The following is a 57,671-nucleotide window of genomic DNA, read 5'->3' on the forward strand; positions in this document are numbered from 1 at the left end:
CTTTTTAGTACCAAAATTTAATTTCCAAACAAGCACTGAGCAAGCCGATCTCGATGCGCAACTTTGGTAAGCCACGAAGTGAAAATCTGCGAGACGCTCAAAAGCGCTTTCGACTTCTACAGATGGTTAAATCGAAAGTTTTCGTCCTTTTTCACGCCAAAGAAGGTGAGTTAACGGATGCTTCTTCCAGTAGAAGGGGACAATCATCACATTTACTACAATCGCATGAAATGATGGATGTTCTGTTTTATATAGTGGAAAGAAACCCTTGATTTGTTCCCATTGTTCGTCTGTCACTTCGTAACGGTGTCTGCTCGTGTACGCAATCTCCTCTGGGTACATTCTCCCTCAGAAGATATCATATTTTTAATTTTCATACATAGCATGATATTTTAAAAATAACTACAAAGACTAACATACAATGGTTAGATATCTTCGATCTTGGGTCTTTATTGCCTAAAATTTTAAAAAACTGCACCACAGCTGTTTGTCCAGAATAATATATTGTATGAAACTCGTCTCTTTCTATTAGACATGGATTATAGCCAATCATTACTATTATAAGTAGGAGGAATTTTAGGAATGAAAAAAAGTGGACACGGTGCAGCTAAAAAGAAAAAAAGAAAAACAAATCAGTATTTTTTTGATAATTCGAACAAGAAACAAAGAAGGAAGAAATATACAATATTTACACCCCGATTAGGTAGAGTGGCTAGAAAGAAAATGCATCCCAAATTAAAAGTATATAACAACAGTCAACTTGGCAAAAATAAGAAAATAGGGAAAGGTGATAAAAAACAAAATATTAATAATGAAAACAAAATGAGATGGTTTGGCTATGGTCAAATAGGTATGCCAAAATACGATATTATAGTTGTGGGTAAGCATAATAAACCGAAAATTAAACTCATTCAAAATATCCATATAGGAAAACTTAGATATATGCAAGATGAATTTTTTGATGTGAACTATAATGCTTAAATGAAGATATATGCTCAGGTCCCTTTTGGGAAAGTCTCATTTAAAATATCGTATAAGTGATGTTGATAAGAATAGGTGTTGTCGTCAGATAATGCCTATTCTTATCAGCTTTAACGGTTCACATAATCGGATGCTTTATATCATTACAAATCTTGCTCCACCTTGCGGCCAGGATAAAATAATTTCTCTACCGGGGCGCTATCTTCCTTGGCTGTAATGGTTTCGGGTTCGAGTGCAAAGACAATCGTTTTACTACCCATAGACGATCGATATCGTTCTACATGTGATGATGAGAGAGGATTTGAGAAATATTTCGGGACATATTTATCCAACATGGCTTGTAATACCGCGGTAGACTCCGTTATCGTGGTGACCTGCCGAATGTGGCCAAACACCATAACGCTAAAGTAAGCTGTACCGATATGAGCAGGTATGGAACTTACAACCGTACCTTGTTCTGCCATAACCGTGAAGCATAAGTTTAGCGGTTTTTGGAGTGCATCAAATTTACGACCTGCTTCACTACCGTGAAAGTAAATCTTTTCATCTTTCCATACATAATTCAGTGGGACGACATAGGTGCCAGCTGTATCGACAAGACCGAGACAGCCGGTACGCGCCTTCGTGAGTAACGCCTCAATTTGTCTGGGGTCATGAACTCGCTTATTGGCTCTTCGTACAGGTTTCTCTTCCGATTGTGATAGAAGTTGCTGAAATGGACATGTAGCATGAGATTGCATATTTACGTCTCCTTCGGTTCCATGTTCTGCTAAAATGAAGTAGCATGACAATGGAGATAAATTTTTAAGATTATAGGGAGAAAATGTGGTTATGTCAATCCCCTTTATACATGTGAATCGTTCTTCGTCTACACCCTTGCCTGAACAAGTCGCCAATCAAATTGAAGCAGCTATCCGTACTGAGCGCTTGCGATCGGGGCAGTCTTTACCGACGGTACGTGAGCTAGCTGAAATGTTACAGGTAAGTCGCGAAACGGTGCAAAAAGCATATCGCCGCCTTCAGCAACAAGAATGGATACAAAGCTCCCCGCGGATGGGGACAACGGTACTAGGTCATATAGCAAATCAGAAGGAGATGTCCGTGCCTTTTCCACCTTCAAAGGAGAAAAAAGCACGTCTAAGTGAAATGCGGGCAAACCTGTCACGCACAGGGGTGTTTCCCATTTCTGGCTTATCCTTACCACCTGATCCATCTGTCTTGCAGATTATGAAAGAAGTAGCTCCACAAGCTGTTGAAGCAGCATTGTGTGAGGGGGAAGATGGCCCCTTTGGTTTACTTGCTCTACGCTCCCACATACAGGGATTACTCATGGCGCGTGCCATCTATAGTAGAATGGAGCAAATTTGTATTGTGAATGGAACACAACAAGCGATCTCATTGATTGCCAGATGGTTAAAAAGTAATAAGAAAACCACTGTTGCTGTACCGCAAATGTGCTATATCCCCATCAAGGAAGCATTTGTAGAAGCCGGGCTTAAAGTGATCCCGATTCGTCATCAGATGAGTGGCATGGATGTAGATCACTTACAAGAAGTACTTGAAACAGAAAACGTTGATGTTCTGTTTTGTATGCCAAATGGACATTACCCCACGGGTGGGTCGTGGAGTTTAGAAGAAAAAGAACGCGTGCTCGACCTCGCTATCACACACGGCTTGGTTTTATTAGAAGATGAATATTTTGGTGAGTTGTATCTGACTGAGATTCCGCCTATGACTTTAAAAGCCTTGTCGCATGGTAGGGAAGAAGAGATTACCATTTTTTATTTTTGTTCATTTACGAACTTGTTTCATCTTAATCTACGCGTGGGTTATGTAGTCGTTCCTCAGACGCTTATCGAAGTGTTTGAAAAGGCAAAATACCTACTTGATCGAACAACCTCACTTGTTGGACAGCAATTATTAATTTACTACTGGAAACAGGTAGATGTTGCCGAGCAACTCGCGCTTAGACGTCAGCATATCCGAAATGCCTTAGCAGAGACGATCACGAGTTTGAACCATTGGTTACCCAAAGCCTACTCATTTGCCCCGCCACAAATGGGGACATGTATGTGGGTTTATGCACCGTCTACATTTGATGGATGGGACTTTTTTGAACGGTGCCTGCAAGAAAATGTATTCGTTATGCCTGATTTCGCTTTTTCGGTGGATCAAGTGTTATCTGGTTTTCAAGTAAATTATAGTTATACGTCAGCTACGATGATGGATGAAGCGATCAAGCGAGCAAGTCGGATTTTAAGCACGATGAAATAAGGAGAGTGGGATATGAGAGTCGTCATTGGAGCGGGAAATCTTGAATTTGCCATGCAAAATAATCCGGGTTGGATCTATACCCAAGAGCATGAATTGAACCTCTTACAGGATAAAGACTGGGCGAATCGCTTCACACACAATTCCCTTGAAATGATTTTGGCTGAGCATGTATGGGAGCATTTAAGTTACGACGAGGGAGTGACAGCAGCACGAATATGTCGTCCCTATCTAAAGGAAAATGGACGGATACGCTGTGCGGTGCCAGATGGATATTTTCCTGATCCAGTATATCAGAGAGGCGTTCAAGTAGGAGGGCCAGGACCACAAGATCATCCAGCTGCATCTCATAAGATTGTACATAACTATCAATCGATCAAAAAGATGTTTGAAGAGGCGGGCTATCAAGTCGATCTACTCGAATATTGTGATGAGGAAGGCGAGTTTCATTATCATCCCTGGAATGCTTCTGATGGTCTCATTTACCGTTCCAAACGCTTTGATCATCGTAATCGAGCTGGGGATTTGGGTTTTGTCTCTCTAATTGTAGATGCATGGAAGGGATCACTTTATTGTGATTAAGTGGTTAGTAAGCTAAACATACTGAAAGAATATATACTATGTTTCACTTAATCTTATTTTTTAATCAGGTGAAGTAGAATCTCCACCTGATTCCCCTAATGTTTCAACCTAGACGGAAACGAGTTCACAGATCATGCTATATATTCATCTCCATTACCGTTTTAAGGAAATCTTGTTTCACTGTTTTAAATCCTAGTTTTTTGTACAGAGAGATGGCTCGTGTATTTACAATATCGACTTGAAGCTGTATCGTTCGAATACCTTGTTTTTTCAGATTCACCAGTAACTTTTTAAAAAAAAGAGATCCAATTCCTTTGCTTTGATAACGCTCATCCATTACAGCGAATTTTATGAATATACTTTCTTTATTTTTAATCAAGCCGATATATCCGATCACTTTTCCGCTTGGACCTTCAAGAACAAGATGATCTGTACATACATTTAGATTTTTAACACAAGCGTTGTAATCGTCAAATCGACCATCATAATTGGTGATGTTTTTTTTGAGTAATTGAATAATAAAAGGGTCATCTTTCTCTCTTATGCGTGGGCGAAACTTAAAAGAGGACTTTAATAACTTGGAATTCATTATATATTTACTTCCAATAAAGAAATGGTCACATCAACCATTCTGGTTCCATGTTGATTACTTAGTTTCGCACTTGCAATTGAACTGCTATAGCCTCCACCACCACCGCCATTGAATGACATTGAGAGTTGATTATTATTAAAGCAAATCTCTAAAAATAGAACTTCACTATTGTAGCCTCTAGTGGCACTTCCAATACTATTATTAAATACGCTACGTACTTTTATTGCCTCACTAGGTACAAGTCTAACAAATCTTCTAGTTTCAATATCGATGAGAAAAATTCGATTATTAATCTCTGTAGCTAAAACCCTTCTAACAATACATCTTTGATTCTGTATTTGCCCTCCCATGCTTCCACCCCATTCGTATAGCATAAGTTAAATCTTTTTATCTTATGAATATGAATTTTGGCATGATTGTGCATACGACGATGTAGTGATGTCTAAAAGTAATGATCTCATTTCAGCACTACTGTTGAGATTTGATTAAATCGGGGCATAAAACAATTTAGTTCAGAATAGATTCAAATGTATTTTAAATTTCTTTAAATGGGGTATCCATATGGAAAATAGGTATTGTACATTAGTGATTTCTCCTCAAAGTGATATTGATCTATATCATGAGTATGATTCTCAAAAAATCATTGATGAATATACCTTTCTTTTATATCGAATCAGTACGATCCTCTCTAAAAATAGTACGATTCGATTAGTGCTTGCTATACCTGCGGTCACGCTTTCTTATTTTGCGCTCCCCTCTTTTCAAAGAATTTGCAAAGCATACATGCGATCAAAAGAGAATAAAGAATGGGAATTGTACTTACACGGCTTACAAGAAGAGCATTACGATATGCTGGCGTGGATTAAGTATTTAAAATATCTTTATCAGATTGAAGTAATCCCTGCGATTCAAATGCCAACTTTTTACACATATATAGATGATGAAACGTTTCTCCGCTTTAGTAAACCATTCCTTCAATGTAGAATGCAACTGGCAATTGACACCTATCAGCGTACAATGGGAGAAAATCTAAAGGGACTCATGTTATCCGGAGTTGAATATAAACCTGAATTCAATTCCATAATTTATCAAACAGGGCTTCAATACATTGTGATCGATCAGCAAGTGATGGATTGGACAACATCCTCATCGATTCGCATTGATCATCACTACACGGTTTGGTATAAGAATTTAGAGAAAAAAAGATTGGATCGATTAAATGATTCTCCAAAAACGCTGTCCCCTTTATTCATCAAACACTTCCCGATAGAAACTTTGAGTAAATCCGATATAGAGGTTTTTATTGAAAATCATGAAGTAAATCAATTTCAACCAGTTTTTTTATCGGAATATATCGAAAAAAAATATAATAGCAAGCTAGTCGATATATTATCTGAAAAATCAAGCAACGACCAAATTCATCGATTGAAGACCAATGACCGAGAAGATGTAATGATGGAATTCATTCATCAACAAAAACCGAGATTGCGGGTTGTATTTTTATGTTGGGAATACCCCCCACTGGTGGTAGGCGGATTATCTGTCGCAGTAAATGGTTTAGCAGTTCATATGGCTAAACAAGGTATTGAAGTTCATGTCGTTACAAGTAGGGTAGAGTCAACCCCAAAGTATGAACTCTTAGATGGGGTACATATCCATCGGGTAGGAAAGTATATTGACCAAGTTGGGGGTGCATTTTTTGATTGGACTGTTCATTTAAACTTGGAAATGGTTAATGAAGTGGATTGTTTGATATCAGGGGGTCTTCAGTTTGACTTAATCCATGCCCATGATTGGTTGGTTTATTTTGCGGCAAAATACCTCAAGCAAGTTTATGATACTCCAATCATTTACAGCTTTCATGGGCTACAAGCACCAAGAAATAAAGCTGCACAAGTTACTGAATTTGATAAAATACATGAGATCGAGATCAAATCGTCTCAAATGGCTGACCGAGTGATTACAGTCAGTTACTCTATGAAAGACGATCTTCAGCGTTTACTGGGCTTATCTAGTGAGAAGATAAATGTGATTTCAAATGGGATACAGGTTCCTGAAAATCCTATAGCTCCTACTCAGTTGCTAGAAAAAGCATATGTGTCTGTTGATGAGAAAATGGTTCTATTTATTGGTCGATTGGTTATTGAAAAAGGAGTTCACATACTATTGGAAGCTGCAAAAATCGTCCTGCAAAAATATCCTAAGGTTAAATTTGTTATAGCGGGCGACGGATATTTGCGCAATGTGTTAGAAGAAAAAGCAAGAGAACTTAGGGTTATGGAACATGTCGTATTTACTGGAATTGTAGACCGTAAGAAGCGGGATCACCTATATCAACTTGCCGATATTTGTGTGTTTCCTAGTCTATATGAACCTTTTGGGATTGTGGCATTAGAAGCTATGTCATATCAAACCCCCGTTATTGTTTCTGATACAGGTGGATTGAGTGAAATTATTACCCATCGAAAAAATGGATTGCGAATAAAGAGCGGGGATATCGAGTCTTTGGCATCCCAGATCATTTGGTGTCTCGAAAATGCGACTTCAGTAAATCAAATGGTTGAAATCGCATATGAGGAATTATCAATAAAATATAATTGGAACACGATTGCTAAAGAAACCATTTCGGTATACAACGAAGTATGTGACTCACTTACCTCATTCAAATGAGAAAAATTTCAATGAAAAACGACTGCTCGTTATCTATACATTAATCTTTTGTATGTCGCATTTGAGCAAGTTCTACAATGTGTTGGTCACCCCAATCCATCATTTGCTGAATGATAGGCGTAAGCGTTTGACCAAATGGTGTAAGGGAGTACTCCACTTTGGGAGGGACTTGCTTATAAACTTCACGATGTATAATGCCATCCCGTTCCAATTCACGCAATTGCAAAGTAAGCATCCGTTGTGTGATTTCAGGAATGAGTCGGCGAAATTCATTGAACCGGCGCGTCTCCTCCAATAGATGATAAATAATGATACTCTTCCATTTCCCACCGATGACAGAAATGGTTAACTCGACAGGGCAAGAATAACCATACGACTTTATCATAGTTCGATTCTTAGTGTAGTCTACCAACTGTCTCCCTCCTTAGTATAAAAAATGTAACTATAACACAAAAAAGTGCGTACTATTTTACCTGTATTGTACACGCTATAATCATATTAAACAATATATTGAGTTGCTTATAGATGTGGAAATGGGGAGATATCATGAGAATGACCAAAGAAGAGAAGAAACAGCAAATTATCGAGGCGTTTCACTTTAGACATGCAAGCAAAGCGTTTGAACCAACTAAAATCATCCCTAAAGAAGATTTTGATTTTATCTTAGAGACAGGACGCCTATCTCCTAGCTCTTTTGGGTTTGAACCATGGAAATTATTCGTGATTCAAAATCCAGTGTTACGTGAAAAACTAAAGCCAGTTGTATGGGGAGGACAAGGTACGATTCCAACAGCGAGCCATCTCGTTCTCATTTTGTCACGTACAGTTGAGGATATGCATTATGATGCACCGTATATCCAATATATGAATCACGAAGTGCATCAGTTTCCGCATGAAGTGGAGCAACTTAGATATCAGGCCTATAAGAAATTTCAGGAGCACGATTTTCATTTACTTGAGAGTGAGCGTGCAGTGTTTGATTGGGCTAGTAAACAAACCTACATTGCACTGGGTAATATGATGACGGCTGCAGCGCAAATTGGGATTGATTCTTGTCCGATGGAAGGATTCGACAAAGTCGCTACTGAGGAGATTCTACGGGAAGAGGGGATCCTCACAGGAAATCGCTATGGATTGGCTACCATCGTTGCCTTTGGTTATCGTGTGAAAGAACCTAGACCGAAAACCAGACAATCGATCGAGCAAATCGTGGACTGGGTTGAGTAAGTAGGAGTATGAACCTGCGGTGTACTTTAATGAGCCGCAGGTTTTATTGATTGATTTACCGGAAAACCATTTCTGAGAGAGAAGAGGAGTGAATATAGTGATGTATTAGTAGTGTTTTGAATGAATAGACAATATATAAGGGCTTAAAGGTGGTTATAGTAGTTGTATTTGTGCTTTAAAGATGATAATTAAACGATTTAATTTATTAAAAAAGCTTGACTATTATATATATAATAGGATAGTGTAAATATACACTTTAGTAAATATTTATTTAAAAAATGAAGGGGTGTAATGATATGAAATGGGGAAAAATTTTTTCAGTTGTAGTCGCAACAGCTTTAGTAGCTCCTTTAGCTTCGCCTACAGCATTGGCAGTAGATAATGCGAAGAGTAAGCAACATAAGCAAAATCAAAAAGCATCAAAAATATCTCATAATTCAAAAGGGAAAGACAAAATCTCTTGGGATAAAGAGAATGGTGTTCCTTCTTTTATAAGTGGAGAAATCTCTTCCAAAAAAGTAAAGGGATCCAAGGAAGCAAAGGATGTCATAAAAGAAAATGAAGATTTGTTTCAAATTGATGAGGTTAGCTCAGAACTAAAATTGATTGAAGAGTCGAATAAGAGAACAGGTGGAAAAAAATTCATCTATCAGCAAGTTTATAACGACATTCCTGTTTTTGGACATAAGTTGATTTTACATACCGATAAAGCCGGGAAAACAACTTCGATTAATGGGGATTTTAACCCAAAAGTAAAAGGTAAGAAATTGAACACAAAGGCAAAATACTCTGCTAAGCAAGCGATTCAGAAAGGGAAAGAAGTATTAGGAGTAGCTAATGCCAAGGAGTTTCTAATTGAAGAGGCTGCGCCTTACATTTACAAAGACTTGAAAGGCAAATATCATTTTGTCCACGCTGTGACTCTGTCCACACTTGAGGGAGGACCTAAATATTTTGATATATTTATTGATGCCCGTAATTTAAAAGTCGTAGACAAAATCGATAAAACAATGGGTGCACATGCAGAAGGGTCAGGAGTCGACCTTCATGGAAAAACTGTAAAAGTAAATGCTTTTGAAAGTTCAGGAACTTTCTATTTATATGACACTACCAAACCGATGTACACAGGTAACTCTGGTGTTATCGCAACTTATACGGCAAATCAAACCGGTAATGTTCCTGGGACGTTATTAACGGATAGTAATAATTACTGGACACACAATGCGGCGGTAAGTGCTCATGTGAACTCAGGTATTGTATATGATTACTATTATAACAAATTTGGTCGTAATTCTTACGATGGTGTTGGTGGGAATATGATCTCTTCCGTTAATTTTTCAGACCCATATTGCCCTGACAATGCATTTTGGTTAGGAACACAAATGGCTTATTGTGATGCAGGGAATATGATTGCCACACCAGCAGCATTAGACGTTGTAGGACATGAAATTACACATGGGGTAATCGACCGCACTGCTGACTTATTTTATTATGGCGAATCAGGTGCATTAAATGAGTCTTGGTCAGACGTGATGGGGAATCTCATCGAAAATAAAAGTGACAATAACTGGTTACTAGGTGAAGATTTAGGACGAGCTTTCCGCTCGATGTCAAACCCTACAGCATATGGACACCCTGCACATATGGATGATTTTCTAGAGACAACAGCAGATAAGGGTGGCGTTCATTCTAACTCATCGATCCCTAATAAAGCATTTTACAACTTTGTAACTTCCTCTGGAGTAACGAGAGATGAAGCGGCAAACGTATGGTACGATGCTTTAACAGATGGGTATCTAACAGAGTATTCCACATTTGTAGATGCGGTTAACGGAACGATTGCAGCGGCTGAGCAAAGATTTGGTTCTAACTCTACAGAAGTAAGAGCACTTACCAATGCATGGGCAAGTGTAGGATTAAGTGGTAACGGCAGTGTTGGAACTTCAGGAGATAGCTTCGAATCTAACGATACGATTGGGGCTGCCTATGGACCTATTACATCCGGAAAAACGTATAATGGAACCATTCATACAGGTTCAGATGTAGACTGGTTCAAGTTTACGAAAAATAACAGTGGAAGTCTTTCGATTACACTATCCAGCTTACCTGATGACTATGATCTCTACCTGTATAATTCCTCAGGAACACAATTACGGATTTCCGACAATGGAAGTACAAACTCTGAATCTATTTCTTATAGTTCTTTAGCTTCAGGAACCTACTACATTGCGGTAGTTGGCTATGATGGTGCAAATAGCTCACAATCCTACGCACTAAAAGCAACATTCTAATAAGCATATAATCTGACGAAATGGCTACGCGCTTTGGGTAGCCATTTCGTTTTCCTTTATCTGATGAGAGGGTAATCTCCTGAAATGCGTTTACTTCCCGATAAGGTGACTTAATTTTTTATGGATTTTCTCCGCTTCGCTCGCACCAGATGCCGCAGCTCCTTGATATCCGCCACCTGGACGTGTCCATGCACCTACCAATGAGAGTTGATCGAGTGGTGTTTTTCTTGCCAGTCGATGTAACCCAGACTGTTCAACTGTCTGGGCGAATCCATAAACAGCACCAGCAGGGTTTTTGGTATACTTCTGCATGGTTCTAGGCGTGCCTAACTCTAGCACCTCGATAGAACGGGTGATCCCTGGATAATGAGCTTCGAGTTGACTGAGCAAATACTGGGTGACTTCTTCTTTCCGCTTTTTATAAGCTGCTTTGTCTTCCGGCCAGTTTTCAATGAAGTCGATGAATGCCGTTACAATAACCGGTTTTCCATTCGGGCTTAGTTCAGGGTCTAGTTTATAGTAGTTTGTAATTCCAAAATTGGCTTTTTGATAATCACCATTCTTTAAGTATTGATAATCTTTACTGGGATCTTTTTCTTTTACAAACACAATATCTTCGTCCACCAAATGATACTTCGCAGGATCTTCCTTTAAACCGAGATAAAGCTGTGTAACAGAGGGGCCAATCTCTAATTTTTCATAACCTTCACGATAAGATGTGTCAATTTCCTCTTCACGCATTAACTTGGAAAATGTCATGTGTGGAGAAGCATTCGAGATGATCCACTTTCCTTCAAATATCTCCCCTTTTTTCGTCTTAATGCCAGTTGCTCTGCCATCCGCTACGATAATTTCTGTCACTTCATGACGTAAGTAAACTTTACCCCCATGCTCTTGGATAACCGCAGTTAAAGCATCCGCAATGGCTTGCGCGCCACCCTTTATATAATACGTACCTTCGAGATGATAACCTAACCAAGGCACAAAAAAGTAATGGGCGGACAGTTTTTGCGGAGGAAGACCATAGTATGGCCATAATAAGGTGAAAAATGAGATCAACTCTTCATCCTTTACATACTGCTTCATCACTTCAGCAGTTGTCATCTGGGACCATTGAATAAACAAAGGGGCTTTGATGAGAGATTGTTCTTGTTTCTCTAATTTAGGGATGGATGCATCTTGTAGAAATTGCATTTCTTTGTTGAAGGCATATAAATCAGCAAATAATTGGGTTAGGCTCTCTTTTTCCTGAGGGAATAAGTCTTGCAACAGTGCTAAATAATCTTCAGGATTTTGGGGGATCGTAATCTTTTTTCCTTCCCATACAACGGTATAAGGATGTTCTTTGGTTACCGGGGTAATTCGATTCATGATGCCACACTTTGAAAAAATTTCATAACAGATTTCGCCTTCGTTTAGACTCCCCATAGCATGTAGGGAAACATCAAACTCATACTTGCCTGGTCGAGGAAAATTGGTCGCATAACCACCCGGACGTACATGGTGCTCAAAAACGGCTACTTGATGACCTAGTTTAGATAATCGGGCAGCCGCACACAACCCGCCAATACCCGCACCAACCACTAATACATCATAACTGGACATATTTATCTTCCTCCTCATGTATCAACAAGATATATATCTTCATGGTATAATAGTATCGAAAAGATTTAAAAATGTCAAAATATAAAAGTCGTGCTATACTAAAGGGATTCCTGGACAAGTAAAGTGAGGGTAGAAAGATGTCGAGAGAAAATAAAACCATGTATACATTGTTAGGGTTGCTGATGTATGCCCCTTTAACCGGTTATCAAATCAAAAGAACGATTGAAAGTAGCATTAAGCATTTTTGGCAAGAAAGTTATGGACAAATCTATCCCACGCTAAAAAAACTAGTTGAGCTGGAATTTGCTGTCTTTCATATCGAAAAAGTAGAGGGGAAACCGGATCGCAAAGTGTATGCGATTACGGAACAGGGAAAAGCCGAATTTATAAATTGGCTAGAGAGACCCATTGAAAAAATACCGATTCACAAAAACGAGCTACTGCTTAAGATTTTTTATGGGCAACACCTCGATGTGAAACACAATATCACACAAATCGTACAATACCAGCAAAAAATGAAAGATATACTAGATTCGCTTAATGTGACGGAGCATTTCCTCATGACAAAGCGGAAAGATGACCCCCACTTTGATTATTGGATGATGACATTATCCCATGGGCAGTACATCGTCGAGGCTACCATACAGTGGTGCGAAGAAAGTATAGAGAAACTAGAGCGGAAACAAGCTTGATGGATATGAGAAAAGGAGCATGTCTCGTCAATACAAGACTGTGCTCCTTTTCCGTAACAATTTGTGCTTGTGTAAAAGAATTTGGATATCTATTCCATTATCTATTGTCAAAAAAGGGTGTAAATGAAGCGTGTACGTACTTACCTGTTTGGAATGAATAACTTTCCCTCTATGGTTATAACCGCTGATCCACCGACTTGAATGATGGGCTCCGAATGATGAGGATCTTTTGTAATGGTTACATTTAAGGTGCCCGGTCGTCCAGCCTTATGTCCTTGCGCGATCTGAAGTTGTTGAACCGGTTTTGGAGCAAGAATCTTCTCCGAAAACAGGTATCCTGCCAATGCCCCATTAGCCGCACCTGTAACTGGATCTTCTGGAATACCAACTGCTGGAGCAAAGTCACGCGTATATAAATCATATCCTTCTTCTTCGGTTTCAAAAGTAAATAGGTGTGTCGTGATCGCTTTTTGGGATACATTTAACTTCTGAAGTTCCTCCATCTGTGGTTTAGCGGAGTCAATATCTCTTTGTGACTTGATGGGAACAATTAAATGCCAGTTCCCTGTATAAGCTAATCTTAGCGGATAACGTTGATCCAGAGCCTTAGTGGAAATGCCTAGTATTTGAGCCATTTGGTCGGATTCCAACTGAACCTTCTTTATTTTTGGAGAAATTTGAGTCATCGTTACCGCAGTTAATTTTTCTTTTTCTTTAGATAATGCTACGGGAACGGTACCGATATTCGTTTCTAATCGAATTGTGTTTGCTCTATCTTTCCATCCGTATTTCGTAGCTAACAACCATGAAAGCGCAACTGTAGCATGACCACAAAAATCAACTTCTTCTGTAGGTGTAAAATATCGAACACGGAAATCGCATTCAGCTGAGTTCGTTGGAAAGAGAAATGCGGTTTCAGAAAGATTAAGCTCTCTAGCTATCTTTTTCATTTCTATTTCGGTCAATGATTCTGCTTCGGGTACAACACCCGCTGGGTTTCCACCGAAGGGAACGGTCGTAAAAGCATCTACATGATAAACTGGAATCATTTTCATGATGTATGATCACCCTTCTTCTTTGAAGTGTTATATCACTATCAAAAAACATACTTTTATTTTACTATATATTCATCGCTTGGGGTATATCATTCCTTCATAATCACCATGGATGCATACGATGGAACCAATTTGAACGAAAGAAATATCCTACCGATCATTTCTGCTTTTGATCAGGCTCCCCCTTACAGTATGTATGACGGCGTGTTCGTAAATGAAGATGTCCATCACGATTATGAAGATGCCATAGCCTCAGCTGTTCCTTCTTTCTTTCTACGACTTTGCAAACCGCTACGCGTAAATAGAACCGATAGGAGTGTCACGAGCAAAATAAGCATCCCCATTCCTATGCTGCCGATTCGTGCACCAATGGTTAATCCGGCTGCACCAAAAAGCTTTCCAAAGTGGAGGATAAAGCCATTTACAGCTAAATAAGCGCCTCTTTGAGAAGGGTCAATGATATCAGCTAATAAACTTTGTCTGGCGGGGACAAATAGGAGTTCACCAAATGTGTAAAGTGCCACAGCCAAAATGATGCCCGGTAAAAAATTGGAAAAGCTAAGATAAGCAAAGCTAATTCCAAATAGTGTAAATCCTGTATACAGGAGCGTTTCACGTGGTTTGCCTTTGAACTTCTTCGTCACCCATGCAATAAAACCAAGGATCAATAGGGTATTTAATCCGATGATCAAGCCATACACTTTAATCCCATCGAGTGCGAATTGAAAATTAAATATCGAAACGGGTGTAGTCGTAAATTCTTTTTCTATGCGGACAGAGATAAAATTATATAATTGAGGCTCAATCGAAGCGATTGCAATACCGCCTATTGTAAATAGCAGAAAAGGAGTGTCCTTCATGACCGAGGTATAGTGTCTAAAGAGGGCATTCCATCCAAATAATCCAATTTTTTTTGTTTTTTTAGGATTGATTTGGAACGTATCGTCGATCTTTATGCTCGTTAACCATAAAGTGAGCAGTGATAAAGCAAATATTCCGATGATCATGTAGAGATAATAATTTTCAAATAATAAGATGGCAATCAACATACCTGTCACCATACCTAAATTAATCGCCCAGTAGTTTAATGAAAAAATATAACTTCTATCTTCTGGTTTGCTGGCATCAATCAGCATGGCTTCAGACGCTGGTGCAATTAATCCCGTACATATTTGATTAAGGACAACCATGAAATAGGTGATGATAGGAGATGCAAATAATGGTGTACTCACCATCAACAATCCAAAAAAGGCGAACACGTTGATCGTTTCACCTATAACCATCGTCTTTTTTCGACCGATCGAATCGGTCAGTTGTCCACCGTAAATACTGGAAATGAACAAGAGAACAAACATCAGGATTAATAACATACCAGCCACTTCTTCACCAAAGTGATCAGATAAGTAAATTGCCATAAAAGGCATTAGCATCGCATGAACAAAGCGGGTAAGAAATGTGATCGTTAGGCGTATCCGAATATTCGGATGAAGTTGTTTCAACATATTGATCTCCTCCTTGTGCTGAAATCTATTATGAACGATAATAAAAGGGTTAAAAAGAGAATTTTCATTTTCAAAACTTCCCCTTTTATGGAGGGATTGTCGTGACAAAGTTTACGTCCTATTTTCAATTGAGGGGATATCTGTATGCACGCGAGCAAGAGCTTAAAGCTGACTTTAAATTTCAGGAATTAGAGCAATTGTGGGATTGTACAGGGAAAAATGTGAAATTGAGATTAAAGCGGTTGCAGGAGCAAGGAAGGATTGTCTATATTCCTGGTAGAGGGCGGGGGAATGCCTCAAGTATTACGTTTTCACGCCCACTATCGGAAGAGCTTGAGCACGAAGTGAATCAGTTGATTCAATTAGAGCAATTAGATGAGGTGATGCAATTATTACAAATCGGGCTTCCCTTTCCTTTATATCAGCAGATTTTTGAGAAAGTACAAGCTTTCTTAGGTTTTCAGACTGCTGCCAATAAAAAAGATGTACTGCGGGCTGTTGTGTATAAAGAGATTTACAGCATTGATCCGCGTTATATATCGACATCATTCGAATGCTTTTTAGTCATGCATTTGGGAGATCCACTAGTGCTTTATGATTCAAGCACCGATACGATTAAACCCCATATTGCACATGCTTGGAAAAAAGATCAGGAAGGGAAGAATTGGACCTTGTATCTACGCAAGGGGGTCATGTTCCACCATCACAGAGAACTGGTGAGCGAGGATGTACAATTTACCTTCGAACGCTTTCGTGACTCCAGTCTGCCGAATTACTGGATCACAGAAAATATTGCAAGTATTACTTGTATCTCGCCTTATATCATCACCTTTCGCTTACATAAGCCGAATCCGCTTTTTTTGCGGTATCTGAGTTGGTATGCTTTAGTGATATTGCCGCGGGATGTTCCGTTTGCCGAGAACAAATTCATCAGTACAGGGCCGTTTAGAATGAAAGATAGGCAGGAGTCGAAATTAGCTCTCGAGGTTTTTGATCGCCACTTCTTACCGCGACCATTTTTAGATGAGGCTCACTTTTATCCCATTGCAAATGAACGTCATTTTGGAATGAAATATGAAATCACTGAAAATGATTACGACAGCTATCATACGAATGTAACAGTAGGTGTGCGCTTCATCGTATTTAACTTTCATAAGCGTCCGTCAATCGTACACAATTGCTTTTTTCGTGAAGCGATCTATCATTTGTTTGATATCGAAAAAATGGCGTTAGCACTAGGTAGAGATGCCATCACCCCAGCTTACAGTTATTTCGCAAAGCGGTCTCATCCGATTCGAAAAGATAGAGATAAGGTAGCTGAATTGATAAAAAAATCTGGATATCAAGGAGAAGAAATTTCTTTTGTATATAAAATCCGAACTTTTGAACCCGATGTAGCATGGTTTGTGCAACAAGCGGAGGAAGTAGGTATTCGAATTCGTCCCATGTACAGTTCAGCCTGCCATGAAGTGCAGGACGACCAAGCTGATCTGATCATGGGACGAGATGTAGGCAGTGATGATCTACTCTCTTTTTTGGATTGGTTCTATAATCAATCTCTATTGTCTCAACGTACAGGTTTGGTTCATCATTGGAAACAAGTTGAAATTCATTTAGATCATATCAAATTTGAAAATGATGAAGAGAAGCGCAAAGTACGGATGAACGAACTCGAAGCATACATCCGGAAAAACTTTCTCTTGCTTTATGTAGATCACCCGATTGAGCAAAATGGGTTTAACACCATGATGAAGGATATTCATTTGGATCGGTTTGGTTTTCTCGACATGAGGAAACTGTGGCTTGACGAGAAGCAGGACTGTCAGCAAGTAGAAGACGGGTAGCAAAAACAGGTCGTTAAATGATCATTTACCATACCAATTGCTTGCATATACGCGTAGCAGATTGTGGGGCCGACAAATTTAAAACCTCTTTTCTTTAAATCTTTACTCATGCGCAGACTGAGTGCTGTCGAGCTAGGGACATCTTCTGATGAAGAAAAGTGATTCATAATCGGCTTATCATCGACAAAACCCCATATGTATGTACGGAATGATCCAAACTCCTCCACCACACGATGATAGGCGTGCGCATTATCAATCACAGCTTGAATCTTACGCTTATTTCGGATGATGCCTGGATTCAGTAGTAATTCTGCTATTTTTCGCTCATCATAATGAATGACCTTGCTGGGATCGAAGCCATCAAATGCTTGGCGATAGTTCTCACGTTTTTTTAAAATCGTATACCAGCTGAGTCCAGCTTGGGCACCTTCCAAATTGAGCATTTCAAACAGCTTCTGATCATCATATAGCGGTATTCCCCATTCGTGGTCATGATAATTAATATACAGGGGATCACTATTCACCCAATCGCATCGCTGCATCTACATCACCTTCCTAACGATCGAGCAACTGGATCTGCTCCAGTTGCTCGACTTTACCACCTATTATACTATTCTTCGAGCAACCATTTAAGTATCGTGCTTACAACACTCGCCATTTCAATCACTCCTATCTTCTGTAGATTCTCAAGCTACTCATTAGCGTAACATGCTTATGAGCCCACTGATGTGACTTTGATCACAATTTAACGAGCGCTGCAGCGGGAGGAGCAAATTTATCATGGCAAGGCTTAAACCCCTTAGGGCTGATTACCCGCCAGATAATGGGGCTTTCTACAGCTTGCATACTTCTGTCCATTTATCGTAACAACAGAACAGTTAAATAAATCATCTCTAACTCTCCAACCCGCATAAGTACAATTCTTCGAACCTGAACTAGATGTTGTACAAGATTGCAGTTTTAGATCTCCAATATAATTATAACCGTATTCAGTAAAGGGTGTTGGCTTTATATATTCAGCTGGAATCTGTCCTGCAGCGTAGTAGCGAGTCGTTTCCTCAGGAAAACCTTGTCGTGGACACCAGTATTTCTGTACACCTTTTACAGTCACGGTTTCACAGACTAATTCATGACTGTATTCATTTACTAAATACCCTTCATACCAACAAGAGGTAGCAAGGCCATTCTGATCATAATGACAACTATCCCCTTTCACTTTCAATGTGCCAGAATACTTAATTCCATCGTCATATTCTGTTTCATCTATATAATACGTCACATTCCCACTTTGGTGGTCATTAGGTGTAAATAGCTTATGCACGGCTAAAAATTTGTACTTTACAATACCACCGTCAGCGGGTTTAGCATATGTGGTCGGTACAGAGATTAAGCTCGATAACAATATTGTTACAGTTAATAAACCTATAAATATCTTTTTAATACACATTAAAAACAACTCCCTTATTTATTTAATATATTGAAAAATAAACGATGTCTTTAGTTTAATTTAACGAATTTCTTTCAAAAAGATTAAAAAAGATCATTTTACTAGCTGTTTTTTTTGTATTATAATGAAGATCGAATTAAGAAGGGATCGGTTTTAGTTAAAATTCATGAAAACATACTTGTCATTCGGATGGACCCCCATGCCTCGCATTTTGATTCTGTAACATCAAAATTCCTATTGTTCTTGATCCATCTAGGTGATATATAGGAGGTATGAATATGAGAATAATCGAACATTATTTAGTCATGTACGCTTCTTTTTTACAAAAGACTGAGGGGGATAGGTTTGAAACCACACTAGATGAAATTTCGGAGAAATTAAATTGTAGTAAGAATAATACTAAAATTGTATTACGCAGCCTTAAGCAGGAAGATTGGATCGAATGGCATTCTCAACGTGGTCGTGGCAAAAGATCTATCATTACCTTCAAAGTAAATATAGTTAATTCTGTAAAAACATACATATCTGAACAACTAGAAAAAGGTAATTTTATTGAAGGATCTAACTTTTTGAAATCACTTCCGCTCGAAAAAGAAATGAATGAAGTGATCATTCATTATATTGAGACGGGCTATTGTCCGAAAAAGGAGAATAAGGAAGAGTGTCTATATTCTTAAGGGCTTAGGGTAATGAGGTTCACCCCTCTAAAAATTGGGAGCCCTATTATTCCGCATTACAACGGTTACGATCATCCGAAATTCCCCTCCACCTCTAATTGTTAAACACCTAACAATTAGAGGTGCTTTTGTTATGTCTAAACTAACTTCTGAAGAAAAGATCAGAGCAGTGAAGCTCTATTCAAATGGAAAAGAGAGTAAATGTGAGACTTCTAGGATTATAGGAGTAGATAGGTCATTGCTGAGAACATGGATCAAGCCATATGAATACAAGGAGAAAAGCTTTTGAAAAAAGTGATACACCCCACTCTTCGTAGTTCAAACAGAATATTATGTATTTATAGGAGAAGGGAACGTCTATAAACAGTCTAACAAGGGTGAGGGGTATGGTCAGGTAAGAACGAAAACAAGAACGTGCGAAGCATCGATATGTAGAAAATATTTGAGTAGGATAAGAATGTCACCCTAGATAGTTAGCAATTTAAAAAAGATTGTTTAAAATAATCAAATATGTTACGATTTTAATATGAAACTATTTAGATGGTTTAACAATACTTTAGATTTACCAAAACACATTCAAAAAGGAGTTCTACACATGAAAAAAAAGAAATCTAACAAGATCATTTTCTTACTACTAAGTATTTTCCTTTCTACAGCACTGTACCCAACACCATCTCATGCTGATGAGGCTAATGATGTAAGCGATTTCAAGATACTCCAACATAACGTTTTTTTCTTACCCAAACAGATTTCTTGGTGGAAGCCTAATACAAGAGCAAAATTGATCAGTGAATCAGAGTTTATTAAAGGGCAGGATGCTATTATATTTAATGAATTATTCGACAACAAATCTTCGGAAATATTGATGGATTCACTTAAAGATGATTATGAGTATCAAACATCAGTCTTAGGCCGAAGCAAAAATGGTTGGGATCAAACATTAGGTAGCTATTCTAATTTTGTTCCAGAAGATGGAGGAGTAGCCATCCTTAGCAAATGGCCTATTGAAGAGAAGGTACAATATGTTTATAAAGAAGCTTGTGGTGCAGATTATTATTCTAATAAAGGATTCGTATATACTAAAATTAATAAAAAGGGAGAGAATATTCATATAATCGGTACGCACATGCAAGCTACACAAGAGTCAGGATGTAAGAATGGTGAGCCCGCAAAAGTACGTAATGCACAGTTTAATGAGATGCGTAAGTTCATTGAAGAAAAAGATATTCCTAAGAGTGAAACAATAATAATTGGAGGAGATATGAATGTCATGAAATCCGATACAGAAGAGTATCAATCAATGTTGGATATACTTAATGTTGGTGATCCTACTTATACAGGACATACGGGAACGTGGGATCCTGAAACAAATGCAATCGCAGGTTATAGTTATCCTGATTATGCTTCACAACACCTAGACTATATTTTTATAGAAAAAGATCATGCGCAGTTCGGTGATTGGGTAAATGAAGCATTAAATATAAAATCGCCTAAATGGACTGCAATCACCAATGAGTATGATGAATATTCCGATCACTATCCTGTAAGAGCTTACATCAAATAGTAACCCATCTAATACGCGCTTACGATTTCAAATCTACAAATATAATGGGACTTATGTGACCCGTCGCCTGCTACTTAGCAGACTATCTCAATGATGTGTACCATTGAACGATCAAAGGCATGAGGAGCGTTATCCATACCTTTAGTTCATGGTAACCATATGCGAGAATAAACCACATACAGCATCACACCTCCGATTCGGTCGTGTGGTGCTTTTCTTGATTATTCGTCAGATCCTTCAAAAGAAGAGATTCAAGCTGAATTAGAATATTTACGTATGGAAAATACATATTTGAAAAAGTTGAATGCCTGAGTTCAAAGCATTGAGCATTTCAAGTAAGAACTGGAAAAGTACCTTCATGACTACAACGACAAACGAATTATAGGAAAGTTTAAAGGCCTGAGTCCGGTTCAATACCGAATTCAGGCCTTACAATCTGCCTAACGTTGCGGGGTTACTTCAGTGTAGTTGGGATTGCGTTTAATTTTCGAGTAAATCCATACACTCATCATCATAATAGTCATCTGTACAGCCTTTTACATCTATGTTTACGGGATGACCAAATGTATTTGAAGTTACTTTGACGTAAAAGCTACCTTCTTCATGCGGAAAACGATTTGAATACGGGATCTCCCAGTAATAATCAGTCTTGGAACTGTTTACTCTAAACGATTTTTGAGCGATGAAATTATCATTACCTGTAAAATCAGTATGGTAAAGGGCCACATTTGCATAGGTGTTGCTTGCATAGTCTCCGCTATTAAATGAAGGCGAAATTTTGAGCGTTAGATCTGTCCACGGTTTATATATTGGGATCAGTTGCCTTGTTTGAGTCCAAGGATTAAATGGATCGATATTTGTGCCTGTGTAAGGTCCCCATATTTGAGGATGTTGAGCAACTACGGCTTTTGATACCGTGTTTTTCGTATCAGATTTTTTTGTATCGACATCTCCTGTTCCGCCTAATAACCCTGCCATGGCGACTGTTCCTGCTAATAAAGTTTTGGTCAACATTTCTTTTCCTCCTCATATACCTGCAATCTAACATCTAAATATGAATCATAAACCCAACTTAATAAATACATTATCTTAAAGCCACTGATTTAAAAATGATAGATCTATTAAAATAACTACCATTTTTAAATCACTTGATCTATGTATACCGCTTTTCAAGTCAGGGTACTGAACTGCCAAAATGAGGTTTTCAATGGAATAAAATGATAATGAAAGCCGTTTACATGATCATCGTAAATGTAGTAGAGTTACTCATGAGATCAATACCACTTCAAATTTTATAGAAGTTAAAATTTCCGTCTATTTAAATGACATATAATCGTTCATCGCCAGGCGTGATTTGAGAAGAGAAAACATCTCTAATATCATTTAATTTACAATAGTTCATTTATTATTAGGCATCCAAGTAGCTTTGATTCTTTGAGGAGGGGAAAAGATGTTTATTGAATATGTTTTATTTTTTTCGTTTATCTTCTTAGCAGTAGGGCTATTGGTATTCAAGAGCAGGCATAGAAATCGGCTATATGTATCTGTACTAGCCGTATTTCTCATTTATTGTGGTTATGCGGGAAGCTATACCTTATTCCCAATTCTCTCAAACACGACTGGTGTATACTATCTTCATTTCAATTTCACCCCTTTTTGGATGGACGGTTGGGTTTGGGAGCAATGGTTCTACAATATCTTGTTATCCGTACCATTTGGAGTGATGATTCCTTACCTTGTTAAAATTAACACTAAAATGAAAGGCCTACTTGTAGCGCTATCGTTTGGCTTGACTATCGAGGGTCTACAACTATTAGAAAAGCTTCTCTTCTATGAACCTATGAGAGTTATAGACATCAACGATGTATTTTTGAATTTTGTGGGAGCACTAATCGGGTATGTAGGGTATTGGCTGATACAAAAAATAATCAAGATAGACACATTTGAAAAACAGGCTGCGTGATAGCCTGTTTTTCAAATGTCTTAAAACGATTATTTACGAAAGCATGAAAACCGATCTAGAGAAAGTCTTCTCTATGATTGTACGAATGGCTTGATGAACGGGATATATTCATTGACAAGGAATCCGGGAAAGTTACCAAGTATCAATGAGATATTTGCGTGAAGGGGATCTCATTTACATTATGTCGATTGTTCGAGGATATAAAGAAAGAGTGGGAGAGAATCACACAGGAAATGAAATGGACATGCTACTACTGGATACTACCCAATATAAGGATACACATGGGTAGACCTAAGCTAAGCCTTGATTCTCTTACAGCTGAACAGAGAGGGGTATTAGAAAATAATTATGAAGCATGGAAGGATAAAGAAATGACAGGGGTTCAGCTTAAGAAGCTTCTAGGGTTCAAGAACACCACGTTTATAAGATTATAAGATCATCAAGGAATATGAGGGTAGACAATCGTCTATAAAAAAATAGCCGACATCCCATGATATAGGGAATGGGCTATTTTTATTTATGCTAGACTATCACTGGAGTAGGAGATAACAATAATTTAAGCTCGTCTACAATAACGTCTAGATTAACCTTAGCTTGGTCAACTTTTTGACTCATATGAACAAAGTTATGAACCATTCCCTCAAATCGAGTAAATTTTGCTTCAATACCTGTTTCTTGTAATTTTTTAATATAGGCTTCAGCTTCATCACGCAACACATCGTGTTCAGCTGTAGCACAGAAAGTTCTGGGGAGTCCTTCGAATGATTCGGCTGACAATACTGATGTGTATGTGCCGTATCCATCTTCAGGGTTTTTAAGATACTGACTCCAGAACCATTTCATACCATCTTTTGTTAAATTAGATTTTGGATCTGAATAGGATACCGTATCAAAATTGTAGTTAATTACAGGACATAACAGAAGTTGTCCAGTTGGCATCGGATGTCCTTCATCTCTTAACCGTAAAGATGAGGCTGTGGTAAGATTCCCCCCCACACTATCTCCACCTGTTACAATTCGATGCTTGTCTACTCCTAATTGGTCAGCATGTTCAAATACCCATTTAATGGCATTTACGGCATCATTTAATGGTGCAGGATATTTCGCTTCTGGTGATAATCTATAATCAACTGAAACTACAACAGAATTAGTTTGTTTGGCTATGTATGAGCAAAGCGCGTCATCTCGTTCTACCAATGGAAGTACCCAACCGCCACCATGGAAGAATATAAAGCAGGACAGCTTTTCGTCATTGTTTGCTGATTTAGGATGGAAGACATGAACGGGAATATCTGCATCATCAGATTTAACATATTCTACTTTCATGCTTACTTGTTCTTCTATTACTGCATTATAATATTTGGTAGCTTTAATATATAATCTTCTTGCTAATTCAGGCTTTAATTCTTCAAATGGAGGGTGCTTCTCTTCATTTTTCATCCCCTCTGCTATTTCTAAGAATAATTCATCTATCTGTGGGTTTACCATTTTGCTCACCTTTCACTTATAAAATTCTTCTCTCTTGACTACTGTCAGTGTCGCAGTTTTATGGGGTAGTTCGATATTACCTCTAATTTTAGCACCCGCACCTTCAATAGCAGGAATAATATACTTATTTCGATAGTCTGGTTCACTCACTATTTTTTTAACGAATTCATTCTGATTGAAAATAACTTCGTACACAATCTTGAAAAAGGGTACTAGATATTTATGGTTAATATGGTGACGTTCACCAATAACAACATGTTTACCCATATCCGTTTCATCATAGTCCTTGTAGTAATTTTTGATTTGATCACTTTTAACTTCATAGGACATTAAAAAACCAAATGCCTTACTGTCTAATTCAATGATGTAATGCTTTCTTTCTGGCTTGCTCATTGTCCAGTTAATATATTCTTTTAACTTTTCTCTTGAGACATTGAGTTTCCAAAAAGGTGCAATATACCTTTTGTGCATCCATTCATAAAACAGATCAAAGTCTTTTTCGGGATGGAACGGACGCACGGTAAATGTCGCATCAAGTGATTCATCGTACTTTTTGTAGATTGTAGCCATGATAATCCCTCCAAAATAAATTATACTACATTACATTGAAAATGATAATCTTTTTCATTAAAAACAAATGGAGAATTTGATATGATCCGTTATGTTTCCAAAATAAATATTTATATATTTCTAAAATATGATATTATGATGATTTCGCTAATAAATAAGTAGGAGGATTCATGATGTTGGGACTACAACCAATAGTGATTATGATTCAATCACAGCGGAAAATAGAGACAATTTTGGAACAGGTAAAGGTGTTACGCATATATACAGAAAATGAGCAAACATTGGAAGAGAGTTGACTAGGTTATTATCCTTGCATGACTGCAACGTATGGAGAAGAAATGAGATCGAAACGTTATTCAGAGTGGCAGTCTACCACTGAAAAATATGGTGTTGTTAGAGTAGAGAGAAAGATGTAGCATGAATTTATAAAATTCTACTTCATTGATCATTCTATGATAATAATATATTTTTTAATGATTTATCCTATAGTTCTAGGTCCATCATCACCCTTATATTCAGAATTAGTTACAATTTTAACCATCAAGTCCTCAGCTAGTGAAAACTCCATATCTAACATGTAACCGTTCTTTTCTAAGATGATAACCTGGTCAAGCAAATTTGTAACAAATAAATGAAAATTACTCTGATCGAGCTTCCATCGATGTTTGACCACCAAAAGCACTATGTGGACGCATATGATCGTAATAGCAGTAAACATTATCTTCAATGAGCGAACGAAGATGGGATTCATTTTTGATGGAGTAGTGATTGAGATGTTCGTTTTTCAGTTTACCAAAGAAAGACTCCATTGGAGCGCTGTCATAAGGACAATCTGCTTTACGCATACTTTGAACAATATGATACTCTAAACAAAAGTCTACAAAAGCTTTGGATGTAAATTGTACGCCTTGATCACTGTGTAAAATCAATTCTTTAGGAAGATTATGTTTCAGTAATGCTTTTTGCAAGTTTTCAATAGCTTTACATAATGGGTTGTTCGAGTGACTACAACGTAAGGAGGATGAACGTAGAAGAGAAAGAGAAAGAGAAAGAGAGTATCAAAGGCGGGTTGATAAATCAATTCGAATGCCCAACAGCCATAAAGAAAAAATTAGTGGTTGGTTTGTTGGGGACAATATTAAAGGTGGTGGGGCTGGCTGGTTTTAAATAAAAAAGAAAAGGGATTCCAATAGAGATTCCCTTTTTCACATAAGCAATTCATTTTCATCCATATCTAATAACTCTTCTTCCCATAGCAACATATAACACTCTTTTAAATCAAGCCAAATATTCCTTTGATCCATGTCTTTCATGTTAACCATCGCGATTGAATATCACGAATCCAGGCTTTCATAGCTTCGTAACGCCTAGGTTCGGACGACAGAGCGGTTTTATAGCTTCCTAGTTTGTCTATTTCTGTAGTTCATTCAATCCACTTTTTGCCCGTTCGACATAAAACAGTGCTTTATCAAGATAATAATTATCTTTGATTTCTTGGTTATCTCTTAGTAGACTTAAATTTGTATGAATATTAGTAAGGTAGCCTCTGACGGTGTTGAAATTAAGCCCCCATTGGTATTTAGCGAACTCTTCTTCATTTTCTGGTGGAGTAGGTAAAGAAACATCAGCTTTTTTAAGTGTATCTACCTCTTTTTGTAGCTCCAAAATTTTTTCTTCCCATTCTTTAAGTTGTGAAATACTAGTAGCATCCATTTTAACTGTAATCTCCTTCATAGTGATCACCTCATAAGTTATTTTAAATTTGAGATAAGCGATAAGGAATGTTGAATATGTCTAAACATGCTCCTAAAGATTACGCTAAGCGTAGATTTAGTCTGTTAACAGAAATGTTAAGAGATCAACGAGAACATACGATTAAAAATGCTTCGGATCGATATGGCGTAACAACGAGAACGATTCGTAACGATATCGAGATCTTACAAAAATACTTGAATGAACCAAATCAAAAGCAATACATAGTAAAAGGTAGAGGGTATTATCAAGGTGCATTCCCCACTGCAGTTGCCAGTATTGATAGAGAAACTCAGCTTTACTTGTTTCTTGCCCTTCAACATGTAAAGCCACTACTCGCAGATGAAGGGTTTAATGCGTTTCAAATACTAAAAAGTCATCTCTACTCGGTTCTTTCTAAAGAAGAAAATGAACGAATAGATTTTTGGGATCAGTACTACTACATCAATTCATTTGGAAACTTGAAGAATCAAGATCACTTTTATCAATCACTCAATCATGTTTTTGAGGCCATTCGATTCAACCAAATTATTAAATTCTTTTTTAAGCGTGATTCTCTTGTGTACTTTGATCCATTTTGCATTTATTTTTCCAAGAAAGCCTTTTACATTGTGGGAGATAAGATCCCTTCACCAGCAGAACAATCTAGTGAGTATCGTAAGCGACGAATGTATCGCTTAGACCGTCTTTCACATTTAGAACGATTGCCTAATTTTGTTTCCAAGTTAGGTTCAAATAAGACAGAGACCCAGGATTTCAAAAGGTATCAGTCTAAGTACCACATCAAGCACATGATAGAAGCTGAGAGTTCACAAAAAAAAGCTGAAGATTATGTTTTTATCATTCGTGATGTAAAAGCATTGAATCGAATCGTTGAAAGAGAGTGGCATCCAGAACAAGAAATTACGATTGGCAATGATGGATTGACACAATTACTTATTCCTGAAGTGAAGAGCCCTGTTGAATTGCAAAAGTGGGCTTTAGGATGGGGAGCAGCCATTGAAGTCAAGGAGCCCCTGTTCTTTCGCAAGATGGTTCAGCAAGAGATATCCAAAATGTATCACCACCTTTACCAATAAATTTTTATTTTGTTGTACATGACTATATCGAAATTTGATCAGGTTGCAAACCGTGTAAAATAGAGAAATGGAAACTCTAGAGTTTCCATTTCTCTATTTCTATACATTGAAAAAAAAGAATGAAACGATACAATCTGATTAGGAGGTGAAAAAATGAATTTGAATTCTTTTGCGCAACAACTTTTAGAACAATTTGAGTTTCTTACCTATAATGGCATTACGCTTTCAAAAGAATTTGCAAAGTCCTATGATTATCATGAAAATCATGATCGGAATTTATATGATTTATCCATGTTTGATCATATTCGGACGGGGTTACAAGCTGGTGTATCACTAATTGAATACTTACAACAACACAAATTCGAAGTGGATCATGAAGAAATACAATATGCGTTTATTGCTTATGTACTGCATGATCTACATAAAAGTAAATCGATTAATAAGAGTGATTCAAGCGAGTATGACATGTTTTTAACACAAATTGAGGATGTAGGTCACAAACTATGTGAAAACCTTGCAATTGCTGCTCCACCCGCACACTTTTTACGATTAGCTGGTGTGTCCAATTATTCCAATAAACAAGGCGATGCTAGCTTTCTTCCTGATGGACAATATTGGTCTTATATTCGAGATTGGGTGAAGCTGCTTGATAAGGTCGCTTCCATTACAAGTATAGCGGAATGTCTTACGCATACATCGGTTAGAAAACTGGAGCAACAATTACGACAGATACTCCCTCCTATTTTTCACAAGTTGCATATTCAATTTCACTATGTCCAGGAAGTTCGAGGAATCATTACAACACTTATTCATAACGGTATGGCACATCTGATGGATCAGAAAGGCTATCTTCCTTGGCTTCGTTTTGGAGATGGAACTTTATATTTATCATTGGGAACAAGAGAAGTTGAAGATAAGGAACTCTTTTATCCGAAATTGCTAGATATGCTTATCGATAGTGTGAATGAGGCAGCAGAAGAGATACCTGTTAGTAAATTATTTGATAATACAATATTTGAATGTCAATTACTCAGCTTTATGATTTATTCCGAACCAGAGGATTTCTCTTCTCTCTTTTATCGGCAGTTTTCAGGATTGAGAAGCCAATCATTTCCTGAGAATAAGTTCACATCTAAGCAACTTACAGATTATGGTGTCCAGACAAACATTGAGCTCTTTAATAAGCTAGGGATAATCGATCAACTAGATGAAGATATTCGAGATAAATGGATGTTTACATCTTATTTTTTCGCAGCTTTACAAAGGCTCACACGTAGAACTCTAAGAACCTCTCTATCAGACGCTTTACAAAAGATAGCTGAATTTTTTAAACTACCATGCACGGATTTGTGGAACTATAAGCCGGTAAAACAAAATAACAATAAAAAATATGATGGAGCGATTTGGTTAGCGTATCGATTTATGCAAGGTTTAGAAAAAGGAACGATTAACCAGATTTCAATTGAAGATTACCGATTACGAGTACGTGATGAGGCTACGTCTTATCTCACCGGAATTGTAAATGCTGGTATATGCAAAGAACTTTTGAATGAAGAGCTCCCGATTCAACAGGATTTTTATCAATACTTACATGAGCAGTTGGTTGTTTCATGGGATTGTCATCGTCAAATTAATCAGATGGATATCAAAGAGATAGAAAAGGCAAAAAAGAGATCACAAAAGAAGATTTGCAATCTTTGTAATCGAAGCATCAATTCCACCAAAGGAAAAGTAAGGGCTACAGTGATTGAAGATGCGGTGAATGTATTTAGTAACCGAGTATTACCAAGAGAAAATAAAGTAGATGTACTCCATTGGTGTACAGTCTGTGAACTGGAATTTACTTTAAGACAAGTTTTTAACATTAATATTTTAGGTAATAAAAGCAAAACACGAAGGGTTTATCTATATGCTATACCGTCATTTCAATTCACCACAGAACGATTGGCAGACATTACAGATGACTTCGACTATTTATTTGGATCGATTCATGTTCATGCTGAGAGAGGACCCATTCGTGATGCCTGGCAAACGCCTTTTGTGAGTGAGAATCCCACGATTCTGCGTAAACATTTTCAAAAGCATTTTGAAGTATGTAGTGAGTATTATCAAGCAGAAGGGCATACCCAATCAACTGGGGATGTGCTTCGTGCTGGACCTGTGGGGAACATCATTATGCTGACTTATGATTGTTACTCGGGTTCAAATGGTGAAGAAAGAACGAGAGATGAAGTTTGGATGAAAGCTTTATCTGCAGCTTTATCCATCCATCAATTATATGGTTTTCGAGTTCTATTAACAGAAAAGCCGTTTTTATTTATCTCGGATATTCGTGAAATTCTTTATGCTGTTAATTTGGATGCTCCGCCACTAGGAATAGGACGATTCGTTAAAAATCAAAGTGCCGTTCCAATTGAACAGGTAGAGAAAACCATATTTTCACTAGCTGCGCTGTGGGAAGTTTATCAAGTGGTCTATCCCTATGATTACGCCAAGCGAACAGATAAAGCGATCTCGACTGTGATTCACGAACTTTATTCGAAACCTTTACCAGGGGCCTATTTCTTTAAGCGTTGGGCCACTAAACACGCTCGCAGTCCGATATCAAGCTTTACTTATGCTTGTCAGCAACTTAATCAGATAAAAGGTGGTTTGGCCATGTCGTTAATAAAAAACCTTACAAGTGCTTCTCTAGCACTGTATCGACCTTATAATATCCCTGATGGTCGTGCTCATCGTTTTGAAAATTTATTTCGATTGACTGTAAAAGGAATAAAAGAAGGTGCAGATAAGAGTGTGCTTAGTGGATTGGTCATGAAGCGTTTAGAACGCTTGGTGTCACAAAAAGGTGGGAGAGTTGCTTTACCTATCAAACACGAGAATATTTCCCAGTTTGTAGATCTGGTTTATGATCAATTTTATTTAAAAGAGTGTTGTGGAAAGTTAGCTAAACTGGTTCAAAAGCAGAACTCCTTTGCCGATGGTATTTTCTTTGAAACTTATCAAACGATTCAAAGAGACAAGCAGTTGCAAGAAAACCAATGATAAAAACAGTAGGAGGAAAGAATATGTTAACCACTCACTTAGATTGGAATCAATCAGAAATTAAAGAAAAGTTAGATCGATATTTTTTTAATGAGGTTCCTTTGGCTCCACAGAGACAGTATGCACAAATTGTGTTACTTCGAGAATTTGAATCTACAGCTGTTTTAACGACAGAAGGGCAATTTCTTGATGTTGAACTTGTGAGAGGGGGGCAAACGATTACAGATACCCTTTCTCGTGTTTTATTTCAAAAAAGAAAACAAGTAGCACCAGAGCGTCGAACGGGAAGAGCATTTAATCGTTCTTTCGGTATAAATGAAAAATGTCAATATATGAGAAAGATGTGTGGTGAGTGTCCGGATTGTTTGCTGTATGGTTTTGCCGCTACTGAGGGAGAAGGATCTCAGCGGTCACGAATACTTACTGACTCCGGTTTTTCAATTAGACCGTATGAAGTCATACAGCGCTCGATCACCTTAAATGCGATTGATGATACAACAACAGGCGGAGTTTCAGGGAGTGCTTTTGCCGAACGTGAACATATTCGTCCACAGGTTTATTTTCCAACCATTGAAACTGCTGTTGATGTTACTTCTTCTGAGTTTCTCTATATCTTGCGTAATATTTTAACGACGACGCGCTATGGAGCTGAAAGCCAGCGACAAGGTTATATTCGTAACATTCCGGTTGCTATTTTGTTTGGTCAATCCGAGATTTTATCTAACTTGTCTTTGGTTCAACATCTATACGATAAACTATATTGTGATCAAAACCGCGGTATTGAAACATCTCTTGATCGAGATGAACTGATTGAACTGATCAAGCAAGTATTGACAGATGCCCAGAGTCAATCTTATTTACCTGTTCAAATCATGATGAATGAAGAGTTAGAACAGATCTTATCCAGTATCAGAGAGATCTGGAAGAGCAAGGAGGCAAATGATTCATGGCTTCAACAACTTCAAAAAGAACATCAAACATACAAAAAGAAAGTCAAACCAAAAAAAGAGAAAAAAGAAGAGAAATGAAACATGCGTATCGATTAACAATTGAAATGGAAGATTATCTATTCTTTGCTAGTATGGAAAAGGGTAAAGTTACAGAGACTTCACCTCTCATTCATAACTACGCTCTTGCTTATGCACTGGGCTGGACGACTTCTCCGTACTTTCATAGTAAGCAGTCCCCAGCCTATCGACAACAACTAGAGCCGTTAAATGATAAAGGACATTATATTTATCCAGCCGTACCTATACAGTTTACACATACTTTGATGCAATACAATACTACGGAAGAGACCTTTTCAATGGTGAGAGAAAAGAGTCTTGGCTTTCCAAACTGGGGATTTATTAAATGTATTCGCCCGGGTTCCCAATTTTATACGTATGCTTTAAGTGCATCTCCGCTCTCTTTACCTGGACGCTTTCGTCTTGGAAAATGGATGAGTCAGGCACAACTTACAATAGAGGAGATAGCCATTCAGAAAAGCAAAAAGAAAAATTCTCCGCATCTTTTAAACGTGTGGGACTTAAAGGTTATTCCACAATACTTTGGTAGTTTGTTTAACTTACTGCCTTCTCGGTTGGTAAAAAATGCAGAATGGGACTCTCCTATTGCGGGTTATACCGTAAGTGATGGAGATTCGGATATATTTTTACCAGCTTGTCAATTTGTAACAGGAGGAACATCAAAATGATCCATATGAAGCTAACTGCAGAATCTGCGATGACGTATGATGCTCCTTTTATTGATGGCATTTATCCCTATGAACATCAAGCTGTTCAGCTTGAACTGATTGAACAGGCTTTTACCAATAGAAAATCTACGATTGTTTGGAATACTGCCCTTACGGGGGCAGGTAAAACATTAGCGAACTATAGTTACTTACTCAGAAATCCAAAGGTTAAATCATTAGGTATTTATCCGGTTAATGAACTGATCAAAGATCAATATCAGTCTCTACAATCTCTTCCACTACAAAAATGGGAGGAGATTGCAGTGTGGACTGCTGAAAAATTACGAGATAATCAATTGCCTAAGGAAACAAGATTAGAAACCATTCTTCGTTTATCGACTCGATATTATCGGACAGTTTTAACGAATCCAGACTATTTAATGCTCCTTTCACAAGAACGTCTCTATTCGTATTTACCAGGACCGAAGGCCGAGGCGTTTAATCGTTTTTCTGAGTATCAACTGCAAATTTTTGATGAGTTTCATCTATATGACATTTCACAGGTTAATTTTTTAGTTCAATGGATGGGACTGATGATCACAACATTCCCTGAAAAAACGTTTGTGTTTGTGTTATCTTCTGCGACACCCCGTCCGGAAATCATGCAATTATTAGAGTCACTTCATATTGATATACGATCTGTCGCAGAACATATTCAAGATTGGAAATCGAAATATCGTGCTGTAGAACAGAGAACCTTTTTACAACCTGTAAAGATTACACTACTACCCTGTTCCCTTCAAAAATGGTACACGAGCGAGAAAATAATAGAAAATTGGAATCATGTTGAGGAATACTTACTTGAATGGCCAAAAGCGAAAGGGCTAATCATTTTAGATTCGATTTATGAGGCGCAATGGTTAGCAAATGAGCTAAGAAAGAAAGGTTATGAAGTAGGAGAAGTTCATGGTCTTTCTAATCGTCGTCAGAGTCGGGAAGCCTTAGCGAAACCCATAACGGTTGCTACTGCAACGGTTGAAGTAGGAGTTGATTTTCAAAAGGATATTCGTAAAGACTTCATGGTTTGTGAAGCACGCAATCCTGGAAGCTTTATGCAACGGATCGGTCGAATTGGCCGTGGAAGTCGTTCCATACAATCTCCTCCCTTACGCATTTGGACTTATCTACCTAAGTATGTAGTGGAACAAATAAAAAGTAATGATTCAGATGAATTATCTCGTGTTGCGTTACAACATAGGATTCAGCATGCTTTTAGAGAATCTCAAAATTTCTTACCTTATATTCATAAAGTAGGCGGAATGAACTTGGTTCATAGCTTTCATCAATTAAGAAATTACTATTTAGATAAGAAGCACAATCCTGTGTTAGAAAATATGAAAAACATGATTGAGTCCATTTATTCTTTCGGGTTTCATGAGCAGAAGTTGCGCTATGGGGAGTGGAGAAAAAAAGGATTATTGGAGCCCGTGATTAGCTTTAGAGGTCAAAATACATTGGAGAAGCACCTATTCAAGAAAGATGATCTTGAGCATGAGGAGACCTTCTATCCCGATATATGGTTCTGGGATGAGACATTACCGGACCTCCCTTTAATGCGTTATCACTATGGATTTGTATTGAGGAGAAGACAAGTTGATTTTGTTAGCAAAGAAGAGATTATAAAAAGAGTGGACCATCACTTCAACGAATCAAATCCACTGAAAGTAGAACTTATGCGAGAGTTGGAAATGCCGGTTATGGGGTACGCAATTGTCAAAAAACACTTAACTGAGCCCGTTTCTTTTCATTGGAAGTTACCTGTTTCTGCAAATCGAAAGTTAGAAAAGATCGTGCGATTAGATCGATTGAGACTGCGATCTAGTGATGTACTTTTAGATGAGCAACTACATGCCGTTTTTCATGATTTACGTTTTAAATCGTGGATTGTTTACATCATTCCTCGTCCAGTAAACGAAGTAACTGATTTATTACATTTACCTCCCATGTTCCGATTATATCGAGCAAAAAGTGCAACAGGTGCAAACTGGAGTATTGCGTTCAATATAGAAGCATTCCAACTTTGGAGTATTTGGGAGAATTTTCGAAGTGAGGTGTTATAAATCGAAAACTTTGTGGAAGGGCATGCGATAAACACATTCGTATATTGTCCACGTCGTTGTTATTACGAATACGTTGAACGTGTGTTTTATCACAATATGTATACCATACATGGGAAAATTTTGCATCATCGCGTAGATCATATGGGTAAAGAGCACAGAGAAGAAAGAGAAATATATCGATCCTTATTTGTATGCTCAGAGCAATATAGACTCACAGTTCGTTGTGATATTGTGGAATCGTCAGAAGGACATATCTATCCAGTAGAGTATAAACGAGGAAAAATGAGTAATTGGGAAAATAATAAAATGCAATTGTGTGCACAAGCTCTTGCCCTTGAAGATACCCTCCAATGTTCAATTCCTTACGGCTATCTGTTTTTCTATGGATCATATCAACGTAAAAAAATTGATTTTGATCTTAGTTTAAGAAACGAGACGATAGGCGTGATTAAAGAAATACAAGATTTATATCGTCGTACTGAACCACCAGAAGGAATCAACGATTGGACCAAATGTAAAAAATGTAGCCTCGTAGATTATTGTTTACCAATGGATCGAATGAAATTAAAGGGGAAGATAGAATGGGGACGTTTTATTTAACTGAACCGTACTGCTTTATACGAAAAGAATCGGAACGTCTTAAAATTTATAAAGATAAAAAATTATTGAAGGAAGTACGAGTAAATGATTTTCTAAGGTTTTATATTCATGATTCATCGACACTAACTACGGATGCATTAATGATGTTAGCAGAAAAAGGAATTGATGTCGTTTATTTTTCTCATAATCAAATGGTCGGTCGATTTATTGGGAAGGAAAATAAAAATGTGCGCTTACGCATTGCTCAGGTGGAAAGTCATCTGTCGGAGGAAAAAAGCCTATTGATTGCACGAAACATGATACTGGCTAAACTTAAAAATACGCGAACGAATTTACAGCGATTTTCACGTCGTCATGATCTGGATCTACAGCATTCTATTTTAGCTTTAAAGCATGCGATGAAGAGTGCTATGGAAGCGGATCATTTGGAGCAGCTTAGAGGTATTGAAGGCGTTGCAGCTAAAGCATATTTTAGCTCATTTCCATCCCTTATTCTAAAGAAAGAATTTACTTTTAATTATAGAAGTCGTCGTCCAGCAAAAGATGAGGTGAATGCACTTTTAAATTATGGTTATGCGCTACTACGTGCTGAAATAACAAGCGCACTTCAAGCTGCTGGACTTGATCCATACATTGGATTTCTTCATCGTGAACGATATGGAAGGGAATCGTTATCTCTTGATTTAATGGAAGAGTTTCGTAGTATTTTTGTAGATAATTTGATCATTAAAATGATTAATAAGGGGATGATTAAATCAGCTGATATTGATCATGTTCAAGGTGAATTTCGAATTCGAGGTTCAGCACGAAAGCGTTTTATAGAATTATTTGATCAAAAGCGAAAAGATGAAGTTACGCATGAATTGTTGCAAAAAAAGATGAGTTATCGCGAGGTATTTCATAGACAAGCGATTTTATTAGCTAAATTCATAAAATCTGAAATGGATGATTACTATCCCTTTTTGATTAAATAAGGGGAGGAACTTGTGAAGCGAATTATAAGTTATGATATTGAAGATAACCGCCGGCGAAGTCAAGTTTTTAAACTGTTAAAAAATAATGGATTGTGGATTCAATATTCCGTATTCGAATTGGATTGTGAGGAGAAAGACTGGCTTATTGTAGAAGAGAAACTGTCTGCTATACTCAAAGATGGTGATTCTTTATGTATTTATACACTTTGCTGTTCGTGCTTAAAGAAAGTGCAATATAGTGGACAGCTACGTTTTCGAATCGAAGAAGATCAAAAGCCTATTTTATAGATGGAGCAGATAGCGAGGTAATTATATGTACCGTTTACATATCACTGTACAAGCAAAAACCAAAATCAAGGGTCCAGGTGTGTTCACAAAAAGATTACACGCTTTTATTCTAAATGCGGTGAAAGAAGGAAACCCATTATTATCCGAATATCTTCATAATCGTAAAGATAGGCAACTTTTTTCTATTTATGCACATGAATTTGAAATCATGATTCACTCACCAAATCAATCTATTATTGAGTACTTGCAACGATATTTTTTACTTCATGATGATCTCGAACTATGGAATTGGAAAGGGAAAATACAAGAAGTCAATACAATATATCTATCCCAGGAGAGTTTGATGAAATGGCATTCAAATCGTATTACAATACATTTTATAACGCCAACAACCTTTTATCAGTATGGAAATTATTATCCACTTCCTGAAATCAATCGCTTATTGCTAAGTGGTGTAAAAGCTTATCAATTAACAGATGAGAATGTACTTCCAGATATTGATCTTGAATCGATTGCCCGCAGAATTCGAATTGAACATGCTGAATTCTTCACAAGAAGAGTAGATTTTAAAAAATTTAAAGTTATTGGCTTTTGTGGTAAATTAATACTAAGCTTAAGTAGCTTAGATCAAGTGGAAAGTGAAACCGTGTGGGAATTATTGGTGTACGGTTCACTTATGGGATTTGGATACAAAACGGCTTGGGGGTTAGGACAAACTAAACTCGAACCCTTTAACAATTTATTTCAAGTCCGATGATCATATGCTTTGAAAAAAGACCAGTAGAGCGTCGGAAACGCGAAGACTATTGATAGAGTAAGATTAGTTGAAATAAAATGATGTGGTTAGAAATAGCAATAGTATAAAAAGAACTCTTTTTTAGAGAACATCGGAAATGTAATTACGAGTTCAATGAGAGACTGGGATTGAGAATTCGCCGTGATAACGCATAGCACCTCATTAAGAGGATTGAAACAGTTTTTTTGACTCAACAATCCAGAAAACCCCTTACAGTGATAACGCATAGCACCTCATTAAGAGGATTGAAACGCCAGAACTACGTGACATAACCAGAGTGGTCACCTTGCGGTGATAACGCATAGCACCTCATTAAGAGGATTGAAACGTACTGTTTTTTCTAGGGATGGCTTCAACGAGGCAACGTGATAACGCATAGCACCTCATTAAGAGGATTGAAACATATTGGACTAGAGGACTTTTGAGACATTTGGATGATGTGATAACGCATAGCACCTCATTAAGAGGATTGAAACTTAAGTGACTATGGAAATGCCGAACGATTAATCTTACTGTGATAACGCATAGCACCTCATTAAGAGGATTGAAACTCTGCATGGGCTTTCTGATTGCGACAGCTCATTTGGTGATAACGCATAGCACCTCATTAAGAGGATTGAAACATCGCCAGTGCTGAACCCTCAGTTAAGTTTGTTAAAGTGATAACGCATAGCACCTCATTAAGAGGATTGAAACTATTCAGCCTTTTAATTGACTCTTGGACGTCTGTATCTAGTGATAACGCATAGCACCTCATTAAGAGGATTGAAACAGCAACTCATCACTTTAACTGGTTGGGATGCAAAAGTGATAACGCATAGCACCTCATTAAGAGGATTGAAACCTGAAAGTGTTTTACAATCAATGTAGTAATTCGTCGTGATAACGCATAGCACCTCATTAAGAGGATTGAAACGGCACTTTTTTTTATGCTATTCCCTTGACTTAACTGTGATAACGCATAGCACCTCATTAAGAGGATTGAAACAGACGTGTGGAGAAGCGAATCCTTTGAGGCGACAAAAGTGATAACGCATAGCACCTCATTAAGAGGATTGAAACCTGCTAGCTTTTTTCCGGGATTCATAATGAGTTTTTGTGATAACGCATAGCACCTCATTAAGAGGATTGAAACTAAAGCGTCCTACTACACTAATGCTTGATGAGCTTGGTGATAACGCATAGCACCTCATTAAGAGGATTGAAACCAATTTACGCGATTCATGGGACATTTATATTGAGGTGATAACGCATAGCACCTCATTAAGAGGATTGAAACGACGATTATCAAATAAAATATTCAAGCCACCAGAAGTGATAACGCATAGCACCTCATTAAGAGGATTGAAACAAATGCAAAAAATCTTGCTCTCAACCTTAGATGGTGTGATAACGCATAGCACCTCATTAAGAGGATTGAAACTACCTAGCACACTAACTAAAAACACCCTATTTTTTCGTGTGATAACGCATAGCACCTCATTAAGAGGATTGAAACGAGTTGCCATCCTTTATAATGCGCTCTCTATGATTAGTGATAACGCATAGCACCTCATTAAGAGGATTGAAACCTATTAGTAATCTCTGTAGAAGTCTCTGTAGTATTCTGTGATAAGTGATAACGCATAGTACCTCATTAAGAGGATTGAAACGATATGATGTATGGGGAACTATTTAATCAACCGAAGTGGTGATAACGCATAGCACCTCATTAAGAGGATTGAAACAATTTCCATTTCTTCATTCCCAATTGATGCGTAAGTGATAACGCATAGCACCTCATTAAGAGGATTGAAACTGAATGACGGCTTTGATGGTACGGGGAAGCAGGTAGTGATAACGCATAGCACCTCATTAAGAGGATTGAAACTGTCTTTCTACAGTTTTTCAATTCCAAAGATAAAAAAAGGTGATAACGCATAGCACCTCATTAAGAGGATTGAAACTCATCCATCGTTATCTCTCCTTTATTCCATAATAGCGTGATAACGCATAGCACCTCATTAAGAGGATTGAAACGTTGCCTTTTCTTTTGCTTTAGCTCCAAATTCAATTACTCGGTGATAACGCATAGCACCTCATTAAGAGGATTGAAACGCTCGAACTGACGTCAAACCCTATAGGTTTGGACGTCCTAAGTGATAACGCATAGCACCTCATTAAGAGGATTGAAACGGTAGTTACGTCAATATTCTTAGGGATTACCATTGTGTGATAACGCATAGCACCTCATTAAGAGGATTGAAACGAAAGAAGAGTAGAAAGAAGCAAGCTAAAGATGAAAGTGATAACGCATAGCACCTCATTAAGAGGATTGAAACCGCTCAATGTTTTACAATCAATGTAATAGTTCGTCTTATGTGATAACGCATAGCACCTCATTAAGAGGATTGAAACTCGAGATTATCGACACGGAGAAGGACGAAATGTGCGTGATAACGCATAGCACCTCATTAAGAGGATTGAAACCGATCTGAAATGCAAGACATGAACGCAAAAATCGGTTGTGATAACGCATAGCAACTCATTAAGAGGATTGAAACTTTCGATAAACCGTTTGTAACTTCCAAAAACTTTTTCGTGATAACGCATAGCACCTCATTAAGAGGATTGAAACGGTATGGAGATGGTTAGTGATAAAGTCATCAGTTTCAAGTGATAACGCATAGCACCTCATTAAGAGGATTGAAACCATATACCAACAAAGGATAAAGACATTCTATTTACGTGATAACGCATAGCACCTCATTAAGAGGATTGAAACAGAAAGTAGTAACCTTTTTCAATTTCTTCTTCTTTGTGATAACGCATAGCACCTCATTAAGAGGATTGAAACTGAGTTAATAGGGATCGGATTTTCTGTGTCGAAGTGATAACGCATAGCACCTCATTAAGAGGATTGAAACTCCAAAATCAATTTCCATGCGCTTATATATATGAGCGGTGATAACGCATAGCACCTCATTAAGAGGATTGAAACCTAAAGTTTCTGGGCAGGAACTAACTAAAAATCTTCAAGGTGATAACGCATAGCACCTCATTAAGAGGATTGAAACATTACCATGTAATTGGAACAATTCGCTATGCCTTACGTGATAACGCATAGCACCTCATTAAGAGGATTGAAACTAAATCCATGAACGCCGTAAGCATCAGGGACGAAGTGATAACGCATAGCACCTCATTAAGAGGATTGAAACAAAGTCATGGATAAATCAATGTTGGCACGAGTTTTGGTGATAACGCATAGCACCTCATTAAGAGGATTGAAACCCAGTTCTGCTTCATGGGTAACAAGATTGTCCAAGCGGTGATAACGCATAGCACCTCATTAAGAGGATTGAAACTGCCTTGCGATTTCGTTTAGCAATCCCTTGTAGTATGTGATAACGCATAGCACCTCAGTAAGGGGATCGAACTCCCCAGATGAAATTAGAAAGTTACTTTTTGTTTAGATGTAGATCTTGTTCTAAGATTCAGATATAGTAGGTTTAACTATCACTCCCCAGAATGTCCCTTCTGTCGAGTAAACAGTTAGGTTAAGGGGGAACAGAATGGATTACATGGGGCATTATCTCAAACAGTTCACTCCACGGAAGAAAAAAGAGCGTTTTTCACACCTAGATGACTCACTTACTGAGTGGGGAGAGGAATATTTGACCTTGGCTGTGGAAGGAATCCGAGGTGAGGATTCCCTCAAAAAAATTGCGCTACACCTCAAACGGTTCATTGCGTTTTATGAAAATCGGTATGGCCATGATCAGATTAGCAAATTGATTAAACGTGATTTGGTGGATTGGCAGAAAAAGCTACTTGATGAAGGATTGGCGAGATCGACGGTAAATAACCATCTTGCTTCTGTGTCTGGTTTTACGAGCTGGGTCCATCGCCAGCAGCCAGATCTGTTTTATGGCAATGATCCAGCAAAAGGGATTGGTGAGCTAGAATTACCACCGCTTAAAGTGCGTGCATTGTCTCAGGAGCAAATTACGTCACTTAAAAGTTTGTGTGATCGGTTGGAATCGTATTACTGGCTTAAAGGAAGAAAAGCCAATCGTCCAGGTCAAGAACGACAAGTAAAGAAAAACGGGAGACCGTGGCGGGACCGCGCGATTATTTTTACACTCCTTTCAACAGGATTAAGACGTGCTGAGTTGGTCGGATTGGATTTGAACCAGTTGCAACCAAATGACGCAAATCAATTGCGATCTGCAAGAAAGGCATGCTTAACTCGTGTGCTTGAGAAGGGAAAGACAGAACGAGAGGTGTATTTGTCTTATGATGCTAGACAAGCCCTTGCGGATTACATTGAGAAAGAGAGAGTGAGGGATGCGTCAGAGGAAGCGACAGCACTTTTTCTAACAGCAAGTAGTTTATCTGCTCGGAAAACTGATGGCCGTATGTCTAAGGATTCCTTGAATGATGTATGTTTGAAAGTGGGGAAATGGCATGACGGAGAAACAAACGATACGGAAAAGCACATTTCGCCGTTAAAACCGCATGACTTGAGACATACGTTTGCGGTCCAACTGGCACAAGAGCTGGCAAAACAAAAGGGAGCAGTAGATCCGTATGAGTTAGAACGACGGCTTGGCCATCGGTCAGATCGGTACATAAAGCTTTATACCAATCCGCCTGAAGAGGTGGCAGCTGGTTATGTGGAGGAATTATAGAGGAGGGGAATATGTTTTGTGAAGCATAAATTGCATGTATAATTTATGCTCTACATGCGATATAATATGAGTAGAGTAGAAATCATTTATGTTGAATACCCAGATGGTTCAATACCTGTTTATGATTTACTAAAAGATATTGGAATCAAAGCTAAGCGTGATCCACTATTTGCAGAACTTTCTAAGCATGTATGGGATGGTTTTGATACTTTAGAACTCAAAGGGATTCCAGATTGGAAAGCAGATTTCAGCTATGATTGGATGATCGAATCGGAACAAGGGTGGACTGTTCGAGTTGATCCATTAGTAAAACGTTTGAATCACGCCTATCCACTATTCGAAATGAGAGTAAACGAATGGCGTGAGATTGGAGCACGAAAGAGAATGGGGTATGGATTCAGAGTCTTATTTTTCACCTATAACCAAGATGGTACACAATACATCTTTCTTGTTAATGGTATGGTTAAACAAGAACGTTCACCAGCACAATTTGAAAAACTCATTGCTGAAGCACTTCATATATACAATCAATTTCTAGAAGATAGGGAGGCATTTTTAGAATGAAAGGAGTCAAGAGTATGTATAAAGCGAGCAAAGTAAAGCATAAAGACGTGATGACGATGCTTGAAGAGATTCCAGTAGTTAAAGAGCATAAAGAAAGCTTTGCAGTTCGGATGTCTCGTCAAATTATAAAAAGGCGGATGGAATTAGGCTGGACGCAAGGAAAGTTGGCTGAAGAAGTTAGCAAGTTGGGAGAACCGATGCAGCAGTCAACGATCTCTCGGATTGAAAGCAGTTCACCTGGAACTAAAGCGGAAACATACGACAAGATTTTAAAAGCTTTAGGGTATGTAGGAATTGAATTGTCTTTTAAAGATATTGAAGAAATAGATGGTGGGGATTTGCATATTCGCTCTGGATCATTTGCTTGAGAAATGAGGCTGACTATCAAAAGTCAGCCTCAACTCTTTTTTAAGGGGTATCCTTTATCCCTTGTTTTATATTTTCAGGGTTTAGAAGCGAAGGATGCGAGATACCATTCCAAAAGAGATATTATTGAAACCAGATAAAAGTCGGTTTGGTGAGATTATTCGCAAGGGGTATTACAAAGAAGCAGGCTATGTAAATGAATTAGTAAAAACCTCTCGAATGGCTAAGTTTGGATGGATTAATAAGGAGATTATCACTAATTCGATAAACCGCTTTAAATTTGGTCTGAATAATGAGGCCGACTTGCTCTCGAACTTTGGCTGAGGCATCATGGTTATTAAATATATTACTGGGAGTTGATTTCTTTCATGAAGGTGGAGCCTACTTGGAAAAGGATTGGACTAGCGGAGCCACTTCCTGAAGCGTCGGGCTTGGGGATCAGTATCATTATTTTAGATGATATTATACCTCATGTCTCATTAGGTCATTTAAAAGGTAGAGTAAAGCAAGTTGAAGTTAATAAAGATTTGAGCATCACTTGTGACGAGGTGTTTGATGAACCATTAACAGATAAGGTGAACCAACATACTACAGCGCATGGTGTGATGACACTTAATCTCTTAGCGCATGAACCGTTTGCATACCTAGACGAACGATATACAGGTTTAGCCCGTTCGGCAGATTTTATTTTTCTTCCAACATCAAAACCCAGTCGCATCAAGGCGGGTCTAGAATGGATATTGGATCAAGATTGGAATGCTAAAATCGTATTGAATCTTAAAGGACAATTGGAAAGGGGATTTGTATTTCCAACAGCTGATGATCCCTACGTGGAAGCATTATCTCCTGCAATGGATTCAGGCTTGTTAATCGTTACAGCAGGAGGCAACTCTAAAGCCAATAATAATCTACATTCCAATCAATTTTGGGTGATTGGTGGCTTTAATGATAAAGGCATGTACGATTCGACCCAGTATGAGCAACACCCATCAGCGTCACACGGATTAAATGGCGATGGATACTTCCGTCCCGATATACTTGCCCCTTACACCTATATCCCCTTACCTCATTTATCTGGTGCAGGGTTAGATTACTTTGATGGGACTTGTGGAGGGGCTACATTAGTTACGGGTTTAAGCGCTTATCTGATGTCCATGTTTCCTGATCTCACCTCAAATGATGTTCGCAACGTGTTGGTGAAAACAGGGGATGAAATCACAGATTTACCCGCTCCTATCATAAATGGAGCAAAGGCGATTGAAGCAATAAAGGCTGGTTACCGGAATGATACGCCTCCGTCTGTAGAACCACTTGTAAAAGTAATTGATGAAAACCAGTCTCTCTTATCTCCTAATCCATTGGAAAGAGCACTTGCTCTCACTTCATTAATTAAAACGGACAAGTTAACCCGAGCTGAAATATGGAATCATACAGACGATGAGTCACCCATGGTAAAAAAGGTAGCCATTCGAGGACTGAGCCAGCCCGTTAACGATGACGAAAGGGAAAAATATTGGGAACGCGTATACCAAGAGTCGAGCGAATTGGGTGTCAGAGAGTACTGGGCATACATGTTGCTCAGCACATCGATAATAGCAGAATTGGACAAGTGGATGTCTCTTGTGGATTATCGATCAACGGATATTTGGATATGTATTAACTTATATTTACGAGAACATAATCCAGAAGCCCCAGAGATGGACATCTCGTCTGACCCTGATCCTACTATCATGGATGCTACCATTAAACCCGTACTGGAGTGGTATAAACAATATAAGGAAAAGTAGTCAGGCGTGTGGAATGGTATGATTTTTCCGCGGAATTGAATACGATTTTGGGTGAGAAAGGTGTGAAGTTATTAGAGCAAAAATGCTGATTATTCATACTATTTAATTTGAAAAGTATGATCTTTTGAGGTGAGTTACTACATTCACGAATATCTTGCAAGCTGTATTAACAGAAGGTGAAGTCAGAGATATTACTAAACTTGCCATGATAAAAGTCGTAAATTCACGGTTTATGTACTATTTCAGATTTTAGCAAATATGCCATTCTGAGAATGGCGAAGTTATTGCGAAGATAAAATTTTGAAAAATGGGTATGTTTATGGTAATCCGGTTAATACGATTGATCCAATTGGCGAGTATGTAGCTGGGTATGAGGAAGAAAGATATGTTGAAAATCCTATAACGGGTAAAGGGAGAATGACAGGAAATAAAAAATACTCTTCACACAATGGACGATATAATCGAGGGAAGCAAATATCCATAGATGGGGCCGCAGTTATTGGTTATAATAGACATTATCTTAGATCGAGAAACACTAGGTCTCTAAGAACAAAGAGAGTAGCCTTTAATAAATTAAAATCGAGTGTTGACTGGAACTATAAGTTACGAAAGGACCTAGAAGGTTTAGAATTAGATGTTTATAATAAAATATACAAAGATGATGCTGCGAAAAGTCCTCGTTCAATCCTAGGTAATATGATGGTTGGAGCAGCAGGTAATGAATTAGGATTTGATATAGAATTAACAAAACAAATTGATGGAGTGTATCTATATTTTGGAACTTCTAAAACTACTGCGACTTGCTTCATATCTGTAGATGGATTTAAAAATTGTGATGCGGATGATCTCATTGGAGTGGAAGCTGGTTACCACTTGGGAGAAGTAGACATTATTAAGGGGTTACGAAAAGATCAGTTGAATAAAAAGAGGAGTAATCTATAAGTGATATATTACTTTCATAAAAATATGAAAAGGCCGATTACTATTATATTGGTATGTATATTGTTTGCTTATTTGTTTATGGTTAATCATTTTGTACATCTTGATCTAACAGGAGATGCAGGCAAACTTTATGTGAAGGATCAAGTTGATTATTTCAAGACAGAATTAAATCAAAAAAGCAACTATGCATATACTGAATACCAAGTAATTCTAAATAAGATTAAGATTTCTGAATACGAGTATGAAAATATAGATGATATTCATACATATACAGTTAACTTCAAATTAATTGAACACCATCAGTTTCTTATTTGGTTTCTTGTCTTACTTTTTGTTGTATGTGTGGATGTTGGACAAAATGCTTTAAACAAAAGAAGTCAAATAAAAAAATCACTCCTTAACCACTTTCTTATTGGAATGCTTTTTGCTTTGATTTTAATGTTATCTGAGCTTGTTTTTTCTCTTATAATCGGATTTATTTCTCTTGATTTTAAAAGTTTTTTTCAACCAGTTCTAGCTATTAGAAACGATCATATTGAAATTATGTCATTTATTAATTATGTATTAATAACTAGATTTTTCTATTTTATACAAATTGCCGTGATTTGTATGTTTGGAGTGTTTGCTTCGCGTATATTCAATGAAACTAGTAAAAATATTGTGCTATAATGTTTTCGTTATTTATTATTTTCATGATTCTTGCTTTTTCTAGAGATTTGACAGCAGGTGCTATAGACAAATATTTTTTTGTATTCTACAATTTACACAGCTATACATTAATTGACATGAGTTCGTATATAGTTGAAGACACTTCTTTTGCTTTTGCCTTGTGCATACATCTGATGTATTTTTTATTATTTCTCATAGGAGCTTGGTTGTTTTCTATACGACAACTTAATATAGATGCAAATTTAATTAAGAGATGACGCTTACTAAGCTAATGATCGTCTAATCAAAAACTAGACGATCATTAGCTTTTTTAAAACAGCTTACCCCACGTCCCCCTTCCAATTATCCCATTTTTAATCCATTATACAGATGATGAGTCATCCATATTAAAAAAGGTAGCCATTCGAGGACTGAGCCAGCCCGTTAACGATAATGATAGGAGAAAATATTGGGAACGCGTATACCAAGAGTCGAGCGAATTGGGTGTCAGAGAGTACTGGGCATACATGTTGCTCAGCACATCGACAATAGCAGAATTGGACAAGTGGATGTCTCTTGTGGATTATTATTAAAAAATATTTATTATTAAGATAACTTATGTTGGGATTTCTTTGCATCACCATAAAGCTATGCCAAAGACTATATCAAAGTGACCATTAGGTGGTTTGGCTCACATAAGACGTGCTTTGGCTTAGCTTTAAGCAATTAAGAATGGGGAAACAGATTTTTTGTACTATAATAATTGTGTGAATCGATATACATTCGGATGATTATAAAATATAAATTTTTCTACTAACTAAAATTAAAATAGTGGAAATCGATACTCAAACTCATAACAATCTGCACGGTCTACCATATAACAGACTTGAACCAGTCGACCATCAGATTCAAACACTCTTCTTACAACCCGAACAATAGGGACGCTTGATTGAACGGGTAGATTTAAGTCTCGCATCTCTGATTGGGTAGCTAAAGAAGTTATTAAATTTTCTTGGCAATCAACAGGATCAATTCCTAGTAATTTCAAACAGTCATAGATCATTGCATGGGGTTGTTTTAACATTTCTCTCAATTCTTTTAATGGCACAACGCTAGGAATATATGATCTTGTTACTGCTATTAAAATGTCATTCCTATATTGCTTAGTATGATAATAAAGAACAGGCGGTGCTAATTCATCTAAAATACCCTTAGGCAAATCTTCTTCCTCATATAATATTTTAATATCGAATAATTCCTCTTTTCCTAGATCACCGTGTTCTTCTAGAAAGTCTCCTCTTCTATTGGAACGATAAGGAATTGGACGAACCTTCCTTCGATTTGGATTTGATCCAGATGAAAATATTAGACCATCCCTTATTAGAGCATTCACAGCATTTTGAATCGTAGCAGAATGAACTTCGAACTCTTTCATCAGTTGTAAATTTGTGGGGAAGTCCCCATCAGGTGGGTATATCTCATCTATAATACGATCCCTAAGAATATGATATATATCTAACCACTTTTTACGAGCCAATATTCAAAAACTCCTCTACAGTAAGCTGGATTTCGTCAGTTAATGCGTTCAGAAGTGCTCTCCCTTTTTCAGCATTCGCTTGGGTAGGGAATCCGATTGTCCCGGTTTCTGAATACGGTTTTATGCCTAATACCTGAAATAAGTCTCTACGCGGCGAATCTACATCTTGAAAGTGATCCGTTTTTATAATTCCTTCTTGTAAGAGGGATAACAAAATAGAAGTTTCACCTTCTCCGGCATGCATATCCCGAGAGATGGTTGTAGATAGATTTGCTTTTTCATAAGCGCGATCCCAATGTTTCCGACTAGGTGTAATCAGTAGCTTGGGAAAATTAACATTCATTTCTTGCGCGATATTCCCGAGTAGCATATTCCCACCATGTCCATTCACAATTACACATTTCTTAACACCCATCCGTTCCAATGAATGGATGACATCTTTTACAACATGGATGATGGTTTCGGAACGTAGCGAAATGGAACCGGGGAAATGAACGTGTTCAAAAGATGATGAGAAAGGAAGATTTGGTACCACAAATGAACGATGAGTTAAAGCTTTTGCTAACTGATTTGCAATGGCTTCAGCAATTAGACTGTCAGTGTTAATAGGTAGGTGATAACCATGTTGTTCTAAGGAGCCGATAGGAAATAAAGCAAGATCGATATGCTGTAAATCGTTCCAAGTGGAGTAAGGGTTCATTGTATGAATTCCTTCTTTCTTCAATCTAGATTCAAATAAAGTGTACAATAATTTTAGAAAAAAGTGAATATTAGGTATTAAAAAGATCTTATATAAGTATAGACTGAATAATATAAATATAGATTGTGATAATTGATACTACACTACTTCATTTACTTGATTTAGTAATTTCTGATCTAGTAGTTATTTTTAATACAACTTAAAGCATCTAATTTAAACTCATTTTATCTTTTGGAAGGGGAATGTACATGTCACCAGCACTAGAGAAAGTAATTCACCGTTTACAAATTGATGTTTCTTGGATTCCGGTTGATGATATCCCTGTTATTGACCTTTGGCCGAGAAATAACCAGCGATTAACTGAATTAATAAGTCAGGGAGTAAGGAAAATGAAATTTACTGGGGAGATATTATTTAAACGGGAAGGAACGCTTTTCTTCTTCCAATTTCTATGTAAGGTGGAAAAATGATGCTAACATTAGAACATGGATGGCTAAATTTAATAGATGGGTTAACGGTTCAAAGATATTTTTTACATGCCTATCCTTTTATATTACAAAGCTTAAATAAAGAAATTAATCTCAGTGAATACACGCTGGATCGAAACCCAATTTACGAGACAATTAATGCGTATGCAAACCGTTTTAAGAATGATAGCGAAGAGATACGCGGAAGTTTTCAGTTTAAAGGTAAAGTATGGTCTATTTGTGGAAACCAAAGTGACTTTCATATAAAAACGTTTCAATCCGCTCTCGAAATCATTTCAGTGTCTGGTTTATTTTTCATTCCAGAACTTGCTTCAGGTGTCGTTTATTTTGATGGTTTTCAACCAGAGCCTATACACTTCGGTATCCGTTTCTCCTCAGATCTTAATGAAAAGACGGGAGCTATTCAAATTCTTTCTGAAGCAGCAAGGCATTTTGCTAAAGTATGTTGGGATAGCTATGAACTCGATTTTAATGAAATAGCTTATCGATCTCTTTGGTCTACTGACTTAATTAGTATCCAAGATCTAGTGATCAGCATATTTACATCATCTATTCTTTTAGATTTGTACAATAGAATACAAATGGAACCAGATTCTATCTATAATCAAGAAAGTAAACGATTGCAAGAAGTGGAACACCTAATCCCGGATATTTTAAGCGTGATTGATCACATGAATATGGATGACCTCATTCAACTTTATCTTCCTTCAAACAAAAGATTTGATAAGTATAGGACTGGAAAAGGAGCAGGGCAAACATAAAATATACGAAAGTGAGGATATTGTATGAGTAACTATTTCATTGCACTTGAAGGAATCGATGGCTCGGGTAAAACGAGCGTAAAACAACAATTATATCGTTTGTTTTCAGAAAAAGGGAAGGGACCACTTACTGTAATTCCTCAATTGTGGAGAGATGCATTGTCTACTCAAGTGATAGTATCGGCTAAATATGATGGAATCAATTATCCCAAAGATATAATAACAAGAGCGTATGTAAGAGATAAAGAATTACTCTACAGAGAAATGATTTGCCCTCATTTATCCTATCGTTCTGTTATCTCAGATCGATATATTTTGAGTGATCTTGTTTACCATCAGCAACTGTACGGCATTTCACCAGTAGATACATTTGAAGCATATAAAAATTCTGGGTTGGTTTTCCCTGATTACTTGATTTTTATCAAGACGGATCCTTTGCAAGCATACCAGAGAATATTAAATCGGAATCCAAATGCCATTCATAAATGGGAAAGACCAGAGATTCTTGCCGATCTTTATCAAACCTTCTTAGAGTGCTTAGATTTTATGAACTGCAATGTGATTATATTGAAAAATGATTCGGATTTCACTTCTTTAAAAGATGAAGTGAACAAATTATTCACGGAGTATTTTGATGAATAGAGTCATGGGTATATTAGAAGAATTGAGAGCGGTATTCTTTCAGAAGTTCCTGAGAAAAAGGGGATTCTTTTTCGGATTTCTATGTGAAAAAGTCAAAAAAAGAAGCGTGGCAAGTAACCTGCTAACGGTGGTGTTGATTATCCAAAATACACGACGCTAAAATGGATAAATCATGCAAATCAACACGCTTGACCTGCTAACTTTAAACTCATTTATAAGCAGCTATTCAAGGTAGAGCGTTGCTTTGCTTGGATGGACAACTTTGGACGTCTTATCGTTCGATATGAACATTGTGCTCGGTTATATCGCGGCTTTTTGTGTGCTTGCATAATTATGTGCCTGCGGTATTTTGAAATGGCTTTTAGTTGGAAAGATATGAAAGCTAACATATCGTCATGTTTTAGCACAAATCATTAGGTTTTATACCAAAATTTATTTATTTTGGTATATGTATTTCGATAGTTTCTGTCTATTTTACTGAAGTTCACAATCCCCGAATGATATATCACTGGACATAGACGAATTGCTTAAAATTCACGTGAAAAAACACAAGAAACAGCACTATTATCGTAAAAATATAAATATTGTGTAATTTAACTACTGATCATACAATGGCAGTAAATAGAAGTTGCTCTGTACTACTAAATGTAAAATTCATATTAAATCATAAATTATAGTTTTTCATTTATTAAAAATAACGATTCAACCAATTTAAAGAAGAGGTGTAGCAAGTGAATTATATGATTTTTTCCTACGTCAAAAGTCATGAGGTTGAAAATGGACTTTTTATTTACAATGAGGAAAATGGGACATGTTACGGTATTGAAGGCATAGGAGGAGTGATTTGGAAAGGCATTATTAATGAAGATTCTCTTCAAGTGATTATTGGGAACATCAGACAAGGATATCATCCTGGAATTACACTAGAACAAGATGTTAAAGAGTTTATTGATCAATTATTGCTAAACAGTTTGATTAAGTTAAGATAATGAATTTTAAACTTTTTAGATTTTGAAAGGAGGTGAGTTAATGGATCAGAAAATTCGTAGCGATGAGGTAGAGAAAAAGGAGTATGTTGCTCCTAAGCTTATCCAATTAGGTAACATCGTTGAGATTACTTACGGTGGTGTTGATGGTTGGGGTAGCGATCACATGTCTAGAAGATTCCGGAGTGACTAATCAATTAATGATAAATGACTGTTTTAGATCATGTTCATCATGACCTAAAACAGTCATCAATATAGGAGGCGCTATGAAAAATTATATATTATACGGGATGAAAATAAAAACAGAAATTAATTTTGATGAGCATCTAAATAGATGTTACATAGACAGTTATGACTTCGAGTTGGTTCACTCAGGTAATAATTTGAAAATAGAGATACAAAGTAAATTAAAAAAGATTTATGAGAAATTTATTATGAATGAACCAATACCTTTTGAAGTATTGTTTCAAATTGATGAAAAGGTTTTTTACCTAAGTTGGCTAACTCACTATCATTTTATTATCGATATAAGAAGTAATACAATAAATTTTTATGGAGAACTAGACGGTGAATTTTATTGTGTCTTTTTTTCAAGGGTAGTGTCATTTTTGCTTTATACAAGAGGATATACACAAATTCACGGGAGTGCTATTCAGTATAAAGGCAAAACGGTATGTTTTATTGGTGATTCGGGTGCTGGGAAATCGACCCTTGCTTCTTTGGCATTTCATCACGGAGGGAAAGTAATTACTGATGATATTATAGCAATTGGCCCAGATAGTTGTGAAGTAAATTTTGGTACTTCTAGTTTAAGACTTTACCCTGATTCATCATATATCCCAGCTAATGCAGTGTTTTTTAATGAGGTAGATAAACTTAGAGTGAATTTTAATCATAGTAGTTATAACAAAAAATACTTTCCCAATTTTTTGTTTTTCATTGAAGTTAATGATAGTAAAGAACTTATATATGAGGAGTTAGATAATTTCGGCAAAATGACTAGTCTCATTTATAATGCCTACAATAAAAAACTATTACAAAATGTATTCAGTGATGTCATGGAAAGCGAAAATATAAAAGTTTTTTCCGAACTATCTAGAAGATCAAGTTTTGTGAAAGTGACTCGACATGAAAACACTTCTCCTGAGGATGTGTTTTCCCTTGTACAGTCATTATTAACATGAAGTTAAAAGGAGTGAATAAATTGACGAAGATATTTATCTTTTTTCAAAGCTATTGGTATTTGTTTTCTTACTATAGAAAGCTTAGAAAAAAAGGATTTCCAATGGTGCTAAAACAGATAAAGATAGATTCAATATTGAAAAATAAAAGAAAGTATATATATGAGAAAAAGCTCATTAGGTCTTTTACGCTAGCATGCAAATATCACTTCTATAATATAGAATGCCTAGAAAGATCATTGGCTTTATACAGTCTTTTAAATCAATATGGTTATCGGGTTCAGTTTCAAGTTGGCGTTAAGCAAAAACCTTTTCTTAGTCACGCATGGATAGAAACAGAGATTAAAGAGTTAGATGAAAGTGAACTTAGAAATAGATTTAAGGTATTCATTCAAATAAATAAGGAGAATTCTAAATGACAATTGCTTATTTTTTAATAAGAGATAATCACCTATTGTCAAAAAAATACACGAATATAGCAGTCGACGATAAATTAATATTGACTGCAGATTGTAAAAAGGTGAGTATTCAAAACTTCACTCTTGTTATTTTTGAAGATGATAACAGTAGTCATAAGTTACTGACTAAATATATTCAAGATCACAACTGTTTTGACCAAAAAATTTTAAATACAATAAAAACCCCACTTTCCTTTCTTATTTATGACTGTATTAATAATAAATTAGATATATTTAGATCGCTGACGGCTAACCCTGTTTTTTATTTCTTCTCGTATCAAAAAGGTTTAGTCATATCCAATAAATTAGAAGATTTATCGTATATTAAAAGTAGCTTGAATGACAATTATTTTCGATTATACTTTAATACAGAACTAACTGAGACTGAACACACTCCGTATAAAGGAATAAAACGTTTAATGCCCGCCCACAAACTTACAAAATTCAACAATAGTGATCTAACCACACATAAATTCTGGTCACTTCCAGTAGAGTCAACTTATTGCAACACAAATATTGAAGAAAATATACATGTTTTCTCAGAAATTTTGTCAACAATTGTGGGTGATATAGTTGCTCGGCATAGAGATATAGGATGTGAGATAAGTGGTGGTCTAGATTCTTCAAGCATTTCATGTTTGCTTAATAAAAATAGATTAAAAAGTTCTAAAATCTTTGGCTATAGCTATATATTTGATCAAACTATTGGTGGGAAGTGTAATAAAGATAAAGTTGATCAAATATATCAAAGCACAGGAATTATACCTACATATATAGATTTATCAAAATTTTGGTCATTTAAAGATGTTAAAAATAATTATCATAGTATGGATGAGCCTAGCTTTTTAGCTCTAAATCATTCTATGTATACTTATTTACAGTCTGTAGCTTATGATCACGGTAATACGGTGTTGGTATCAGGAGAAGGTGGGGATGAACTGTTCTATGGTGGAACTCATTATCTGCGAGACCTATTATTTCAAAGGAAATTTATGGAGCTATTTAATGAGCTAAACGAAATAGCTACAAAAAAACAGCAACCATTTTGGAAAATCTTTAAAATGCATGTTTTACCTGCCATACTGCCTGTGAAAATTAGAAATAAAATAGAAGCTAGCTCAAATGAGCAAACTTGGAGAAATACTGGTTTTCATATGAACTGGTATGAAACAGCTGATTGGGTAGACGGAGATATGAGGGAAATAACGTATCTTGAAGTAGAAGAAGAAAGACTAAAAATTAGAGATTCTAGCATAGATAGCGTGTATCTTAAGGAAGTTTTCGAAAGATTCATCTTGATAAATCCTTGCACATGGATAAACAATAATATTTGCGTAGACTCCTCATTGAGATATGTCCATCCTTTCAGAGATCAAAGATTAATTGAATTTATGTATACTTTACCTGCTGAAAACAAATTAAGAATGAGTCAGAAAAAAATGTGTATTAGAGAAGCAGTGACAGGAGTGGTGCCAAACAAAATATTGACTAATCCTGATAAAAATACTTTTACAGAGGTATTTCGCAAGGGATTCTCTTTGGAGGCTCGACTTATTGATGAGCTTATAGAAGATTCTCGCTCGGTTAAGTTAGGTTGGGTTAAGAAAGACAAAATAAAAGAATCAGTAGATAAATTCAAATATGGCTTCAACAATGATTTTGCTTTATTGATTAAGTTTTTCGGGCTAGAGCTTTGGTTCAGACAAAACGGTTAAGGTGGTGAGGAAATGATTGATTCTAATTGGGAAAGAGTAGGCTTGGTTGAAGCGCCGAATGCGGAATCAGGGAAAAATATTGGCATTGTTATTTTAGATAATATTGTTTCTCATCCTTCTATTAGTCACTTAGAAAACAGAGTTAAGCGAGTAAGAGTAGCACATGACTTTTCAATAACATGCTCTAACGTAACTGAAGAACCTTTTAAAACCAATTTAAAAGAACACAAAAAGCATGGTTTAATGATATTAAATCTCTTGAGCCATAAGCCATTTGACCTTAATGAGAAGTATTACGTAGGACTTGCATCTGCATCTACATTTATTTTTCTACCTACATCATCAGAACCAGAAAAAACGAAGTTAGGTTTAGAGTGGATACTTGATCAAGATTGGAACATCAGAGTTTTATTAAACTTGAGAGTTCCAGAAGCAGAAGGCTGGATGTCACCAAACGCAGACCATCCACACTTTCAAGCGTTAGCTCCCGCCTTAACTAAAGACATTTTAATCGTAAGTGCTGGAGGGAATTCCAAAGCTCATAACAATCTCCACCCTATTGAATATTTTACAATCTCAGGTTTCAATGACCATGGTTTGCATCAAGTTGAGAACTATGAGCAACATTCCTCTGTCCCATTTGGGATGAACTCAGAAGGCTATTATAGACCTGATTTACTCGCTCCATATACATATTTGCCATTGCCAAGTTTATTAGGTCAAAAAAAACTAGACTATTTTGGTGGCACATGCGGTTCAGCAACATTGATAGCGGGACTGAGTGCTTACTATTTTTCTACTACAGCAGGATTATCTCCAAATGATATCCGTTCAGCATTTATGCAAGCTGGAGTCATTGACAATAAGTTTGAGGCTCCCATTGTTAATGGATCAAAGACCTTAAAGTTATTAAGAAAAGGATTTAAAGCTTCTGATGGTCGTCTGCTGACGGATACATTAATTAAGGTCACTGATCCTTTTGTGGATATAGATTCTAAGTCTGCTATAAAAAGAGCCCTAGCTCTAACTGTCTTAATTCAAAGAGCGAGACTGTCTAGAGATGAGATATGGGAGTATGTAGACGATGATTCACACGAGGTTAAAAAAGTCGCAATTACGGGATTGGAAGCACCTGAAAATGGGATTGAAAGAGAATTATTTTGGAGCTATACATTTAAGGAGTCGAGCCAATTTGGAGTGAGAGAAGTTTGGGCTTATGCGTTACTCAAGACATCGGTAAAGGCTGAAATTTCTAACTGGATTAAATTAATCAAAGTAAACCCTTCGATTGATTTATTAATATGCTTTAGTTTTTTCTTAAAGGAGCATTATCAAAGCTTTCCTGAAATGGAAATAACACCTGACCCAGCGTCAATTCATCCACTGGTTACCTCTATTATAGATTGGTACAATGATTACGTTCTAAATGAAGCAAAGGACTTGTAAGTGGATGTTTCAAAATAAACTGGAAATGAAAGCGGAGGCATAGTCAGAATACTAATAACTCTAGGTGATTATAAATGAATCTTCAAGATAGATAGCATTAAAGCACATCTTAAGGGTGTTCAATGTGATATGGAATAAACTTAAAACGGGTCATACCATACCATCTATTATAAAAGAAATACTTGAAAATTATGATATGACTGAAGCTGAAATTAGGAAGATTATTAATCCGTTTATCAATGAGTTACGATCGGCAGGGTTAATTTCAAAATGACATGCGAAAAGAGGGTGAAAATGAGCAAAAAGCAATCGAGCTTGCAGTTGATGGGACTGATGTTGACGCAAAAGAGGATTCTTTTCTTTTCAATTCTAGCTATGTTTGTGTCTGTACTGATTCAGCTGGTGATACCACTTATCATGAAATACATCGTTGACCAAGTCATACCAAGGCAAGACTTTTTTGTATTTGGAGGCGCTGTGATTGCCTTGATTTTGCTTCCGATTGTAGCTAGTTTATTTGCCATGATGGGAAACCGGATTAATCATCGAATTGGTGCACATGTGACGGATACAGTACGATTACAGTTATTTGATAAGTTTTTACGATTGTCACCAGCCCAGTATCATAATCTGAATTCTGGCGTTATGAATCAAGTAATAGGAGCTGCTGGTGAAATCGGGGATTTGTATATGACACAAATTGTCATTCCTTTCATATTTCAAGCGATTATGGTTGTGGGTATGATTTCATTTATGCTTTATTTAAATGTCGAGCTTACACTCATCTCTCTCTTCTTTCTTCCGTTTGTGGTGATTACCAGCTTGATGCTTGGAAAGAAGGCAAAGGGATTAGCAAGTGATGTAATGAAAATGCAAACCGAACTGTCTTCTTATGCCATCGAGTTTTTTAGTGGTCTAAAATCAACACAGCTTTTTCAACAAGAAGATCAGGAGAGAGCCTACCAATCTGCTTGGATTAAACAGTATCGAAAAAAGCGTAATCATACATTTGTAGTAGGTCAATTTGCTGAAATTATGGGGCATGTGATTAAGTCACTAGGATTTGGAGTAGTATTTGCTTATGGAGCATGGCAGATTTTTGAGGGGAGATTAACAATCGGGTCACTTCTGGTCTTTATTGTTTATCATCCACAATTATATGCGATGATCGAGAAAATGCAGTTTGCATATTTGAAAACGGTAGAGACATGGCCGAAAACAAAGTTGGTTAGGGATATTTTAGATATGGAGGTAGATAGGACAGCGGGAAATTTAATATTTGCAGAAACCAATGAGCCAGTGCTTTCTTTTCAGAATGTATCCTTTGCATATGAGGAAAATCGGGGGCAGTTAAGTCGTGTTACTTTCACGATAGATAAAGGGGAGTTCATCGGCATTGTAGGGGAATCGGGAAGTGGGAAATCTAC

The 57,671-nt window shown here is 37.0% G+C and carries 58 protein-coding genes, 1 pseudogene and 1 CRISPR repeat array (1 of these 60 only partly in view); of the genes and pseudogenes, 42 read left to right on the forward strand and 17 right to left on the reverse strand.

Features of this window, described 5'->3' with window-relative positions; genetic code table 11:
- Positions 1 to 126: 126 nt before the first annotated feature.
- Positions 127 to 342, reverse strand: a complete 216-nt coding sequence (locus IC619_RS11590; protein WP_191140304.1) for a hypothetical protein — start codon at positions 340 to 342, stop codon at positions 127 to 129.
- A gap of 240 nt (positions 343 to 582) precedes the next feature.
- On the opposite strand from IC619_RS11590, the gene IC619_RS11595 reads away from it, so the two are divergent.
- Complete coding sequence (locus tag IC619_RS11595; protein ID WP_191140303.1) at positions 583 to 981, forward strand: hypothetical protein; 399 nt, start codon at positions 583 to 585, stop codon at positions 979 to 981.
- A gap of 143 nt (positions 982 to 1,124) precedes the next feature.
- On the opposite strand, the gene IC619_RS11600 is transcribed toward IC619_RS11595, so the two are convergent.
- The gene (locus IC619_RS11600; RefSeq protein WP_191140302.1) at positions 1,125 to 1,721 is read right to left on the reverse strand and encodes a pyridoxamine 5'-phosphate oxidase family protein; all 597 of its coding nucleotides are present in this window, start codon (positions 1,719 to 1,721) and stop codon (positions 1,125 to 1,127) included.
- A 91-nt stretch (positions 1,722 to 1,812) separates the two neighbouring features.
- On the opposite strand from IC619_RS11600, the gene IC619_RS11605 reads away from it, so the two are divergent.
- Positions 1,813 to 3,255, forward strand: coding sequence for an aminotransferase-like domain-containing protein (locus tag IC619_RS11605; RefSeq protein ID WP_191140301.1), 1,443 nt, complete (start codon positions 1,813 to 1,815; stop codon positions 3,253 to 3,255).
- A 12-nt stretch (positions 3,256 to 3,267) separates the two neighbouring features.
- Positions 3,268 to 3,834 carry a class I SAM-dependent methyltransferase gene (locus tag IC619_RS11610; RefSeq protein ID WP_191140300.1) on the forward strand — a complete coding sequence of 189 codons (567 nt, stop codon included), beginning with the start codon at positions 3,268 to 3,270 and terminating at the stop codon, positions 3,832 to 3,834.
- 136 nt (positions 3,835 to 3,970) lie between these two features.
- Here IC619_RS11610 and IC619_RS11615 read toward each other — a convergent pair whose 3' ends face one another.
- Both IC619_RS11615 and IC619_RS11620 read right to left on the reverse strand, forming a co-directional pair.
- Positions 3,971 to 4,423, reverse strand: coding sequence for a GNAT family N-acetyltransferase (locus tag IC619_RS11615; protein ID WP_191140299.1), 453 nt, complete (start codon positions 4,421 to 4,423; stop codon positions 3,971 to 3,973).
- Positions 4,423 to 4,776 carry a hypothetical protein gene (locus IC619_RS11620; RefSeq protein ID WP_191140298.1) on the reverse strand — a complete coding sequence of 118 codons (354 nt, stop codon included), beginning with the start codon at positions 4,774 to 4,776 and terminating at the stop codon, positions 4,423 to 4,425. The genes IC619_RS11615 and IC619_RS11620 overlap by 1 nt, the downstream gene beginning before the upstream one ends.
- Before the next feature lie 211 nt (positions 4,777 to 4,987).
- Here IC619_RS11620 and IC619_RS11625 point away from each other — a divergent pair, with 211 nt between their 5' ends.
- Positions 4,988 to 7,096 carry a glycosyltransferase family 4 protein gene (locus IC619_RS11625; protein ID WP_191140297.1) on the forward strand — a complete coding sequence of 703 codons (2,109 nt, stop codon included), beginning with the start codon at positions 4,988 to 4,990 and terminating at the stop codon, positions 7,094 to 7,096.
- 40 nt (positions 7,097 to 7,136) lie between these two features.
- Here IC619_RS11625 and IC619_RS11630 read toward each other — a convergent pair whose 3' ends face one another.
- A complete protein-coding gene (locus IC619_RS11630) occupies positions 7,137 to 7,481 on the reverse strand; it encodes a winged helix-turn-helix transcriptional regulator (protein ID WP_191140397.1) in 345 nt (114 codons plus the stop codon).
- A 161-nt stretch (positions 7,482 to 7,642) separates the two neighbouring features.
- Here IC619_RS11630 and IC619_RS11635 point away from each other — a divergent pair, with 161 nt between their 5' ends.
- On the forward strand, positions 7,643 to 8,323 hold the full coding sequence (locus IC619_RS11635; protein ID WP_191140296.1) for an NAD(P)H-dependent oxidoreductase: 681 nt from the start codon (positions 7,643 to 7,645) through the stop codon (positions 8,321 to 8,323).
- Between the two features lie 296 nt (positions 8,324 to 8,619).
- Positions 8,620 to 10,614, forward strand: a complete 1,995-nt coding sequence (locus IC619_RS11640) for a M4 family metallopeptidase (RefSeq protein WP_191140295.1) — start codon at positions 8,620 to 8,622, stop codon at positions 10,612 to 10,614.
- 90 nt (positions 10,615 to 10,704) lie between these two features.
- On the opposite strand, the gene IC619_RS11645 is transcribed toward IC619_RS11640, so the two are convergent.
- A complete protein-coding gene (locus IC619_RS11645) occupies positions 10,705 to 12,237 on the reverse strand; it encodes a phytoene desaturase family protein (protein ID WP_305037763.1) in 1,533 nt (510 codons plus the stop codon).
- Between the two features lie 119 nt (positions 12,238 to 12,356).
- Here IC619_RS11645 and IC619_RS11650 point away from each other — a divergent pair, with 119 nt between their 5' ends.
- Positions 12,357 to 12,911 (forward strand): PadR family transcriptional regulator, encoded by a 555-nt coding sequence (locus IC619_RS11650; RefSeq protein WP_191140293.1) that lies wholly within the window; start codon positions 12,357 to 12,359, stop codon positions 12,909 to 12,911.
- Between the two features lie 140 nt (positions 12,912 to 13,051).
- Here IC619_RS11650 and IC619_RS11655 read toward each other — a convergent pair whose 3' ends face one another.
- Both IC619_RS11655 and IC619_RS11660 read right to left on the reverse strand, forming a co-directional pair.
- Positions 13,052 to 13,966 carry a PhzF family phenazine biosynthesis protein gene (locus tag IC619_RS11655; RefSeq protein WP_191140292.1) on the reverse strand — a complete coding sequence of 305 codons (915 nt, stop codon included), beginning with the start codon at positions 13,964 to 13,966 and terminating at the stop codon, positions 13,052 to 13,054.
- A 233-nt stretch (positions 13,967 to 14,199) separates the two neighbouring features.
- Positions 14,200 to 15,468 (reverse strand): MDR family MFS transporter, encoded by a 1,269-nt coding sequence (locus IC619_RS11660; RefSeq protein ID WP_191140291.1) that lies wholly within the window; start codon positions 15,466 to 15,468, stop codon positions 14,200 to 14,202.
- Positions 15,469 to 15,569: 101 nt separating this feature from the next.
- On the opposite strand from IC619_RS11660, the gene IC619_RS11665 reads away from it, so the two are divergent.
- Positions 15,570 to 17,312 carry an ABC transporter substrate-binding protein gene (locus IC619_RS11665; protein WP_191140290.1) on the forward strand — a complete coding sequence of 581 codons (1,743 nt, stop codon included), beginning with the start codon at positions 15,570 to 15,572 and terminating at the stop codon, positions 17,310 to 17,312.
- On the opposite strand, the gene IC619_RS11670 is transcribed toward IC619_RS11665, so the two are convergent.
- Both IC619_RS11670 and IC619_RS11675 read right to left on the reverse strand, forming a co-directional pair.
- The gene (locus tag IC619_RS11670; protein ID WP_191140289.1) at positions 17,291 to 17,854 is read right to left on the reverse strand and encodes a DNA-3-methyladenine glycosylase I; all 564 of its coding nucleotides are present in this window, start codon (positions 17,852 to 17,854) and stop codon (positions 17,291 to 17,293) included. The two genes, IC619_RS11665 and IC619_RS11670, sit on opposite strands and share 22 nt — an antisense overlap.
- A 257-nt stretch (positions 17,855 to 18,111) precedes the next feature.
- The gene (locus IC619_RS11675) at positions 18,112 to 18,759 is read right to left on the reverse strand and encodes a hypothetical protein (protein WP_191140288.1); all 648 of its coding nucleotides are present in this window, start codon (positions 18,757 to 18,759) and stop codon (positions 18,112 to 18,114) included.
- A gap of 278 nt (positions 18,760 to 19,037) precedes the next feature.
- On the opposite strand from IC619_RS11675, the gene IC619_RS11680 reads away from it, so the two are divergent.
- The 4 genes and pseudogenes from IC619_RS11680 to IC619_RS11695 all read left to right on the forward strand — a co-directional run.
- Positions 19,038 to 19,436 carry an SgrR family transcriptional regulator gene (locus IC619_RS11680; protein WP_191140287.1) on the forward strand — a complete coding sequence of 133 codons (399 nt, stop codon included), beginning with the start codon at positions 19,038 to 19,040 and terminating at the stop codon, positions 19,434 to 19,436.
- Between the two features lie 133 nt (positions 19,437 to 19,569).
- A complete protein-coding gene (locus IC619_RS17360; RefSeq protein WP_191140286.1) occupies positions 19,570 to 19,725 on the forward strand; it encodes a transposase in 156 nt (51 codons plus the stop codon).
- Between the two features lie 306 nt (positions 19,726 to 20,031).
- A complete protein-coding gene (gene sph / locus IC619_RS11690; RefSeq protein WP_191140285.1) occupies positions 20,032 to 21,000 on the forward strand; it encodes a sphingomyelin phosphodiesterase in 969 nt (322 codons plus the stop codon).
- 339 nt (positions 21,001 to 21,339) lie between these two features.
- Positions 21,340 to 21,444: pseudogene (locus tag IC619_RS11695) on the forward strand (IS3 family transposase); the annotation flags it as partial.
- Between the two features lie 36 nt (positions 21,445 to 21,480).
- Here IC619_RS11695 and IC619_RS11700 read toward each other — a convergent pair.
- Positions 21,481 to 22,014: a hypothetical protein gene (locus IC619_RS11700; RefSeq protein WP_191140284.1), complete on the reverse strand. Its 534-nt coding sequence runs from the start codon at positions 22,012 to 22,014 to the stop codon at positions 21,481 to 21,483.
- A 436-nt stretch (positions 22,015 to 22,450) separates the two neighbouring features.
- Here IC619_RS11700 and IC619_RS11705 point away from each other — a divergent pair, with 436 nt between their 5' ends.
- Entirely contained in the window at positions 22,451 to 22,963 is a 513-nt protein-coding gene (locus tag IC619_RS11705; RefSeq protein WP_191140283.1) for a VanZ family protein, read from the forward strand.
- A 522-nt stretch (positions 22,964 to 23,485) separates the two neighbouring features.
- On the opposite strand, the gene IC619_RS11710 is transcribed toward IC619_RS11705, so the two are convergent.
- Positions 23,486 to 24,451, reverse strand: coding sequence for an alpha/beta hydrolase (locus IC619_RS11710; protein ID WP_191140282.1), 966 nt, complete (start codon positions 24,449 to 24,451; stop codon positions 23,486 to 23,488).
- A 12-nt stretch (positions 24,452 to 24,463) separates the two neighbouring features.
- Positions 24,464 to 25,021 carry a GNAT family N-acetyltransferase gene (locus tag IC619_RS11715; protein ID WP_191140281.1) on the reverse strand — a complete coding sequence of 186 codons (558 nt, stop codon included), beginning with the start codon at positions 25,019 to 25,021 and terminating at the stop codon, positions 24,464 to 24,466.
- A 173-nt stretch (positions 25,022 to 25,194) separates the two neighbouring features.
- On the opposite strand from IC619_RS11715, the gene IC619_RS17105 reads away from it, so the two are divergent.
- Positions 25,195 to 25,317 carry a hypothetical protein gene (locus IC619_RS17105; protein ID WP_283770966.1) on the forward strand — a complete coding sequence of 41 codons (123 nt, stop codon included), beginning with the start codon at positions 25,195 to 25,197 and terminating at the stop codon, positions 25,315 to 25,317.
- Between the two features lie 342 nt (positions 25,318 to 25,659).
- On the opposite strand, the gene IC619_RS11720 is transcribed toward IC619_RS17105, so the two are convergent.
- Positions 25,660 to 25,989, reverse strand: a complete 330-nt coding sequence (locus tag IC619_RS11720) for an integrase core domain-containing protein (RefSeq protein WP_191140280.1) — start codon at positions 25,987 to 25,989, stop codon at positions 25,660 to 25,662.
- A gap of 53 nt (positions 25,990 to 26,042) precedes the next feature.
- Here IC619_RS11720 and IC619_RS11725 point away from each other — a divergent pair, with 53 nt between their 5' ends.
- The gene (locus IC619_RS11725) at positions 26,043 to 26,192 is read left to right on the forward strand and encodes a hypothetical protein (protein WP_191140279.1); all 150 of its coding nucleotides are present in this window, start codon (positions 26,043 to 26,045) and stop codon (positions 26,190 to 26,192) included.
- 239 nt (positions 26,193 to 26,431) lie between these two features.
- On the opposite strand, the gene IC619_RS11730 is transcribed toward IC619_RS11725, so the two are convergent.
- Positions 26,432 to 26,755, reverse strand: coding sequence for a hypothetical protein (locus IC619_RS11730; RefSeq protein ID WP_191140278.1), 324 nt, complete (start codon positions 26,753 to 26,755; stop codon positions 26,432 to 26,434).
- Between the two features lie 56 nt (positions 26,756 to 26,811).
- Between IC619_RS11730 and IC619_RS11735 the strand changes: the two genes are divergently transcribed.
- The 16 genes from IC619_RS11735 (at position 26,812) to IC619_RS11810 (ending at position 46,351) form a co-directional block, all read left to right on the forward strand.
- Entirely contained in the window at positions 26,812 to 27,852 is a 1,041-nt protein-coding gene (locus IC619_RS11735) for a helix-turn-helix transcriptional regulator (protein ID WP_191140277.1), read from the forward strand.
- A 153-nt stretch (positions 27,853 to 28,005) separates the two neighbouring features.
- Positions 28,006 to 30,897 carry a type I-D CRISPR-associated protein Cas10d/Csc3 gene (gene cas10d, locus IC619_RS11740; protein WP_191140276.1) on the forward strand — a complete coding sequence of 964 codons (2,892 nt, stop codon included), beginning with the start codon at positions 28,006 to 28,008 and terminating at the stop codon, positions 30,895 to 30,897.
- A gap of 23 nt (positions 30,898 to 30,920) precedes the next feature.
- The gene (gene cas7d, locus IC619_RS11745) at positions 30,921 to 31,925 is read left to right on the forward strand and encodes a type I-D CRISPR-associated protein Cas7/Csc2 (RefSeq protein ID WP_191140275.1); all 1,005 of its coding nucleotides are present in this window, start codon (positions 30,921 to 30,923) and stop codon (positions 31,923 to 31,925) included.
- The gene (gene cas5d / locus IC619_RS11750; protein ID WP_191140274.1) at positions 31,844 to 32,593 is read left to right on the forward strand and encodes a type I-D CRISPR-associated protein Cas5/Csc1; all 750 of its coding nucleotides are present in this window, start codon (positions 31,844 to 31,846) and stop codon (positions 32,591 to 32,593) included. The genes cas7d and cas5d overlap by 82 nt, the downstream gene beginning before the upstream one ends.
- Positions 32,590 to 34,692: a type I-D CRISPR-associated helicase Cas3' gene (cas3, locus tag IC619_RS11755; RefSeq protein WP_191140273.1), complete on the forward strand. Its 2,103-nt coding sequence runs from the start codon at positions 32,590 to 32,592 to the stop codon at positions 34,690 to 34,692. The genes cas5d and cas3 overlap by 4 nt, the downstream gene beginning before the upstream one ends.
- A 12-nt stretch (positions 34,693 to 34,704) precedes the next feature.
- Positions 34,705 to 35,292 carry a CRISPR-associated protein Cas4 gene (cas4, locus tag IC619_RS11760; protein WP_191140272.1) on the forward strand — a complete coding sequence of 196 codons (588 nt, stop codon included), beginning with the start codon at positions 34,705 to 34,707 and terminating at the stop codon, positions 35,290 to 35,292.
- Positions 35,274 to 36,266 (forward strand): CRISPR-associated endonuclease Cas1, encoded by a 993-nt coding sequence (gene cas1, locus IC619_RS11765; protein WP_191140271.1) that lies wholly within the window; start codon positions 35,274 to 35,276, stop codon positions 36,264 to 36,266. Before cas4 ends, cas1 begins: the two co-directional genes overlap by 19 nt.
- A 12-nt stretch (positions 36,267 to 36,278) precedes the next feature.
- Entirely contained in the window at positions 36,279 to 36,554 is a 276-nt protein-coding gene (gene cas2 / locus IC619_RS11770) for a CRISPR-associated endonuclease Cas2 (protein ID WP_191140270.1), read from the forward strand.
- A 25-nt stretch (positions 36,555 to 36,579) separates the two neighbouring features.
- Positions 36,580 to 37,311, forward strand: a complete 732-nt coding sequence (cas6, locus tag IC619_RS11775; RefSeq protein ID WP_191140269.1) for a CRISPR system precrRNA processing endoribonuclease RAMP protein Cas6 — start codon at positions 36,580 to 36,582, stop codon at positions 37,309 to 37,311.
- 180 nt (positions 37,312 to 37,491) lie between these two features.
- Positions 37,492 to 40,770: a CRISPR direct-repeat array (repeat unit 37 nt; unit sequence GTGATAACGCATAGCACCTCATTAAGAGGATTGAAAC).
- A gap of 134 nt (positions 40,771 to 40,904) precedes the next feature.
- Positions 40,905 to 42,023 (forward strand): tyrosine-type recombinase/integrase, encoded by a 1,119-nt coding sequence (locus IC619_RS11780; protein ID WP_191140268.1) that lies wholly within the window; start codon positions 40,905 to 40,907, stop codon positions 42,021 to 42,023.
- A gap of 66 nt (positions 42,024 to 42,089) precedes the next feature.
- The gene (locus tag IC619_RS11785) at positions 42,090 to 42,587 is read left to right on the forward strand and encodes a hypothetical protein (RefSeq protein ID WP_191140267.1); all 498 of its coding nucleotides are present in this window, start codon (positions 42,090 to 42,092) and stop codon (positions 42,585 to 42,587) included.
- On the forward strand, positions 42,584 to 42,955 hold the full coding sequence (locus IC619_RS11790; protein WP_191140266.1) for a helix-turn-helix domain-containing protein: 372 nt from the start codon (positions 42,584 to 42,586) through the stop codon (positions 42,953 to 42,955). The genes IC619_RS11785 and IC619_RS11790 overlap by 4 nt, the downstream gene beginning before the upstream one ends.
- Before the next feature lie 94 nt (positions 42,956 to 43,049).
- Positions 43,050 to 43,277, forward strand: coding sequence for a hypothetical protein (locus tag IC619_RS11795; RefSeq protein ID WP_191140265.1), 228 nt, complete (start codon positions 43,050 to 43,052; stop codon positions 43,275 to 43,277).
- 44 nt (positions 43,278 to 43,321) lie between these two features.
- The gene (locus IC619_RS11800; RefSeq protein WP_191140264.1) at positions 43,322 to 44,740 is read left to right on the forward strand and encodes a S8 family serine peptidase; all 1,419 of its coding nucleotides are present in this window, start codon (positions 43,322 to 43,324) and stop codon (positions 44,738 to 44,740) included.
- Positions 44,741 to 45,040: 300 nt separating this feature from the next.
- Positions 45,041 to 45,682, forward strand: a complete 642-nt coding sequence (locus IC619_RS11805; RefSeq protein ID WP_191140263.1) for a hypothetical protein — start codon at positions 45,041 to 45,043, stop codon at positions 45,680 to 45,682.
- A complete protein-coding gene (locus IC619_RS11810; protein ID WP_191140262.1) occupies positions 45,683 to 46,351 on the forward strand; it encodes a hypothetical protein in 669 nt (222 codons plus the stop codon). It abuts the gene before it with no gap.
- 802 nt (positions 46,352 to 47,153) lie between these two features.
- Here IC619_RS11810 and IC619_RS11815 read toward each other — a convergent pair.
- Both IC619_RS11815 and IC619_RS11820 read right to left on the reverse strand, forming a co-directional pair.
- The gene (locus tag IC619_RS11815) at positions 47,154 to 47,867 is read right to left on the reverse strand and encodes a GntR family transcriptional regulator (RefSeq protein ID WP_191140261.1); all 714 of its coding nucleotides are present in this window, start codon (positions 47,865 to 47,867) and stop codon (positions 47,154 to 47,156) included.
- On the reverse strand, positions 47,857 to 48,567 hold the full coding sequence (locus tag IC619_RS11820) for a creatininase family protein (protein ID WP_191140260.1): 711 nt from the start codon (positions 48,565 to 48,567) through the stop codon (positions 47,857 to 47,859). Before IC619_RS11820 ends, IC619_RS11815 begins: the two co-directional genes overlap by 11 nt.
- A 248-nt stretch (positions 48,568 to 48,815) precedes the next feature.
- Here IC619_RS11820 and IC619_RS11825 point away from each other — a divergent pair, with 248 nt between their 5' ends.
- From IC619_RS11825 to IC619_RS11875, 11 genes are all read left to right on the forward strand, one after another.
- Entirely contained in the window at positions 48,816 to 49,037 is a 222-nt protein-coding gene (locus tag IC619_RS11825) for a hypothetical protein (protein WP_191140259.1), read from the forward strand.
- Positions 49,037 to 49,816: a hypothetical protein gene (locus IC619_RS11830; protein WP_191140258.1), complete on the forward strand. Its 780-nt coding sequence runs from the start codon at positions 49,037 to 49,039 to the stop codon at positions 49,814 to 49,816. Before IC619_RS11825 ends, IC619_RS11830 begins: the two co-directional genes overlap by 1 nt.
- Positions 49,817 to 49,840: 24 nt before the next feature.
- Entirely contained in the window at positions 49,841 to 50,458 is a 618-nt protein-coding gene (locus IC619_RS11835; RefSeq protein WP_191140257.1) for a nucleoside/nucleotide kinase family protein, read from the forward strand.
- 740 nt (positions 50,459 to 51,198) lie between these two features.
- Positions 51,199 to 51,447, forward strand: a complete 249-nt coding sequence (locus IC619_RS11840) for a PqqD family protein (RefSeq protein WP_249669852.1) — start codon at positions 51,199 to 51,201, stop codon at positions 51,445 to 51,447.
- A 40-nt stretch (positions 51,448 to 51,487) separates the two neighbouring features.
- Entirely contained in the window at positions 51,488 to 51,637 is a 150-nt protein-coding gene (locus IC619_RS11845) for a hypothetical protein (protein WP_191140255.1), read from the forward strand.
- Between the two features lie 73 nt (positions 51,638 to 51,710).
- The gene (locus IC619_RS11850) at positions 51,711 to 52,628 is read left to right on the forward strand and encodes a phosphoenolpyruvate carboxykinase (ATP) (RefSeq protein WP_191140254.1); all 918 of its coding nucleotides are present in this window, start codon (positions 51,711 to 51,713) and stop codon (positions 52,626 to 52,628) included.
- A 20-nt stretch (positions 52,629 to 52,648) separates the two neighbouring features.
- Positions 52,649 to 53,044 (forward strand): lasso peptide biosynthesis B2 protein, encoded by a 396-nt coding sequence (locus IC619_RS11855; protein ID WP_191140253.1) that lies wholly within the window; start codon positions 52,649 to 52,651, stop codon positions 53,042 to 53,044.
- Positions 53,041 to 54,798 (forward strand): asparagine synthase-related protein, encoded by a 1,758-nt coding sequence (locus IC619_RS11860; RefSeq protein WP_191140252.1) that lies wholly within the window; start codon positions 53,041 to 53,043, stop codon positions 54,796 to 54,798. The genes IC619_RS11855 and IC619_RS11860 overlap by 4 nt, the downstream gene beginning before the upstream one ends.
- Before the next feature lie 12 nt (positions 54,799 to 54,810).
- On the forward strand, positions 54,811 to 56,244 hold the full coding sequence (locus IC619_RS11865; RefSeq protein WP_191140251.1) for a S8/S53 family peptidase: 1,434 nt from the start codon (positions 54,811 to 54,813) through the stop codon (positions 56,242 to 56,244).
- 124 nt (positions 56,245 to 56,368) lie between these two features.
- On the forward strand, positions 56,369 to 56,518 hold the full coding sequence (locus tag IC619_RS17365) for a PqqD family protein (RefSeq protein ID WP_191140250.1): 150 nt from the start codon (positions 56,369 to 56,371) through the stop codon (positions 56,516 to 56,518).
- Between the two features lie 20 nt (positions 56,519 to 56,538).
- A protein-coding gene (locus IC619_RS11875; RefSeq protein WP_191140249.1) for an ABC transporter ATP-binding protein crosses the window boundary here: on the forward strand, positions 56,539 to 57,671 show its 5' portion. The gene runs 607 nt beyond the window's last position; 1,133 of the gene's 1,740 nt are visible here — the first part of the coding sequence; it begins with the start codon at positions 56,539 to 56,541; the stop codon falls past the right edge of the window.

Origin of the sequence: Polycladospora coralii (assembly GCF_014773435.2) — a bacterium.
Classification (GTDB): Bacteria; Bacillota; Bacilli; order Thermoactinomycetales; family Thermoactinomycetaceae; genus Polycladospora; species Polycladospora coralii.

Coding starts and splice junctions, on each gene's coding strand:
- IC619_RS11590 (WP_191140304.1), bottom strand. CDS start 342: ATGTACCCAGAGGAGATTGCGTACACGAGCAGACACCGTTACGAAGTG.
- IC619_RS11595 (WP_191140303.1), top strand. CDS start 583: ATGAAAAAAAGTGGACACGGTGCAGCTAAAAAGAAAAAAAGAAAAACA.
- IC619_RS11600 (WP_191140302.1), bottom strand. CDS start 1,721: ATGCAATCTCATGCTACATGTCCATTTCAGCAACTTCTATCACAATCG.
- IC619_RS11605 (WP_191140301.1), top strand. CDS start 1,813: ATGTCAATCCCCTTTATACATGTGAATCGTTCTTCGTCTACACCCTTG.
- IC619_RS11610 (WP_191140300.1), top strand. CDS start 3,268: ATGAGAGTCGTCATTGGAGCGGGAAATCTTGAATTTGCCATGCAAAAT.
- IC619_RS11615 (WP_191140299.1), bottom strand. CDS start 4,423: ATGAATTCCAAGTTATTAAAGTCCTCTTTTAAGTTTCGCCCACGCATA.
- IC619_RS11620 (WP_191140298.1), bottom strand. CDS start 4,776: ATGGGAGGGCAAATACAGAATCAAAGATGTATTGTTAGAAGGGTTTTA.
- IC619_RS11625 (WP_191140297.1), top strand. CDS start 4,988: ATGGAAAATAGGTATTGTACATTAGTGATTTCTCCTCAAAGTGATATT.
- IC619_RS11630 (WP_191140397.1), bottom strand. CDS start 7,481: ATGATAAAGTCGTATGGTTATTCTTGCCCTGTCGAGTTAACCATTTCT.
- IC619_RS11635 (WP_191140296.1), top strand. CDS start 7,643: ATGAGAATGACCAAAGAAGAGAAGAAACAGCAAATTATCGAGGCGTTT.
- IC619_RS11640 (WP_191140295.1), top strand. CDS start 8,620: ATGAAATGGGGAAAAATTTTTTCAGTTGTAGTCGCAACAGCTTTAGTA.
- IC619_RS11645 (WP_305037763.1), bottom strand. CDS start 12,237: ATGAGGAGGAAGATAAATATGTCCAGTTATGATGTATTAGTGGTTGGT.
- IC619_RS11650 (WP_191140293.1), top strand. CDS start 12,357: ATGTCGAGAGAAAATAAAACCATGTATACATTGTTAGGGTTGCTGATG.
- IC619_RS11655 (WP_191140292.1), bottom strand. CDS start 13,966: ATGAAAATGATTCCAGTTTATCATGTAGATGCTTTTACGACCGTTCCC.
- IC619_RS11660 (WP_191140291.1), bottom strand. CDS start 15,468: ATGTTGAAACAACTTCATCCGAATATTCGGATACGCCTAACGATCACA.
- IC619_RS11670 (WP_191140289.1), bottom strand. CDS start 17,854: ATGCAGCGATGCGATTGGGTGAATAGTGATCCCCTGTATATTAATTAT.
- IC619_RS11675 (WP_191140288.1), bottom strand. CDS start 18,759: ATGTGTATTAAAAAGATATTTATAGGTTTATTAACTGTAACAATATTG.
- IC619_RS11680 (WP_191140287.1), top strand. CDS start 19,038: ATGAGAATAATCGAACATTATTTAGTCATGTACGCTTCTTTTTTACAA.
- IC619_RS17360 (WP_191140286.1), top strand. CDS start 19,570: ATGTCTAAACTAACTTCTGAAGAAAAGATCAGAGCAGTGAAGCTCTAT.
- sph (WP_191140285.1), top strand. CDS start 20,032: ATGAAAAAAAAGAAATCTAACAAGATCATTTTCTTACTACTAAGTATT.
- IC619_RS11700 (WP_191140284.1), bottom strand. CDS start 22,014: ATGTTGACCAAAACTTTATTAGCAGGAACAGTCGCCATGGCAGGGTTA.
- IC619_RS11705 (WP_191140283.1), top strand. CDS start 22,451: ATGTTTATTGAATATGTTTTATTTTTTTCGTTTATCTTCTTAGCAGTA.
- IC619_RS11710 (WP_191140282.1), bottom strand. CDS start 24,451: ATGGTAAACCCACAGATAGATGAATTATTCTTAGAAATAGCAGAGGGG.
- IC619_RS11715 (WP_191140281.1), bottom strand. CDS start 25,021: ATGGCTACAATCTACAAAAAGTACGATGAATCACTTGATGCGACATTT.
- IC619_RS17105 (WP_283770966.1), top strand. CDS start 25,195: ATGTTGGGACTACAACCAATAGTGATTATGATTCAATCACAGCGGAAA.
- IC619_RS11725 (WP_191140279.1), top strand. CDS start 26,043: ATGAACGTAGAAGAGAAAGAGAAAGAGAAAGAGAGTATCAAAGGCGGG.
- IC619_RS11730 (WP_191140278.1), bottom strand. CDS start 26,755: ATGAAGGAGATTACAGTTAAAATGGATGCTACTAGTATTTCACAACTT.
- IC619_RS11735 (WP_191140277.1), top strand. CDS start 26,812: ATGTCTAAACATGCTCCTAAAGATTACGCTAAGCGTAGATTTAGTCTG.
- cas10d (WP_191140276.1), top strand. CDS start 28,006: ATGAATTTGAATTCTTTTGCGCAACAACTTTTAGAACAATTTGAGTTT.
- cas7d (WP_191140275.1), top strand. CDS start 30,921: ATGTTAACCACTCACTTAGATTGGAATCAATCAGAAATTAAAGAAAAG.
- cas5d (WP_191140274.1), top strand. CDS start 31,844: ATGGCTTCAACAACTTCAAAAAGAACATCAAACATACAAAAAGAAAGT.
- cas3 (WP_191140273.1), top strand. CDS start 32,590: ATGATCCATATGAAGCTAACTGCAGAATCTGCGATGACGTATGATGCT.
- cas1 (WP_191140271.1), top strand. CDS start 35,274: ATGGGGACGTTTTATTTAACTGAACCGTACTGCTTTATACGAAAAGAA.
- cas6 (WP_191140269.1), top strand. CDS start 36,580: ATGTACCGTTTACATATCACTGTACAAGCAAAAACCAAAATCAAGGGT.
- IC619_RS11780 (WP_191140268.1), top strand. CDS start 40,905: ATGGATTACATGGGGCATTATCTCAAACAGTTCACTCCACGGAAGAAA.
- IC619_RS11785 (WP_191140267.1), top strand. CDS start 42,090: ATGAGTAGAGTAGAAATCATTTATGTTGAATACCCAGATGGTTCAATA.
- IC619_RS11790 (WP_191140266.1), top strand. CDS start 42,584: ATGAAAGGAGTCAAGAGTATGTATAAAGCGAGCAAAGTAAAGCATAAA.
- IC619_RS11795 (WP_191140265.1), top strand. CDS start 43,050: ATGCGAGATACCATTCCAAAAGAGATATTATTGAAACCAGATAAAAGT.
- IC619_RS11800 (WP_191140264.1), top strand. CDS start 43,322: ATGAAGGTGGAGCCTACTTGGAAAAGGATTGGACTAGCGGAGCCACTT.
- IC619_RS11820 (WP_191140260.1), bottom strand. CDS start 48,567: ATGAACCCTTACTCCACTTGGAACGATTTACAGCATATCGATCTTGCT.
- IC619_RS11825 (WP_191140259.1), top strand. CDS start 48,816: ATGTCACCAGCACTAGAGAAAGTAATTCACCGTTTACAAATTGATGTT.
- IC619_RS11830 (WP_191140258.1), top strand. CDS start 49,037: ATGCTAACATTAGAACATGGATGGCTAAATTTAATAGATGGGTTAACG.
- IC619_RS11835 (WP_191140257.1), top strand. CDS start 49,841: ATGAGTAACTATTTCATTGCACTTGAAGGAATCGATGGCTCGGGTAAA.
- IC619_RS11840 (WP_249669852.1), top strand. CDS start 51,199: ATGATTTTTTCCTACGTCAAAAGTCATGAGGTTGAAAATGGACTTTTT.
- IC619_RS11845 (WP_191140255.1), top strand. CDS start 51,488: ATGGATCAGAAAATTCGTAGCGATGAGGTAGAGAAAAAGGAGTATGTT.
- IC619_RS11850 (WP_191140254.1), top strand. CDS start 51,711: ATGAAAAATTATATATTATACGGGATGAAAATAAAAACAGAAATTAAT.
- IC619_RS11860 (WP_191140252.1), top strand. CDS start 53,041: ATGACAATTGCTTATTTTTTAATAAGAGATAATCACCTATTGTCAAAA.
- IC619_RS11865 (WP_191140251.1), top strand. CDS start 54,811: ATGATTGATTCTAATTGGGAAAGAGTAGGCTTGGTTGAAGCGCCGAAT.